The 43,544-nt window shown below is 43.8% G+C and carries 46 protein-coding genes, 1 rRNA gene and 1 riboswitch; of the genes, 19 read left to right on the top strand and 28 right to left on the bottom strand.

The features are described from left to right. Window positions 1–436: 436 nt before the first annotated feature. The gene (gene aceK, locus G511_RS0116665) at window positions 437–2,164 is read right to left on the bottom strand and encodes a bifunctional isocitrate dehydrogenase kinase/phosphatase (RefSeq protein WP_028470649.1); all 1,728 of its coding nucleotides are present in this window, start codon (window positions 2,162–2,164) and stop codon (window positions 437–439) included. 110 nt (window positions 2,165–2,274) lie between these two features. Here aceK and pfkA point away from each other — a divergent pair, with 110 nt between their 5' ends. Next, complete coding sequence (gene pfkA / locus G511_RS0116660) at window positions 2,275–3,282, top strand: 6-phosphofructokinase (protein ID WP_028470648.1); 1,008 nt, start codon at window positions 2,275–2,277, stop codon at window positions 3,280–3,282. A gap of 16 nt (window positions 3,283–3,298) precedes the next feature. Here the strand turns inward: pfkA and G511_RS0116655 are convergent, their stop codons facing one another. Together G511_RS0116655 and G511_RS0116650 are read right to left on the bottom strand one after the other, a co-directional pair. Next, window positions 3,299–3,940, bottom strand: coding sequence for an MBL fold metallo-hydrolase (locus G511_RS0116655; RefSeq protein ID WP_028470647.1), 642 nt, complete (start codon window positions 3,938–3,940; stop codon window positions 3,299–3,301). 24 nt (window positions 3,941–3,964) lie between these two features. Continuing rightward, a complete protein-coding gene (locus G511_RS0116650) occupies window positions 3,965–4,450 on the bottom strand; it encodes a hypothetical protein (protein WP_156905239.1) in 486 nt (161 codons plus the stop codon). Window positions 4,451–4,574: 124 nt separating this feature from the next. On the opposite strand from G511_RS0116650, the gene G511_RS0116645 reads away from it, so the two are divergent. The 4 genes from G511_RS0116645 to G511_RS0116630 all read left to right on the top strand — a co-directional run bounded on the left by G511_RS0116645 (window position 4,575) and on the right by G511_RS0116630 (window position 6,577). Next, window positions 4,575–5,471 carry a D-hexose-6-phosphate mutarotase gene (locus G511_RS0116645; protein ID WP_169565796.1) on the top strand — a complete coding sequence of 299 codons (897 nt, stop codon included), beginning with the start codon at window positions 4,575–4,577 and terminating at the stop codon, window positions 5,469–5,471. A 102-nt stretch (window positions 5,472–5,573) separates the two neighbouring features. Beyond that, entirely contained in the window at window positions 5,574–5,840 is a 267-nt protein-coding gene (locus G511_RS0116640) for a DUF5062 family protein (protein WP_028470644.1), read from the top strand. 36 nt (window positions 5,841–5,876) lie between these two features. Further along, window positions 5,877–6,047: a hypothetical protein gene (locus G511_RS24410; protein ID WP_156905238.1), complete on the top strand. Its 171-nt coding sequence runs from the start codon at window positions 5,877–5,879 to the stop codon at window positions 6,045–6,047. After that, window positions 6,044–6,577, top strand: coding sequence for a nucleoside 2-deoxyribosyltransferase (locus G511_RS0116630; RefSeq protein WP_028470643.1), 534 nt, complete (start codon window positions 6,044–6,046; stop codon window positions 6,575–6,577). Before G511_RS24410 ends, G511_RS0116630 begins: the two co-directional genes overlap by 4 nt. A gap of 49 nt (window positions 6,578–6,626) precedes the next feature. Here G511_RS0116630 and G511_RS0116625 read toward each other — a convergent pair whose 3' ends face one another. The 8 genes from G511_RS0116625 to G511_RS0116590 all read right to left on the bottom strand — a co-directional run bounded on the left by G511_RS0116625 (window position 6,627) and on the right by G511_RS0116590 (window position 14,451). After that, the gene (locus G511_RS0116625; RefSeq protein WP_028470642.1) at window positions 6,627–6,851 is read right to left on the bottom strand and encodes a hypothetical protein; all 225 of its coding nucleotides are present in this window, start codon (window positions 6,849–6,851) and stop codon (window positions 6,627–6,629) included. 58 nt (window positions 6,852–6,909) lie between these two features. Continuing rightward, a complete protein-coding gene (thiC, locus tag G511_RS0116620; RefSeq protein WP_028470641.1) occupies window positions 6,910–8,787 on the bottom strand; it encodes a phosphomethylpyrimidine synthase ThiC in 1,878 nt (625 codons plus the stop codon). A gap of 37 nt (window positions 8,788–8,824) precedes the next feature. Then, a complete protein-coding gene (gene thiD, locus G511_RS0116615; RefSeq protein ID WP_028470640.1) occupies window positions 8,825–9,661 on the bottom strand; it encodes a bifunctional hydroxymethylpyrimidine kinase/phosphomethylpyrimidine kinase in 837 nt (278 codons plus the stop codon). Next, window positions 9,650–9,744, bottom strand: a riboswitch (TPP riboswitch). It overlaps the preceding gene by 12 nt. A gap of 395 nt (window positions 9,745–10,139) precedes the next feature. Continuing rightward, window positions 10,140–11,156 carry an MJ1255/VC2487 family glycosyltransferase gene (locus G511_RS0116610; RefSeq protein WP_028470639.1) on the bottom strand — a complete coding sequence of 339 codons (1,017 nt, stop codon included), beginning with the start codon at window positions 11,154–11,156 and terminating at the stop codon, window positions 10,140–10,142. Further along, window positions 11,153–11,680 carry a phosphatase PAP2 family protein gene (locus tag G511_RS0116605; protein ID WP_028470638.1) on the bottom strand — a complete coding sequence of 176 codons (528 nt, stop codon included), beginning with the start codon at window positions 11,678–11,680 and terminating at the stop codon, window positions 11,153–11,155. Before G511_RS0116605 ends, G511_RS0116610 begins: the two co-directional genes overlap by 4 nt. Before the next feature lie 91 nt (window positions 11,681–11,771). Continuing rightward, window positions 11,772–12,701: an alpha/beta hydrolase gene (locus tag G511_RS23200; RefSeq protein WP_051222180.1), complete on the bottom strand. Its 930-nt coding sequence runs from the start codon at window positions 12,699–12,701 to the stop codon at window positions 11,772–11,774. A 9-nt stretch (window positions 12,702–12,710) separates the two neighbouring features. Further along, window positions 12,711–13,523 (bottom strand): bifunctional DNA-formamidopyrimidine glycosylase/DNA-(apurinic or apyrimidinic site) lyase, encoded by an 813-nt coding sequence (mutM, locus tag G511_RS0116595; RefSeq protein WP_028470637.1) that lies wholly within the window; start codon window positions 13,521–13,523, stop codon window positions 12,711–12,713. 43 nt (window positions 13,524–13,566) lie between these two features. After that, a complete protein-coding gene (locus tag G511_RS0116590; protein ID WP_036552290.1) occupies window positions 13,567–14,451 on the bottom strand; it encodes a DMT family transporter in 885 nt (294 codons plus the stop codon). 150 nt (window positions 14,452–14,601) lie between these two features. Between G511_RS0116590 and G511_RS0116585 the strand changes: the two genes are divergently transcribed. Further along, window positions 14,602–16,035 (top strand): aminotransferase-like domain-containing protein, encoded by a 1,434-nt coding sequence (locus tag G511_RS0116585; RefSeq protein ID WP_028470635.1) that lies wholly within the window; start codon window positions 14,602–14,604, stop codon window positions 16,033–16,035. Between the two features lie 25 nt (window positions 16,036–16,060). Here the strand turns inward: G511_RS0116585 and rpmG are convergent, their stop codons facing one another. Both rpmG and rpmB read right to left on the bottom strand, forming a co-directional pair. Then, complete coding sequence (gene rpmG / locus G511_RS0116580) at window positions 16,061–16,231, bottom strand: 50S ribosomal protein L33 (protein ID WP_028470634.1); 171 nt, start codon at window positions 16,229–16,231, stop codon at window positions 16,061–16,063. 11 nt (window positions 16,232–16,242) lie between these two features. Further along, window positions 16,243–16,479: a 50S ribosomal protein L28 gene (gene rpmB, locus G511_RS0116575; RefSeq protein WP_028470633.1), complete on the bottom strand. Its 237-nt coding sequence runs from the start codon at window positions 16,477–16,479 to the stop codon at window positions 16,243–16,245. Window positions 16,480–16,875: 396 nt separating this feature from the next. Here rpmB and G511_RS0116570 point away from each other — a divergent pair, with 396 nt between their 5' ends. After that, window positions 16,876–17,427 (top strand): hemerythrin domain-containing protein, encoded by a 552-nt coding sequence (locus G511_RS0116570; protein ID WP_051222178.1) that lies wholly within the window; start codon window positions 16,876–16,878, stop codon window positions 17,425–17,427. 2 nt (window positions 17,428–17,429) lie between these two features. Here the strand turns inward: G511_RS0116570 and radC are convergent, their stop codons facing one another. Continuing rightward, window positions 17,430–18,104, bottom strand: coding sequence for a RadC family protein (gene radC / locus G511_RS0116565; RefSeq protein WP_028470631.1), 675 nt, complete (start codon window positions 18,102–18,104; stop codon window positions 17,430–17,432). Window positions 18,105–18,218: 114 nt separating this feature from the next. Between radC and coaBC the strand changes: the two genes are divergently transcribed. From coaBC to slmA, 5 genes are read left to right on the top strand one after another with little or no spacing between them, the layout of a single operon-like run. Then, window positions 18,219–19,424: a bifunctional phosphopantothenoylcysteine decarboxylase/phosphopantothenate--cysteine ligase CoaBC gene (coaBC, locus tag G511_RS0116560; RefSeq protein ID WP_028470630.1), complete on the top strand. Its 1,206-nt coding sequence runs from the start codon at window positions 18,219–18,221 to the stop codon at window positions 19,422–19,424. Then, window positions 19,421–19,876 (top strand): dUTP diphosphatase, encoded by a 456-nt coding sequence (dut, locus tag G511_RS0116555; protein ID WP_028470629.1) that lies wholly within the window; start codon window positions 19,421–19,423, stop codon window positions 19,874–19,876. The genes coaBC and dut overlap by 4 nt, the downstream gene beginning before the upstream one ends. A 19-nt stretch (window positions 19,877–19,895) precedes the next feature. After that, window positions 19,896–21,284 (top strand): phosphomannomutase/phosphoglucomutase, encoded by a 1,389-nt coding sequence (locus tag G511_RS0116550; RefSeq protein WP_028470628.1) that lies wholly within the window; start codon window positions 19,896–19,898, stop codon window positions 21,282–21,284. A 25-nt stretch (window positions 21,285–21,309) separates the two neighbouring features. Next, window positions 21,310–22,212: an acetylglutamate kinase gene (gene argB / locus G511_RS0116545; RefSeq protein ID WP_028470627.1), complete on the top strand. Its 903-nt coding sequence runs from the start codon at window positions 21,310–21,312 to the stop codon at window positions 22,210–22,212. Window positions 22,213–22,222: 10 nt separating this feature from the next. Next, entirely contained in the window at window positions 22,223–22,819 is a 597-nt protein-coding gene (slmA, locus tag G511_RS0116540) for a nucleoid occlusion factor SlmA (RefSeq protein WP_028470626.1), read from the top strand. Window positions 22,820–22,869: 50 nt separating this feature from the next. Here slmA and G511_RS23195 read toward each other — a convergent pair whose 3' ends face one another. The 4 genes from G511_RS23195 to gpmI form a co-directional block, all read right to left on the bottom strand. Next, window positions 22,870–23,724 (bottom strand): divergent polysaccharide deacetylase family protein, encoded by an 855-nt coding sequence (locus G511_RS23195; RefSeq protein WP_051222176.1) that lies wholly within the window; start codon window positions 23,722–23,724, stop codon window positions 22,870–22,872. Next, window positions 23,724–25,019, bottom strand: coding sequence for a S41 family peptidase (locus G511_RS0116530; protein WP_051222174.1), 1,296 nt, complete (start codon window positions 25,017–25,019; stop codon window positions 23,724–23,726). Before G511_RS0116530 ends, G511_RS23195 begins: the two co-directional genes overlap by 1 nt. A 34-nt stretch (window positions 25,020–25,053) precedes the next feature. Then, window positions 25,054–26,070 carry a murein hydrolase activator EnvC family protein gene (locus G511_RS0116525; protein ID WP_156905237.1) on the bottom strand — a complete coding sequence of 339 codons (1,017 nt, stop codon included), beginning with the start codon at window positions 26,068–26,070 and terminating at the stop codon, window positions 25,054–25,056. 148 nt (window positions 26,071–26,218) lie between these two features. Then, window positions 26,219–27,769: a 2,3-bisphosphoglycerate-independent phosphoglycerate mutase gene (gpmI, locus tag G511_RS0116520; RefSeq protein ID WP_028470623.1), complete on the bottom strand. Its 1,551-nt coding sequence runs from the start codon at window positions 27,767–27,769 to the stop codon at window positions 26,219–26,221. A 178-nt stretch (window positions 27,770–27,947) separates the two neighbouring features. On the opposite strand from gpmI, the gene G511_RS0116515 reads away from it, so the two are divergent. Genes G511_RS0116515 through secB form a run of 3 tightly spaced genes read left to right on the top strand, consistent with a single transcriptional unit; the run spans window position 27,948 to window position 29,110 of the window. Next, on the top strand, window positions 27,948–28,367 hold the full coding sequence (locus tag G511_RS0116515) for a rhodanese-like domain-containing protein (RefSeq protein WP_028470622.1): 420 nt from the start codon (window positions 27,948–27,950) through the stop codon (window positions 28,365–28,367). Between the two features lie 5 nt (window positions 28,368–28,372). Next, window positions 28,373–28,627, top strand: a complete 255-nt coding sequence (gene grxC / locus G511_RS0116510; RefSeq protein WP_028470621.1) for a glutaredoxin 3 — start codon at window positions 28,373–28,375, stop codon at window positions 28,625–28,627. 9 nt (window positions 28,628–28,636) lie between these two features. After that, a complete protein-coding gene (gene secB / locus G511_RS0116505) occupies window positions 28,637–29,110 on the top strand; it encodes a protein-export chaperone SecB (protein WP_028470620.1) in 474 nt (157 codons plus the stop codon). Window positions 29,111–29,157: 47 nt separating this feature from the next. Here the strand turns inward: secB and G511_RS23190 are convergent, their stop codons facing one another. The 5 genes from G511_RS23190 to glnA form a co-directional block, all read right to left on the bottom strand. After that, on the bottom strand, window positions 29,158–30,045 hold the full coding sequence (locus G511_RS23190; protein WP_245574108.1) for a M14 family zinc carboxypeptidase: 888 nt from the start codon (window positions 30,043–30,045) through the stop codon (window positions 29,158–29,160). A gap of 75 nt (window positions 30,046–30,120) precedes the next feature. Beyond that, the gene (gene trmL / locus G511_RS0116495; RefSeq protein ID WP_028470619.1) at window positions 30,121–30,585 is read right to left on the bottom strand and encodes a tRNA (uridine(34)/cytosine(34)/5-carboxymethylaminomethyluridine(34)-2'-O)-methyltransferase TrmL; all 465 of its coding nucleotides are present in this window, start codon (window positions 30,583–30,585) and stop codon (window positions 30,121–30,123) included. A 53-nt stretch (window positions 30,586–30,638) separates the two neighbouring features. Beyond that, window positions 30,639–32,063 carry a nitrogen regulation protein NR(I) gene (glnG, locus tag G511_RS0116490; protein ID WP_028470618.1) on the bottom strand — a complete coding sequence of 475 codons (1,425 nt, stop codon included), beginning with the start codon at window positions 32,061–32,063 and terminating at the stop codon, window positions 30,639–30,641. Next, window positions 32,047–33,129 carry a nitrogen regulation protein NR(II) gene (gene glnL / locus G511_RS0116485; protein ID WP_028470617.1) on the bottom strand — a complete coding sequence of 361 codons (1,083 nt, stop codon included), beginning with the start codon at window positions 33,127–33,129 and terminating at the stop codon, window positions 32,047–32,049. The genes glnG and glnL overlap by 17 nt, the downstream gene beginning before the upstream one ends. Before the next feature lie 263 nt (window positions 33,130–33,392). Continuing rightward, window positions 33,393–34,799 (bottom strand): glutamate--ammonia ligase, encoded by a 1,407-nt coding sequence (glnA, locus tag G511_RS0116480; RefSeq protein ID WP_028470616.1) that lies wholly within the window; start codon window positions 34,797–34,799, stop codon window positions 33,393–33,395. 374 nt (window positions 34,800–35,173) lie between these two features. Between glnA and typA the strand changes: the two genes are divergently transcribed. The 3 genes from typA (at window position 35,174) to dtd (ending at window position 38,508) form a co-directional block, all read left to right on the top strand. After that, window positions 35,174–36,991: a translational GTPase TypA gene (gene typA, locus G511_RS0116475; RefSeq protein WP_028470615.1), complete on the top strand. Its 1,818-nt coding sequence runs from the start codon at window positions 35,174–35,176 to the stop codon at window positions 36,989–36,991. A 117-nt stretch (window positions 36,992–37,108) separates the two neighbouring features. Then, complete coding sequence (gene pip, locus G511_RS0116470) at window positions 37,109–38,059, top strand: prolyl aminopeptidase (protein WP_028470614.1); 951 nt, start codon at window positions 37,109–37,111, stop codon at window positions 38,057–38,059. An 8-nt stretch (window positions 38,060–38,067) separates the two neighbouring features. Then, entirely contained in the window at window positions 38,068–38,508 is a 441-nt protein-coding gene (dtd, locus tag G511_RS0116465) for a D-aminoacyl-tRNA deacylase (RefSeq protein WP_028470613.1), read from the top strand. A 12-nt stretch (window positions 38,509–38,520) separates the two neighbouring features. On the opposite strand, the gene G511_RS0116460 is transcribed toward dtd, so the two are convergent. The 4 genes from G511_RS0116460 to mobA form a co-directional block, all read right to left on the bottom strand. Next, window positions 38,521–39,228: a tRNA-uridine aminocarboxypropyltransferase gene (locus tag G511_RS0116460; RefSeq protein WP_028470612.1), complete on the bottom strand. Its 708-nt coding sequence runs from the start codon at window positions 39,226–39,228 to the stop codon at window positions 38,521–38,523. Beyond that, on the bottom strand, window positions 39,228–39,734 hold the full coding sequence (locus G511_RS0116455; protein WP_028470611.1) for a hypothetical protein: 507 nt from the start codon (window positions 39,732–39,734) through the stop codon (window positions 39,228–39,230). Before G511_RS0116455 ends, G511_RS0116460 begins: the two co-directional genes overlap by 1 nt. A gap of 43 nt (window positions 39,735–39,777) precedes the next feature. Continuing rightward, a complete protein-coding gene (moaA, locus tag G511_RS0116450) occupies window positions 39,778–40,773 on the bottom strand; it encodes a GTP 3',8-cyclase MoaA (RefSeq protein ID WP_028470610.1) in 996 nt (331 codons plus the stop codon). 171 nt (window positions 40,774–40,944) lie between these two features. Beyond that, window positions 40,945–42,033, bottom strand: a complete 1,089-nt coding sequence (gene mobA, locus G511_RS24755; protein WP_028470609.1) for a molybdenum cofactor guanylyltransferase MobA — start codon at window positions 42,031–42,033, stop codon at window positions 40,945–40,947. Window positions 42,034–42,220: 187 nt separating this feature from the next. Here mobA and G511_RS0116440 point away from each other — a divergent pair, with 187 nt between their 5' ends. Continuing rightward, complete coding sequence (locus G511_RS0116440; RefSeq protein WP_028470608.1) at window positions 42,221–43,102, top strand: HDOD domain-containing protein; 882 nt, start codon at window positions 42,221–42,223, stop codon at window positions 43,100–43,102. 209 nt (window positions 43,103–43,311) lie between these two features. Here the strand turns inward: G511_RS0116440 and rrf are convergent. Then, window positions 43,312–43,427 (bottom strand): 5S ribosomal RNA (gene rrf, locus G511_RS0116435). Between the last annotated feature and the right edge of the window lie 117 nt (window positions 43,428–43,544).

Here is a 43,544-nt window from a genome sequence, read left to right as displayed (position 1 = left end):
CTTTATAAAACGTATGTTTCATTCTGTTCGCTAGGTTGCTTATCCTGATAAAGCTTTTGTAGCTTCGTCCTGACAAGCGCCCACACGAATTATCTGACCAATCTGTTAAAGAGCGCTTGAACGTGTCGTTCAAGTGAGGCGCATATTCTACCGAACGCCTCGCTGGTGTCAACCTTTATTTTGCAACTTTCTGAAACTCATTTGGCTGCAAAACCAGACACCAACTACTAATCTAAAAATCTTGAAAATATGTTAATTATCAAGAACTTAAAAACCAGTACCTTCTCATCTAAGCCACCCTTTTGAGGGGCTTCCTTGGGAAGAGGTGCGCATTCTACAGACACCCTCAAAGGAGTCAATACCCCTGCCCTAAAAAAGTCATTTATTTACCAAAAAAGGGGGATTTAATAGTACCCGAAACCATATAGGGCATTATTTAACGAGTGAACCGCTGTATCTTACGATATGGAAATATATCAACAACCTCGCCCGAGCTTACCTGCTCCTGCATTTCTTTCCAAAACTTCACACACAAGAGGTCTCCATGCAACTCATTAAATATCTTACGGACCTTCACATTACAGGCAGTAAGGATTGTAAACTCTTCAGGAAATACATCATTTGGTGCTACTGAATACCAAGGCTCAGCAGCCATCTCTTGCTCGGGATACATCGCAGCCGGTATTTTTCGAAAATTACACTCTGTTAAGTACATGATTTCATCATAATCATAAAACACCACTCTTTCATGCCTTGTTACACCAAAGTTCTTAAACAACATATCACCGGCAAAGATATTTGCTGCCGCTAATTGCTTAATAGCTTTCCCGTACTCATTAACAACATGGAAGATAGCCTTCTCGTCATCACTCGCGAGCGCTTTGTCTAAGTAGATATTTAATGGCGTCATTCGGCGCTCAGTCCATAAGTGCTTTATCATTACTGTATCTTTTTCAACCACTAACGAAGACTGCGCTACTTGCTTTAGTTCCTCTAGCAACCCATCACTAACACGAGCCCTAGGGAGTATAAAATTTGTAAATTCCTGCGTATCCGCCATGCGCCCTACGCGGTCATGGCGCTTTACTAGCTGATACCTTTCATGGACCACTGACCTGGTCACTCGCTTAGACGAAGAAAATTTATCCTTGATAATTTTAAATACTATCGGATAAGACTGAAGTGTAAAAACCGTCATAACCATCCCTTTGATACCAGGAGCAATGACGAATGAATCTTTTGAGTGAGTAAGATGATCTATAAAGTCACGAACGAACTCTGCCTTACCCTGCTTATAAAAACCTATCGAGGTATACAGCTCACCTATTGACTTAGAGGGAATCAAGGAATGTAAAAAGCTTACAAACTCTGAAGGCGCATCTACATTCACCATGAAGTAAGCCCGCGTAAAGCTAAAAATTATAGAGACTTGATCCTGATCGCTTATAGCCGTATCTACATAGACACGCTGATTATGATTCAACACAGGAATAACAAAAGGAATATCACCACCTGCAAAGCTGATACGCCCGACGATGTATGCACCTTTATTTCTATAAAAGACGCTTCGAATCACATCGACCTTTATCATACGACCGGCATCAAACCCTAAAGGTATATGCTGCTGGATATAGCGCACCAAGCTCACGACATCTCGTTTTTTATTCTCCCAAGGCACATTAAATCCACAATCATCCAGTATTTTCCCTATTAGACCCACCAGGCCCTGCTCCATACTGTAAGACCGGTAAATAGCATTGCTAGATGACACTTGGCATCCAGCCATCGAGGTGTGGACAAACATATATTCATCCGTTAATTGTCGATGTTTAAATGCCTTACAATAGATAGAGTTATAGAAGGTTTCTGCCAGCTCAGAATCATCACGCTGATATAGCAACCCAATGTAACTAGCTTTTATTTCATTCCATAAAAGTTTTTCGCAAGTATCACTGCCTATAATGCAGGTAATACTATCTGTAGCCTTTTGCAGCTGCTGCTCATAGAGATCTATTCGGTCTGACGCAGCCTGTTGTATTTCTAACCATAGTTCTTGCTCAAAGCGCTGCTGAGCCATATCAGTAATTGCTTTAAAAAACGTACGATAAGTCACGAAGTGTTTAAGCACTTCTCTGGCAATTCGCTCAGACACCTTCTTACTCATATGCCTTTCCTTCTTATTTCTTCATTACATTAGCTTATTTACTTGAACATCAGAAACTCCACGATACATACTACTGTCTATAATATGTTGATATCACGATAGGATATGCCATGTTTACACTACCTCATTTAAAGCCGATCAAACCGTATAAGTCCATCGCCTTACTCACCAGCGGTGGCGACTCTCCAGGAATGAACCCCGCCATTCGAGGCATCGTTCGTGCAGCTCTTAATAGCGGCATTGAAAACGTATATGGCATTCAACGAGGCTATAGTGGCTTAATTGCCGGAGACATTCAGAAACTAAGCTCTCGCTCTGTTACCAACATAGTACAACGCGGCGGCACTATGCTAAAAAGTGCTCGCTGCCTTGAATTCAAAGACTCTACTATTCGTGCTAAAGCAGCCAAAATATTGCATGAGAAAGGCATAGAAGCACTGATTGTTATTGGCGGTGATGGATCGATGACAGGCGCGCACCTGCTAACAGAAGAGACAGGTATTCCTGTTATCGGCCTACCCGGCACTATTGATAATGATATCCCCGGCTCTGATGACACCATCGGTTTTGATACTGCTGTTAATACAGCCTTAGAGGCTATTGATAAGATTCGTGACACCGCGCTCTCTCATGAACGGCTATTTCTAGTTGAAGTCATGGGGCGAAACTCAGGCTTCATAGCAACACAAGTAGGCATTGCCTGCGGTGCTGAACTTGTAGTGGTACCTGAATATGAGTTTGACCTGCACGACCTGTGTGTCGCCCTTGCTGAACAACGGGCATCCGGGCAGGGCTCCAGCGGTATTATCGTTATTGCAGAAGGCAAAGACCCTGGCCTGACTTCAAGAATAGCTTATCAGCTAGAAGAACAAGGCCAAGACCCTAAAATTTGCATTCTTGGGCACATTCAGCGCGGGGGAAGCCCGTCAGGACACGACAGAATGCTTGCCTCATGCTTGGGAGCCTCAGCAGTGCAATATCTATTGGCAGGCTATAACGACATTATGGTGGGATTACGGCAAGGCGCTGTCATCGATATTCCGTTACGTAGAGTTATCTCAGAAAAGAAAACTCTCGACCAGAATATTTTTGATATAACCACCTTGCTACATAAATAAGTAACGACGAAGTAAATCAGCCCCGATGATCAGATACAAAAGGGTTGGTTTGCTTTTCATGCCCTAATGTAGAAGCAGGCCCGTGACCGGGTATAAACTCTATATCATCACCCAAAGCGAACAACTTATTACGAATAGAGTCGATCAACTGCGGGTGGTCTCCGCCTGGAAAGTCAGTGCGCCCAATAGAGCCTTGAAAAATAACATCACCAACTTGAGCCATGCCTGCCATCTTATCGAAGAAAATCACATGCCCCGGTGTATGCCCCGGGCAATGCAGCACCTGAAAAACCTGATTCCCAACGCTTACCTGATCACCATCTTCAAGCCAACGATCCGGCATAAAGCCATCTACTTTAGGAAAACCAAACATAGCACTTTGTTTATCCAGCCCCTCAATCCAGTATAAGTCTCCCTTATGAGGCCCTTCTATAGGCACTTGGTGAAGCGCTTTTAGTTCTGCAGTACCACCCGCATGATCAATATGCGCATGCGTTAATAAAATCTTCTCTAGAACCAAACCTTCTTCTTTAATAGCCGCTTCTATTTTTGCGACATCTCCGCCTGGATCAATAACTGCAGCGTGTTTAGTTTCTTCACACCAACATAGCGTGCAATTTTGCTGAAAAGCAGTAACCGGAATAACTCTAAACTTCATAAAATACCCAATACCTTATAAATTTCAAATAACTGAGATAACTTCAAAGCACTTTTCGTTGGCACCTAAGCGCAACAATATTTCATCACCTTCATAACACCCTAAAATCTTACGCCCCAAAGGGGCATCAGGCGTTATAGTCGTGACGCTTACCTCTTCAAACTGCAAATCAACACCACCAGCAACAGGTACAACCCATAACCATTTAGAAAATTGATTACTATATTCACGCAAATGCACGACCGCACCCACAACAGCTGCGGAGTCACACTTATGATTATCTAATTCAAAACGCTTCAGGACCGAAATTTGACGCTGCAACTCAGCAGCACGTACCGATTGCCCATGCGCCAAATAGGCCGCCTCTAACGCCAGAGTGTCGTATTGATTTTCCGGTTTACTTTGCTCGTGAACAGCATTATCTCGTGCCTGATCAACAGCACCAAGCATTGTCGTTAGTTCACTCTGTACAGCATTCAAAAGCTGTTCTGCCAACCGGGTTTTATTCAAAAGTCACTAATCATGAGAAGATAAGAACGGGATGATAATTATGCAATGATATATTCGCACAGCTATCTGTTTTATAGTGGGTAGCTATTTTAAGTCAATGCAAATTGAATTGCGAAGCCATTATATGAAATACGCTTTTTGCCAGATAATTAAACGCGATGAACTTGAGGGCATCCAGATAGACCATCCTCTTTTCAAAGCTACGGCGTTATTACAAGGTGCGCAAATTATTGAGTTTTCGCCCGCTCATTATAATTTTAAAAACGCTTTATGGCTAAGCCCAACCGCTCATTATAAAACAGGAGAATCTATCCGCGGAGGCATTCCTATTTGCTGGCCTTGGTTTGGCGCCCCTGATAAAAATCCTACGAACATTAGCCAGAATATAAAACAACCTTCTGCCCATGGCTTTGCTCGCAATAGTATCTGGCAGCTCAAAAGCATTAAGGAAAGCTGCCATCAAATTGAAATCACGCTGTCACTTGCCTCAAGCACCGAAAGCCTTCAATGCTGGCCATTTAATTTTGAAATCGAGGCTACATTTATTATTGGTAAAACTCTCTGTATTTCTCTCTCAACACACAATACAGACAAGCAAGCTGTCACCTATAGCCAAGCGCTACATACCTACCTACCAACAAGCGATATTAATAAAACTCTCATTCATGGGGTAGACAATAGTATTTACATTGATGCTCTCGATCACTGGAAACAGAAACAACAGCAAGGCAGTATAAATTTTTGCATGGAAACTGATCGTATTTACATGCTTAGAGATAACACAACACTGACTATAACAACGCCTCAGCACACATTATTGCTCAATCAATTCAACAGCCACTCAGCGGTTATCTGGAATCCATGGGTGGAAAAAAGTAAACGAATTAGCCAATTTTCGCCTACCGATTATAATTCCATGTTTTGCATTGAAACAGCTAATGTTCTTGAAGATGCTGTTACACTGAAACCTAATGAGACTCATCAGATAGGTATGCAACTCACCATAGAGCCTCAAGATTAAAGACTTTAAATACGCGTGCATGAAAACTATTAGTGGTTTCCAGCTCCAACGCCTAATAAGCCATATACCTCAATATATGCATATTTTCAAAGAGGAACAGCAATGAAAATGAAACCCAAACAGGAAGCTCAACTGCTTAAAGAAGCGTTACGTATCGGCGAAGTCTATATGAAGAATCGAGGTATCAACGAGTTTAAGCCGACGGATAGCAGCAGTCTGAAAGTCACACAACTTTATCATTTACTGACACAAGACAAGCTCATCGCCCCACTTGCAAAAGACCAAGAAGATGAGCCTCATATGAAACATAAACTCGCGTTATGGATTGCTAAACAATTACCTGAAGACCACCCGCTAAAAAGCAATTAAAGAGAAGCCTGACTTGTCATTAAGGTTCCATTATCTATGCCAGTGCCAGCTTTACCCTATGCATCTCAATTTGACGCTTTACACCCTAAATTAATTGCCTTTGCTCTATTACAAGCATCAGACAGAGGGCATGCAGAGGATATTGTTCAATCTTTATGCAAAAAACGCCATACAGAGAACCTTTATAACGATAAGGCTCTCACATGATCAAATACATTTATTTAGCAGGTCCAGATGTTTTCAGACCAACAGCCAAAGCGCTGGGTGCAGCAAAGAAAAAACTGTGTCATGAATTTGGCTATAGCGGTTTATTTCCTCTAGACAACGAACTTAATCTTGAGCAGTTAACGCCGCTCAACGCAGGTCTTGAAATTTACCACGCCAATATTGCACTTATGAATCAAGCAGACTGCATCATTGCCAATATGACACCCTTTCGAGGTGCGGGAATGGATCAAGGCACCGCGTTTGAGATGGGTTATATGGCTGCTCAACAAAAGCCGGTATGGGGTTACACGCTTTCAAATAAAAATTACTCAGAGCGTATAAGCCAACCACTTCCCGGAGAGGACAAAAATGGCCAAATGGTTGAGCAATTTGATATGAGTGACAATTTGATGATGGTAGGCAGCACAACGCCTAAAGGAGGTCTAATTCAATTATTAGGAGATGACCTGAATGATGAGTCGCACCTTAATGCTTTTCGTAACGTGCTAGAGAGAATGTCAGCATCGTAAAAAGGTATCCACACTATTGCAGTGTGAATACCATCGCTACACACCAGCGTTACTTGTTTTTGTTCTTTTGCGCCTCAATATACTTTTCATCCAGAGCACCATACTGCCTCTGGTAAGCATCGGGATCTGAGCGCCACAATCGATACAGTTTTCGATCATTACTGGCCAAAGGCGGCGGCTGCTCCTTTCGTCTTCTAAGAGCCTGAAAGGTGACAGGCACAAAAGCAAACAGCACAAGAAGAGCAACCGCAACATACTTCAGTTCTTCTGACATAGGGGATCTTCATCGGTTATCAACATCCCTATAAGACTAACCGAAAGAACCTCTCAGGTTAAACTTTATGGTAAATTTCAGCCCCTGTGTCTTTAAATTCCTGAGATTTCTCTTGCATTCCCCTATCAGCAGCCGCTTTTATTTCTTCAATCTGGGCGGCATCAAGATCTCTGACTTCCTGAGAAATCTTCATAGAACAGAATTTAGGGCCACACATTGAACAGAAGTGAGCCACTTTTGACGATTCTTTCGGCAAGGTCTCGTCGTGATATGCACGCGCTGTGTCAGGATCCAAACCAATATTAAACTGATCTTCCCAACGGAATTCAAAACGCGCTTTAGACATAGCATTATCACGTATTTGTGCACCCGGATGGCCTTTCGCCAAATCCGCAGCATGTGCCGCAATTTTGTAAGTAATAATACCCGTTTTGACATCATCCTTGTTTGGCAAACCAAGATGCTCTTTCGGCGTCACATAGCACAGCATCGCACAACCATACCAACCTATCATGGCGGCACCGATACCAGAAGTAATGTGGTCATAACCTGGCGCAATATCAGTCGTCAAAGGACCTAAGGTATAGAAAGGCGCTTCATGACACTCGGTCAGCTGCTTATCCATATTCTCTTTGATCATGTGCATTGGTACATGACCCGGCCCTTCGATCATTACCTGAACATCGTGCTTCCAGGCAATTTTTGTCAGCTCACCTAAGGTTTCAAGCTCAGCAAATTGAGCCTCATCGTTTGCATCATAGACAGATCCAGGGCGTAAACCATCACCCAATGAGAATGACACATCGTAGGCTTTACAGATTTCGCAGATATCTTCAAAGTGCGTGTAAAGGAAACTCTCTTCATGATGAGCTAAACACCATTTCGCCATGATGGATCCACCACGAGAAACGATACCCGTCATACGCTTAGCGGTCATTGGCACATAACGCAGCAAAACACCGGCATGGATAGTAAAGTAATCCACACCCTGTTCTGCCTGTTCAATCAGTGTATCGCGAAATACTTCCCAATTAAGGTCTTCTGCAACACCGTTTACTTTTTCTAAAGCTTGGTAAATAGGCACGGTACCGATCGGAACAGGAGAGTTACGCAAGATCCACTCACGTGTTTCATGAATGTTCTTACCTGTAGACAGATCCATAATGGTATCGGAACCCCAGCGAGTTCCCCATGTCATCTTCGCTACCTCCTCCTCGATAGAAGAAGTCACTGCAGAATTACCAATATTACCGTTAATTTTCACCAGAAAGTTACGCCCAATAATCATTGGCTCTGATTCAGGGTGATTAATGTTAGCGGGAATAATAGCGCGTCCTTCAGCTACTTCTTTACGAACAAATTCAGGCGTAATTTCGTCCGGCAAGTTAGCGCCAAAGCTAAAACCAGGATGCTGTTGCGCAACGATATTACCTTCAGCTTTAGACTTAGCTAATTTCATATTTTCGCGTATAGCAATGTATTCCATCTCAGGCGTTACTATCCCTTTGCGAGCGTAGTGCAGCTGCGTTACGTTCATGCCAGCTTTCGCACGGGATGGCTTGCGAGTTAACTCAAAACGCAGCTCATCCAAACGTAAATCGACTTCGCGCGCACGACCGTATTCAGACGATAATGCGGTTAACTGCTCGGTATCGTTACGCTCATCAATCCAGCCTGCACGTAATGCGTCCAAGCCTTTTCTCACATCAATGTTTGCTTCAGGGTCAGTATAAGGGCCCGATGTGTCATATACATACAACGGATCATTCTTTTCGCCGCCCATGCCTGTTGGCGTGACATCCAGCGAGATTTCACGCATCGGCACACGAATATCAGGGCGGCTTCCTTCAATATAAACCTTACGAGACTTAGGAAACGGCTGCACAGAAGCATGATCAACGCTGGCATTTTGGCTTAGTAATTTATTATTAGACATAATCCACCCTACTTAGAACTGAACTCTGAAAATAGCCTTAGCTAGTTTTATCCCAGAGCAACGAAAAATGATGCAGAGGACCGTGTCCGGCCCCTACCACTAATGTATCCGCAGCTGAAATTGCTGCACTGATATAACTTTTTGCCTCTTTAACAGACAGCTCAACACTTAGCCCTTTAGCGAGCCCTGCTGCGATCGCTGAAGACAGCGTACAGCCGGTGCCATGTGTATTTTTTGTTTTGAAACGCTCACTCTTTAATTCAAATACCTGCTTACCATTAGAAAGCAGATCTATCGCGTAATTATCTACAGGTAAGTGCCCACCTTTGAGTAACACCCAAGGAACATCTAACTCATGAAGCGGTTCCAGAATGTGATACATCTCTTGAAGAGATTGAGGCTCAGGCAGCCCTGTCAATACAGCGGCTTCAGGCAGATTCGGCGTCAAGACAGTAGCCATCGGGAAAAGGCGATTTTTCAATAAGGAAATAGCATCCGGCTGTAATAATGCATTACCACTTTTCGACACCATGACAGGGTCGATGACCAACGAATTCACAGGAAACTCGTCCAGTACCGAAGCAATAGCATCAATGGTTAGAGCATCACCTAGCATGCCTATTTTACAAGCAGCAACATCCAGATCGCCCAGTACAGCACGTAATTGTGCAGCAACGATATCGTTAGGAATGTAATGAATAGCAGAAATGCCCAATGTATTTTGTGCCGTCACTGCAGTAATGACAGAGGCGGAATACACCTGAAGAGCAGAGAACGTTTTAATGTCAGCTTGTATACCTGCACCACCACCGCTATCTGAGCCGGCAATAGTTAACGCTACAGGCATAGCTGTTGAAGAGCTATGATTGTACATCTCGATTCCTACGCCAGTACTAGCTGGATCAGGTTCAGCGGGTTTTCTCTCAGCCTCAACACAAGGCACCCCGACAAGATAAAAATGAGTCTAAGCGGTTAGTCTCTAACTGTCTACCCCTTAGATAATGAATCTACATTCAATAATTTACTGTAAAAAATAGGACTTTTTCCTATATAAAATCCGAGCCAACTCGCCATAATAACAACGGTGGATCTCCTGTTCATGGAACGAATTCAAGGATGGCCAAGTCAGCGGAAAGGACACAAGGTAGTTAACAGCACGGAAGCCTTTCAACCGCACGGATAATGGAAGCCAAATGAGTAAGCTTTATAAAGGATTTATAAAGCTTACTCGCCCCTTTATACACTATCCCGCTAACCATACTCATTACACTTAACAGCAACACGCCAGAATCAATCGCTAACCATTGCTTCTTGAATTAGAATTTGAATTCTAATGCTTACTCATAAGTTGTCTAAGACCACATCTGTTTAACAACTTGGTCCAATGGTTTCTGACGCTCACTCGCTATCCATTCAGACAATGTCGCAGCAACATTAGGAAAACATTTAGGCAAAGGGCTATCTAACCGAAGCCACGCTTCTATTACATCAACATCCAACTCCTTAATAATAGTTGCCAGCCCTAATGACTTCAGAATGTGCGCATTGGATTGCTGCTCAGCCTGGCCTTTCATTGGCTTGCTAAGAAATTTTTTCCCATACTGCATAGCTTCACTCGCCAAACCAAAACCACAATTAGAGATAACGCCTTCACACATCGACAGATCTTTTTCAAAACAATCTCTGCTCAATGGACTAAATACAACATTACGTCGTACATACGCTTTATCGATTTTGCTATAAACCCGAAACTCATAATCAGGGAACGCACTAAACCAATAGAACAAAACATCATTCACTTCATACGGCATATATACCAAGATCATTTTATGTGTAGGTTTTGAAGCAAACCTAGCAGGGCTAATCAATGGTGGCGCTATTAAAGCGTCAAATGAGCCCCAATGAATACCAACCGCCTGCTTAACTGGTGCAAACAGCTTTATTCCCGGCCTGACAAGTTTGGAGTAATAACTATCAGGTAATGCATGTAAAAAGGCATACTGATGCGCAATCCCCATACTGTCTTTATTCGCCAGCTTTGCCGCCCAAGCTGTCACAGGTTCAAAATCAGAAATAACCAAATCATAATGGGATACATCTAACGATCTAACGTCACGATACAGCTGAACCAAACTATTATTTAGAAGAGTTTTTAGCGGTAGTACTTTTGCACCCTCGCCCATGCAAAAGGTCAAGCCTCGCCTAGCTTGATAATCGCCAAAGCATTCCATATCAAATAGTTCTGCTTTAGGCCTGCCACTAAAAAGATAATCCACATCAACACCGGCTTCAGCCAAGGCTGGGGCCATAACCCTTGCACGAGCAATATGGCCATTACCCGTTGCTTGCACCCCGTATAAAACCTTCATCCTCCTACAAGCCCTATACACAACTTTGCACACACAATACCGACCACTGCTCCCGCCACAATATCTGCTGGGTAATGAACACCCAATACAACTCTAGAAGTGCCTATCAATATAGCAACCACATAAGCTAGCAATGCTACAGACGGGTACACATGCGCCATCACTGAAGCAAAAACAAACGCAGCAGCGGCATGACCTGAAGGACAACCAAACTTATCTAAGGGAGTAACAACTGATTTAAGATCCAATCGCTGACAGGGACGGTCACGTCGAATAATATGTTTAAGAATAAGGTAGAGCGGAAGCTCTATAGCAAAAGCTAATAGCCCCAAGTGCAGAAAAGAGACACCATCTAGTGGCTCAAATAGAGCTATCAAGCCGCCCAAAAAGGGGTACACCGCCCCATCACCTAATCGAGAAATATTACGACTAAGCGTAGTTATCCCAGCATGCATTTGGCGCCGGTTTTGGAACCAGTAAAACAACGATGTATCAAAAGTGGTGATCGTTTGAATAGATAACATAACGCGCCCCATAAACGGATACGATAATAAGAATTATCGCTCCGCATCTATGGTGCCCTTGTTACATCAAGGTGAAGTTTTTATGACAGACCTACTTTAATCCCGTCTTAGGTAAAGCGTTTAACCACTCAGTAACACGAGTAATCAAAAGTTCGGGATTATACCAAGGCATCATGTGCCCACCAGGAACCTCAATTAACTCAAAAGGGTGAGCCAAGGTTTCGACTAAGCGCTTTGAGTAACCTAACGACATAACCTCATCATCTGAGCCATGTAAAATAGCAGCATGAAATTCAAAAGCTTCAGATTTAACTTTTGAGCGCCATGAGTACAAGCTAGACAACGTACTAAACGGGTAATCAAACATCATAAGGTGATCATGATTAAATTCTTTTGCTGCTGGGTGTCCTGCAAGCAGCTGCTCATAATCCACCATCGATTTCAACGGCAGCTTCATACTAGGGAACATCTGCGCCATTCCCCATGTCCATTGCCATCCCATTTGATGAAAAGTATCTGGCGGAATTTCTGGAATCAGTAAGGTTCCACACATCACACCCTTTATCCTATTATCTTGCTCTGCAGCAGCAACAGCCAAAAGTGATCCAATCGAATAACCAAACACATATACAGGCCCAGAGTAGCGTTCTTCAAGTTCATCTATCAGCTCACTGATCGACTGTACAACGCTCTCTACTGTGTAATGCCCCCTTTTACCGCCAGAATATCCATGACCAGGATAGTCCAAACCCACCGCATGAAAACCGCTTTCTGCAAAGCGCCCAAGAATATCAGCATACAACTCGCAATAGGTGCCAATACCCGGTAATAATATCAGGACGGGGGCATCTTTATTGTCAGCTTCATAAAGCTCACAGTGCACCGCAAGCTCGCCTATTTGAAGACTTTCGCGCTTCTCTAAATAATGATGGATATCCAACTTATCTCTTAAACGCCCTCGGTGTTCTTCAACTACGCAGCCCTTGCGATTTTCCCTGATATGTACTTCGGCTATCGACATTCTATATTCCTACCGCTGACAATAATTGCAGAACACCGTACTACGCTGCCCTAAACGCACTTCTTTCAACGTGCGACTACAAGTTGAACAAGGCTCACCGCCTCGTCCATAAACATTCAAAGACTGCTGAAAATACCCCGGCTGACCATCACTATCGACAAAATCTTTAAGCGTTGTGCCGCCTTGAAAAATCGCTGCAGCCAGCACACTTTTGATTCTCTGCACTAACACCGCTAAGCGCTTTTCAGAGATTTGACCCGCCGATTTCCGGGGATCAATACCTGCGTGGAACAGTGCTTCGTTGGCATAAATATTCCCTACACCGACGACCACTTTACTATTCATGATGAACTGCTTAATAGTAACAGATCGCCCCTTACATTGCTGATGCAAATATCGCCCATCAAACTGATCCGATAGAGGCTCTGGACCTAGAGAGGCAAGGCGTTCATGAACATGCCCTTTGGGTTGCCATAAAATAGCACCGAATCGACGCGGATCGGTATAACGCAGCAAGATCCCGTGATCAAAAACAATATCAACATGATCATGCTTTAAAGCTGTGCGTTCATCCGAAATAACCCGCAAGCTACCTGACATCCCCAAATGAATAACAACCGCACCACGCTCGGTCTCTAAAAGAATATACTTACCGCGTCGCACCACACTCTTTATAGATAAGCCTTCAAGCTTACGTAACTCAAGCTCAGGGACCGTCCAACGTAATTGCGACTGCCTCACAACTACGCCAGCAATTTCTTGATTCAATATATGCGGCTCGATTCCGCTTCTGGTCGTTTCAACTTCAGGCAATTCTGGCACAAGAATTCATTCCATTCACACTATGAAGCACGATCGCTTATAGCTACTTCTGAGGGGCTTTCAATACAAGATACACACCAAACACGGTAATACATATCCCTATTAGTGCTAACACCCCTAATGCTTCATCAAATAGCAACCATGCTTCGATAACAGTGACGGGTGGTACCAAGTAGAAGTAACTGGCAACTCTGGCAGACTCCCCTTCACGAATCATATACATCAACAACAAAACCGCGGATACAGACAAGCCAAACACCAACCAACCAAGCGCCATCATTAGGTCAAATGACCACACTACTTCACGCGTTTCGATACTAAACGCCAGTAGCCCCATCCATACAGCCGTTGCCAAGTATTGAAAAAAAGACCCTGCCATTAAGTCAACACCAGCACCAAAACGTTTCTGATACAGCGTGCCTATCGATATCCCTAGCAGCGCGACGATAGAGGCAGCCATCGCTTCAGGCCTCAGTGACCAATCACCTAAATCTTTGCCGCCAGTTAGCACCAGCGACACGCCCACCAGCCCTAACACTAAGCCCCATACTTGCAACCCTGCCAATGATTGTCTAAACCAGATCCGCCCAATAAGCGCGGTAAGCAAAGGCTGTAAGCCAACCACAATAGCAACTATGCCAGCAGGCATATCCCATTTTATGGCTGCAAAAACGCCTCCCAGATAAGCGGCATGCACCAGCGAGCCAGAAACCATCTGATGAAAACCCTGCCTACCGGTAGGAATTTTTGATTTGAAAATAGCCATCAATACCATGAATACCGCCAGCGTAAACAGCATTCGTATAAACAGCATATTAAATGGTTCTATGTAAGGCAGCCCATATTTGGCCCCGATAAACCCAGTACTCCATAGCAGCACAAAGATAAATGGGATAAAAGGAATAAGCTTGGTACGCAACGCAACCATATAGGCGCCCCTATGGTGAAATATAAGTAACATTTAAAGAGATAGAGTACGAATAAAGCGCTGATTAAAAAAGAGACAACACAGCATTAAAAAATAGGGTACAGTTAACAAAATAGCAGAAAATAAAGACAAGTAACTAAGACTGTACCCATGAAAGTTTATGAAAAAGTTATTAAACACATCGAGCACCAGCTGCGCTCAGGTGCACTTCAGGCATATGATTTCCTACCTTCTGTCAGAAGCCTGTCACAAACACTAAATGTCAGTAAAAACAGTGTCATCCGAGCCTATATCGCACTTGAGCAAAGCCGAGTAATCCTTGCTCACCCAAGAAAAGGGTTTTCCATAAAAGCTGATACCGAATACGATCAACCGCAACCACCATCACCTCAAAAAGTGATTCGCGGCGCAACCTCACTGGATATTATTGGGTCTGCTCAACGTCAAGCTGATGTAGTTTTTGGTAGTGCTAACCCAGATACTCGTATCAAAGGGCGCAAAGAGTTTTATAAGCAATTAAACAAACTAGTTCGCCTAGAAATAAAGTCTCCCGCGATCTATAGCCACTACCAAGCACCACCAGGCAACCTTGAGCTGAGACAACAAATTGCAAAAAAAACACATAGCGGCCATGCCGAGCTTGATCCTGAAGAGATCATCATTACCAACGGCGCACAAGAAGCCATTTCACTTGCACTTAGGAGCACCACACAACCCGGCGACATTATCGCGGTAGAATCGCCCTGCTTCTATGGAACATTACAATGCATAGAAGCTCTGGGCTTACAGATAATTGAAATACCGTCCCATGCGCCAGATGGCATCGACTTAGAACAGCTCTCTAATATATTAGAGCGTTGGGAAATAAAAACGATTCTACTCAACCCCCACGCCAATAACCCTCTGGGGTTTAACATGCCAGATACAATGAAGTCATCATTAATGGCCATAGCGCAAGCGTATGATTTAGTTATTATCGAGGATGATGTATTTGGCAAACTGGTGCATACCTCACAGCGACGCAGAACACTGAAATCAATGGATACCGAGGGGCGTGTTATTTTATGCAGCGCCCTGTCAAAAATACTCGATCCAGACATCCGTATTGGTTGGGTCAGCCCCGGACGATATTTTGATCAAGTTAACTATTTGAAATATGTCACCACACTCGCGACATCAGGTCTGATGCAACATGCTTCTGCTTTGTGGATGGAGTCAGCTAATTTCGACCGTCATATTAAGCAGCTTCAAAACAACTACAGACAACGAAAAATACTATTTATCGAAGCACTAAAAATATGTCTTCCTGTAGAAGCGCATATAAATAATCCAGATAGCGGCTACCTATGCTGGATAACCCTTCCTTTCAATATTGACGGCGACAACTTGTTTGAGCGGATGAAAAGCGACGGCGTTAGCATAACACCCGGCAGCTTATTCGGCACAGCGAGGCAATTCCAACACTGTATACGCCTTAATTTCAGCACATTCGACAACACACCCAAACAACTATCTGCGCTAGCAAGGCTTGGAGAGCTGATTTCTGAGGAGATCAATTTTCAAACACAAAAAAGCCCGGCATAACCGGGCTTTTTGAGAAGCAGCAATCTTATTTGATTTTAGCTTCTTTATACATAACGTGCTGACGAACTACAGGATCAAATTTTTTGATCTCGAATTTCTCTGGCATGTTACGTTTGTTTTTATCAGTTGTGTAGAAATGACCTGTGCCTGCAGAAGAAACCAGACGGATCTTTTCACGATTACCTTTAGCTGCCATCGTCTAGCTCCTTATACCTTTTCGCCACGTGCACGAACTTCAACAAGTACTGCATCAATGCCTTTTTTATCGATAATACGCATGCCTTTAGCAGTTACACGTAAACGAACGAATTTATTCTCAGTTTCTACCCAAAAACGGTGCCAATGCAGGTTAGGAAGAAAACGACGACGCGTTTTGCGTTGTGAGTGAGAAACATTATTTCCTGTTACTGGGCGCTTGCCAGTAACCATACAAACTTTAGCCATAATCAAAGCCTCAAATTACATTATTAACTTCTATTTCGGATGTCTATTGGTTGCTTCACAGATACTGTGTATATAAGCAAACCTCAGGCGGAGCGTTCAATAACCGAACTGAATCCCGTACCAAGCACGAATAGAAGGGGGCGAATTATATAGAGAAGGAACATCAAATACCATTAAGATTTCCTAAAAGGAGAAGGTTTCAGCTAAAAAACAAGCAAAAACATCCTTATAAAAAAGTAATAAGCCATAAAGCGATACATTATTACAAAAACATCGATGATTTCGGTATAACTTTGATATTCGTCATATATGCGTATGACAAACCCTCTTAGTATTACACAATACAGAATTCCAACCTTGGAATCCGTAGCCATTCAACGCAAACAGGATAATCCAATGGATAACAATAATATTAAGATAACGGGTAATGATGATCCATTGATGGATTTTTCAAACTGCCACGTGGGCATCATTAAGAACTTTGAACAGCTTCGTAGCTTAGCAACAACAAATATTAGCGAACCGATATCTGCTGATATCAAGCAAACGGCCGCCAAGCTATATAGTTTCTTTCATGAAGTTGTGCTCAAACACCACAAAGAAGAGGAAGACGAGTTATTCAATGTCGTGCTTGACTGTGCAAGACGTGGTGAAGAAACCCTTAAGTCAAAGACAATGATTAAGCAGCTCACAAATGAACATCGCATGCTTGAACTGCAATGGAAACTAATTGAGCCTGATATCAAACAGCTAGCTAAAGGTAAGTTTGTAATATTTGACCAAGCAATGGCATTAAGGCTAGCCAACTCATACCTTGACCATGCACAGTTCGAAGAAAGGGAGTTCCTCCCCCTTTCTGCTGAAATATTAGGTGATAAAGGCCTCTCCTCTCTTGGTCTATCCATCCATATGCGCCATACACAAGTGGGCGTTGCCAGCTATATGTAAGCTCAGAGCAACCCTTGCTCTGCAAAAGATATTACGTCTGGGTCACCTACGATCATGTGATCCAGTACCCGTATGTCCACCAGCTGTAACCCATCCACTAAGCGTTTTGTAATTTGCTTATCCGCCAAGGAAGGTTCCGCGACACCGGATGGATGGTTATGCGAAAAAATAACAGCAGCAGCATTTAAAGACAGCGCTCTTTTCACTACCTCTCTAGGGTACACCGATGCCGCATCGATAGTGCCATAAAACATCGGCTCAAAGCGGATAACTCTGTGCTTATTATCAAGAAAAAGACAGGCGAACACCTCTTGTTGGTGATGCCTCATTTGCGCTATTAAATAATGTCTGACAGCCTCTGGACTACCCATTAGCTCGCCTCTTTGCAATGCAGCCATCAAATGTCGACGACTCATCTCTAAGACCGCTTGTAATTGAGCATACTTGGCAGGGCCTAATCCCGGTGCTTCACAAAACTCTTCTTGTGAGCTTTCTAAGAGGGGGCGCAAGCCATCAAATCGATTTAATAGATCGCGTGCTAAATCTACTGCGCTAGTTCCTTTAATACCCGTTCGAAGAAAAATAGCCAATAATTCTGCATCAGATAAAGACGATGCACCCTGCGCCAAAAGTTTTTCCCTAGGCCGTTCTAACTCAGGCCAGTCTGTAATCGCCATACACATTCCTTGTGCTAGTTACGTATAATCCCATAGAAGGTCTACGCAAAGATTTCCTGAAGTGGTATCTTACACCCCTTTACCACAACTGCGTAATCCCGGGTTGCCCAAGGTATGTATAGACTTACTAACAAACAAATAATTTTAGGTATAACAGGCGGAATCGCTGCCTATAAAAGCGCTGAACTCACGCGTTTATTGAAAACAGCAGGAGCGGATGTGCGGATCGTAATGACCCCGGCTGCAACCTCTTTCATCACACCGTTAACGCTACAGGCACTATCAGGGCATCCGGTTCACCTTGAACTACTCGACCCTGAAGCTGAAGCTGGAATGGGCCATATAGAACTAGCAAAATGGGCCGATTTAATTGTCATCGCCCCAGCTAGTGCCGACTTTATGGCACGCCTAGCAAATGGCATGGGCAACGACCTACTCAGCACTTTATGCCTCGCTACAGCAGCCCCTATTTGCTTAGCTCCTGCGATGAACCAGGCGATGTGGCGCTCTAGCGCAACACAAAAAAATGCAGATACGCTGCAGCAACAGCACGTTCAATTATGGGGGCCGGGTGTTGGCGAACAAGCCTGCGGTGATACAGGCCCAGGGCGTATGATCGAACCCACGGACATTTTAGACAGAGTATCCAAACAATTTGATAACGGCGCTTTGGCGGGTCTCAATATCCATATTACAGCGGGACCAACACGTGAGCCGCTCGACCCTGTTCGTTATATATCCAACCATAGCTCTGGCAAAATGGGCTACGCACTGGCAGAGGCGGCTATCGATGCAGGCGCTAACGTCAAACTAATCAGCGGGCCCGTTAACTTACCCGCACCAGCTCACGTAGAACGCGTATCCATTACAACTGCTGAAGATATGTTAGAAGCTTCATTAGAAGGTATTAGCGACTGTGACATTTTTATTGCGTGCGCTGCCGTAGCTGATTATCGCCCTACTTCTATCGCTGAACATAAGATCAAAAAAGGCAACGAGGAGATAATGGAACTCCACCTGGTCAAAAACCCAGATATTGTTGCGACTATAGCAGGAAGAGCGGACAAACCTTTCACCATTGGTTTTGCGGCAGAAACACGCGATGTATTATCTTACGCTCAAGGAAAACTAGAACGTAAGAATTTAGATATGATCATTGCTAATGACGTTTCACAAGCAGGCATAGGTTTTAATAGCGACGAAAATGCTGTCACGCTAGTGACTCAAGAAACGCATATTGAAATTCCTCAAACCAGCAAACGCCAGCTGGCTACACAATTGATTGAACAGATCTCTCAACTTTATAAGACATCAAAATGAAAAAAATACAGGTTAAAATTCTGGATGACAGAATTGGTCAAGCATTCCCTCTACCAAACTATGCAACACCGGGCTCAGCAGGCTTAGACCTGCGCGCTTGTCTTGATCAAGCCCTCACGTTAGAGCCTGGCGAAACGGAGCTAATCCCAACAGGTATGGCGATTCATATTGAAGACCCATCGCTATGCGCTATGATTTTGCCTCGCTCAGGGCTAGGTCACAAACACGGTATCGTATTGGGGAACTTGGTGGGGCTGATCGATTCCGACTACCAAGGGCAACTCTTTGTCTCTTGCTGGAACCGCGGCAACACCCGCTTTACGATGGAGCCAGGCGAGCGAATTGCTCAATTAGTATTGGTTCCTGTAGTGCAGGCAGACTTTGAAGTTGTCGATAATTTTACTGACACTGAACGCGGTGCAGGCGGATTTGGCTCGTCTGGACGCTCTTAATTCTTACAAGGATGAAAGCATGACTTACAAATTGGAGCAGCTCGATCAGGAAATTTTTCGTGCTTATGATATTCGCGGTATTGTAGATGAAGCGCTAACAGCCCCTGTCGTTTATCATTTAGGGCGAGCATTTGCGGCCCAAGCACAACATCAGCAAATTAAAACCGTAGTGGTGGGTGCTGATGGACGCCTATCTTGCCCTCGTTTAAAAGATGTCTTGATTGAAGGCCTATTAGAAGGTGGTGTCGATGTTACCGATGCCGGCTATATTCCAACACCTTTACTCTATTTCGCCGCACACCATACCGACAGCCAAACTGGCATTATGATTACCGGAAGCCATAACCCAAGCAATTATAATGGTTTTAAAATGATGCTTGGTGGCAATACGCTTGCCGGTGAAGAGATTCAAGCACTTAAACATCGAATCTTGCAAAAAGAATACACGCAAGGCAAAGGCCAGCTAAACAGCATCGACATTCGCCCGCAGTACCGTAAGCGCGTGACTGAAGACATTAGTATTAAGCGTAAATTAAAAGTGGTTATCGACTGTGGAAACGGCATTCCTGGTGAAATGGCACCCATCTTGATGGAACAACTCGGGTGCGAAGTCATTCCTTTGTATTGTGAAGTCGACGGCAATTTTCCAAATCACCACCCAGACCCTAGCAAACCAGCCAACCTTATTGACTGTATTGCGGCCGTTAAAGAACATAACGCAGATCTTGGTCTTGCTTTTGATGGTGACGGTGACCGTGTAGGCGTCATCACCTCTAGCGGCGCGATGATTTACCCCGATAGAGTCATGATGTTATTTGCAGAAGATATCCTGCAACGTAACCCTGGATCTGAAATCATCTACGATGTGAAATGCTCTCGCTTGTTAGGCGATGTTATACGCAAAGCTGGTGGCCAAGCCACCATGTGGAAAACGGGACACTCGTTGATTAAACGTAAAATGAAATCATCCGGTGCTCTGCTGGCTGGCGAGATGAGTGGTCATATTTTCTTTAAAGAACGTTGGTTCGGATTTGATGATGGCTTATACAGTGCGGCACGCTTGCTAGAAATTTTATCAACGCGCACAGAAACACTGGATGAGATTTTCAATAAGTATCCAGAAGATGTGAGCACCCCTGAACTGAATATCGATGTACGCGATGATAATAAATTCGATATCGTCGAAAAGTTACAAGCACTCGATTACCCAGAGGGTGATGCTAGCCGCATTGATGGAATTCGTGTTGATTACCCTGATGGATGGGGATTAGTAAGGGCCTCTAATACAACACCGGTATTAGTGCTGCGCTTTGAAGCGGCGAATGAAACAGCTCTTAATCGTATCAGGGACCAGTTCCAGGAACGATTATTAGCCGTTGATTCAAGCCTTATCATTCCCAACGAATAAGTATTATTTTGGAGCAGATATCTACATGCCTTTAAATCGTCAACAGGCCATGCAAACGGCTGAAGTTCTCAGTGAAGCCGTTCCTTACATTCAGCGCTTTGTGGGTAAAACCATTGTCATCAAATATGGCGGAAACGCTATGACTGACGAGAAGTTAAAAAACAGCTTTGCTCGCGATATCGTTATGATGAAGCTTATCGGCTTAAACCCAATTGTTGTTCATGGAGGGGGCCCACAAATTGGCGACCTGCTTGAAAAACTCAACATTGAGTCTCACTTTATTAATGGCATGCGTGTAACCGACTCTAAAACCATGGATGTGGTAGAGATGGTGTTAGGTGGCATGGTCAATAAAGAGATTGTTGGCTTAATCAACAACAATGGCGGTAAAGCGATTGGCTTAACAGGTAAAGACGGGCATCTATTAGGCGCTAGAAAACTCAGAGTTAAACATAAAACTCCTGAGATGGAAGCGCCTGAGATCATCGACATCGGTCATGTCGGCGAAGTTGAGCATATCAATACCGCTGTTCTGGACATGCTAGCAGACTCTGACTTTATCCCTGTTATTGCACCTATCGGTGTAGGCTCGGACGGCTCTTCTTACAATATCAATGCTGACCTAGTGGCAGGAAAAGTAGCTGAAGTACTCAAAGCTGAAAAACTAATCCTATTAACTAATATTGCAGGCTTACTCGACAAAGATGGTGCGGTTCTCACAGGCTTATCTACACAACAAGTAGATGCACTCATTGAAGACGGCACTATCTATGGCGGTATGCTTCCAAAGATTGATTGTGCATTAGGCGCCGTGAAAAGTGGCGTCACCAGTGCACATATCATTGATGGTCGTGTAGAACACTCATGTCTATTGGAAATATTCACCGACGAAGGTGTCGGCACTCTCATTTCCAACAACACTCTGTAGTAGGCTTTACATGAGCGAAAATACGAAAGTTTCCAGAAGCGAGCAAATTCTACAAGCACTCGCCAGAATGCTGGAATCTAATCATGGCCAACGTATTACTACGGCAGCGCTTGCAAAAGAAGTCGGCGTTTCAGAAGCGGCGCTTTATCGCCACTTCCCTAGTAAGGCGCGCATGTTCGAGGGCTTAATCGGCTTTATTGAAGAAACTATTTTCTCAAGAGCTAATATCATTACGTCTTCTGATAGCCCGGCAATTCGTCAGTGCGAACAAATTCTAACCTTGGTGTTAGCTTTTATTGAACGCAACCCAGGGATGGCCCGTATCCTCACAGGAGATGCTCTTGCTGGCGAAACCGATAGACTTCGCCATCGTGTTAACCAGTTCTTTGAACGGCTAGAGACACAATTAAAGCAAGTTATGCGCGAGGCAGAGTTTAAAGAAGGGCTACGTACTGAAACAACAGCAGGCATTACCGCTAATCTAATGATTGCCGTACTTGAAGGTAGGATTCGTCAATTTGTCAGAAGTGAGTTCCAGCGCAAACCAACCGAACACTGGAATGATCAATGGCAAAGGCTTGCTATAGGCCTTTTCCGCCCGGCTTAACCATTAGTGACAACATATTAACTAGATAAGCCTACAGTTTATCTGGTTAATCATTCCTCACATCCATAGGATTGTGAAAAGTCACACTCCGCTGATGGTGAGCGTGCGACTTCATTAGGTTTCTTATTTGCTTTCGCTAACAAGGCGGCCTGTTGCTTTTGCATGATTAAAGCGGGTGCCGACACTAATTGTACACCCGCCTCATCTAGTGCTGGAATCGCCTTTTCCAAAAACGCAGTCGTAAGAGGGTAAGGGTGACCAATCACAATAGCAGAGCCGTGCTTTCTCGCAATTTTCACAGCCCGAATAAACTGCTGACTTAAAAAAGCCTCTGTTTGTACGTGATCAAGAAAGATATCTCTACTCAGTGCCGGAACCCCTGCTTTTCGGGCAGTGCTCCACGCCACACTGCCACGTGTTGTGCGACTGTCGAGAAAAAAAAGATTACGCGATTTTGCAACTTCCATCACCCATTTCATCGGTACTCGCTGGCGAGTCAGTAAACTTCCCATATGGTTATTCAAACCAACAGCATAAGGAACCGCATCCAAATCATCATTCAAAATTTTTTTAAAACGAATTTCGGATAAGTCAGGTGTTAGCGCTCCTGGGCCTAGCTTTAAATTCTGGTCATTAGCCATAGGCGCATGCAGCATGACATCTTTACCTAACTTATGGGCCGCAATAGCGAGTAGTCGCCCATGAGCAGAGTAAGGTAACACGGCATAAGTAACAGGCCCCGGCAGTGCAAGCGCTGCTCGGCCTTGAGACAAGCTATTACCAATATCATCAATCACAATAACAATACGCGGCTGTATAACAGCGTCCAAGTTGTTGCCCGCCTGACAGTTAACACTAACGGCCAAGCAGAGGCCACAAACCACCTCGTACCAGCGAGCAGCCATTACGGTGCTGTCACTTTTCCAACAATCGTTAACGCTTTAAGCAAGTTAAGCGCTTCATAAAGTTGATAATCTCTTTGCGACAAGCCCTTCTGCGCCTCTGCTAGCTCGTTATCTTCCGATTGTTCAGTTTGTCCATTAAACAAGTGACCCGACAAGTCTTTCTCTTTTGGAAAATCTCTACCTTGCACTCTTTTCAGCTCAGCTTCTTCAACTACTACATCTGGCTGTATGCCTTGCGCTTGAATTGAACGACCACTTGGCGTGAAATACCGAGCCGTTGTAAGCTTCAAGGCACGGCGCTGTGTTAATGGTAAGATAGTTTGTACAGAACCTTTTCCAAAACTGCCCGTTCCCATAATCACAGCACGTTTATGATCTTGAAGTGCACCGGCAACAATTTCTGATGCAGACGCCGAGCCACCATTAATCAATACGACCATGGGTACGGTTGCCGACACAACATTTGCTGTTGCCATAAACTCACTGTCAGCACTGGCCAGGCGACCTTGCGTATAAACAATCATGCCGTTATCTATGAATGCGTCGACAACTTCAACTGCCGCTTGCAAAACCCCGCCCGGGTTATTTCTCAAATCCAGCACAATGCCTTGTAGAGAGCTTTTTTCCTGAATGTTATTCAGCGCTTTTTTCAGGTCCCCCCCTGTATTTCCTTGGAACTGTGTAATCCGCAAATACGCATACTGCTCACCAAGCATTTTATGCTTAATGCTCGTCACCTTGATCACATCACGCACGACTTTAATACTCAGTGGCTTATCCTCACCCTCACGCAGGACAGTCAATACAATCTCAGTACCCGGCTTGCCCCGCATACGGCTAATAGCACCATCTAAACCCATGCTCTTAACAGACTCATCATCAATTCGTGTAATCAGATCACCTGCTTTAATACCTGCTTTAACGGCGGGCGTATCATCGATAGGGGCAATCACGCGAATAAAACCATCTTCAAGGCTAATCTCAATCCCGACGCCACCAAACTCGCCACTGGTATGTTCGCGTAACTCATCAAAAGCTTCAGGTTCTAAATAGGATGAATGAGGATCTAAACCCGAAATCATTCCACGAATAGCATCTTCCAATACTTTAGCGTCATCTACTGGCTCAACATATGAGTTCTTTATGCGATCAAACACTTCGCTAAAACGTCGCAACTCTTCTAACGGCAGCGCTTTAGGCACCTCGGAATCAGGAGGCACAACGGTTTGAGACAGTGCCGCTGCACTCAGCCCTAAACTAAAAAATACGCTAACCAGCTTTAACGATAGTTTCACTGCTGCCACCTTTTAATAAAAACATTTATCATCCTTAATGACGGACAAACCAACGTTTGGGGTTAATTGCTTTACCTTTATGTCGGATCGCAAAATATAGACCGGGTTCACTATTTCCACCACTACTGCCTAATGTCGCGATAGACTCACCTTGAGATACCCAGTCCCCAGTTTCTTTAAGTAAGCTATCATTCTGTCCATAGAGGCTCATATATCCTCCTCCATGATCAACAATAGTTAATAAACCGTAGCCTCTTAGCCAGTCAGAAAACACTACTCTGCCATGATGCACTGCCGCTACAGATCCACCGGTGCTTCCTGAAAGTAATACACCATCGTAACTTAGGTTATTCTGAACATTACCATAAGCGCGTAAAATTTTTCCTTTTACTGGCCATTTCAATCTACCTTTAAGACTGGCAAATGTTTTATTATTTTGCGTAAGATTTGCGGAAGAGATCGATTTCTCGATATCTATTAAAAGCTTTTCCAAACGTTTTTTATCACGCCGCAGCTGCTTAAGTTTAGTTTGAGAACTCACAACCCGCTTGCCTAGAGCACTCAGTGATAGCTTACGCTGCTCACGTAAGTTTGTGAGTGATGCCAATGAGCCTTTCAAACGATCACGACTATTGATAATAGCCTGCTGTGTTGTATCAATAGATAGGTGTGTTGATTTAAGATCATTTAATAACGTTTGATATTGCTCCATCTCTTTAACTTGAGCAGAGCTAAAGCGATCATAATAGTGCGTCATACGCGATATTTGTTCAGGATCTCGCTGATTCAGCAGCATAAAAAGGCGAGGTTGAGCACCCAATCGATATTGCTGTTGGATAATCTGCTCTAAACGCGCTTGGCTCTTCTCAAGATTAGCTTCTAAACCCACTTTATCGGCTTGATACCCAGACAAATCTACTTTTAAGGTACTCAACTTCTTATCAAGCTGATGGATTTTTTTGCCTAATACACTGATTTCTTGCTCAGTAGTTGTCAGTGCACGCTCTGCTACACCTTGTTTTTTCCTGTCTCTTTTTAATTGAGATTGCACCTTATTGATATTCTTTTTAAGAGTACTCAACTGTGATTTTGTAGCTTGCTGATCAGCCGCTACGGCATAAGTGCTTTTATACGCGCCCAGAAAAAACGCTAAACAGACAAACAGGTATAAAAAAGGCCGTATAAACGGCCTTATTAATTTACTGGGTTTTAGCAAGGCTATGTCCCGTCATTTCAGCGGGTTGTGGCAAGCCCATTAAATCCAAGATTGTTGGAGCCAAATCACATAAGGCACCATTTTCTAGCGATAGCGCCTGCTTATTAGGGCCGTCATAAATCAATGCAACCGGAAAGTTAGTGTGTGCTGTGTGTGGTTGTCCTGACGTAGGATCTAGCATCATCTCAACATTACCATGATCGGCCGTGACCAAGGTTTCCCCTCCCACTTCAGCCATCGCAGCCAAAACACGCGTTAAGCAGTTATCGACAACTTCTACTGCTTTAACTGCAGCATCGAAAACACCGGTATGCCCGACCATATCTCCATTTGGATAATTACAAACAATCAGGTCATATTTACCACTTTTAATAGCAGCCACCAGCTTATCGGTTAATTCCGGCGCACTCATTTCAGGCTGTAAATCATAGGTAGCCACTGAAGGCGATGAGACTAAAATACGCTCTTCTCCAGGATAAACCGCTTCCTGCCCACCATTAAAGAAGAAGGTTACATGCGCATACTTCTCTGTCTCTGAGATGCGCAATTGCGTTTTTCCCTGAGCAGAAATGTACTCACCTAAATCATTAACTATTTTTGCAGGTAAATAAGCACAAGCAGCAGGAATAGTTGCAGCATATTCGGTCATCATGACGTAATCGGCTAAAGCCGGAGCAGAGGTTCGATTAAACCCTGAAAAGCCTTCACCCTCGACAAACGCACGGGTGATTTCTCTCGATCTATCTGGACGAAAATTAGCACAGATAACTGAATCACCATCACTAATAACACCCATAGCAGCACCATTCTTTTGAATAACTGTCGCCTTTACAAACTCATCATTTTCATCGCGCTCATAAGCAGACTCTAATGCCTCTACAGATGAGATGGCAACACAAGATGATTGCCCCAATGTCATTGCATCATATGCCTGCTGCACACGATCCCAACGATTATCGCGGTCCATAGCATAATATCGACCAACAATAGTGGCGATACCGCCAACGCCTAAATCAGCAAACAAAGCCTGGGCTTTTTCAAGTGAAGGTTTAGCCGAGCGCGGTGGCGTATCTCGTCCATCCAAAACAGCATGCAGATAAACCTTCTGCGCACCTCGCTGAGCAGCCATCCTTATCAGCGCAAATATATGCTCTTCATGACTATGCACGCCACCTGGCGATAGCAGCCCTAAAATATGCACCGCTTTTTGCTGCTGTATCGCTTTATCCATCGCGCTTGTCAGTACATCATTTTCAAAAAAATCACCGTCGTCTATCGCTTTTGATATACGAGTAAAGTTCTGATAAACGGTACGGCCCGCACCAATGTTCATATGGCCGACTTCAGAATTCCCCATTTGTCCATCAGGCAAGCCCACAGCCAAGCCTGAAGTTGCTATACGAGAATTCGGGTTATTCGCCAGTAACTGGTCCCACATAGGGGTGTTTGCCACATCAATGGCAGAAGAAGGAGTCGACTCAATGCCAAAGCCATCTAGGATAATTAGTGCTTTGGGGATACGCATATTACTCATATGAATTCAGGCCAATATCGTCTAAAGAAGGTCACGTATTTTACTTTGATTCACAGCAATTGGCTAACAACGCCTTGCAATTCATCCTGCCCTCTTATATGAGACGCTTTGTCAATGTATAATCTTCGCTCGAAATGAGGTGCCGGCTTCGCGGCGTTATGACGGTTTAGGAAACATAATGGAACAATTGATTGAATTCGCCACTAACAACTTTATGCTGATAGCGGCTTGGCTAGTAACACTTTTGATGATTATGTGGTCTGAAGGCCAAAAAGCTGGCAAGTCTGTTTCACCAGCCGTAGCTACCCAGCTGATGAACAAACAAGATGCTGTGCTGATTGATATTCGTACTAAGAAAGAGTGGGACACTGGCCATATTACAGGCTCAAAGCACGTCCCTCTTGCAGACTTTACCCGTCGCTTACAGGAAGTAGAAAAATTCAAAACCCGCCCTGTTATTGTTGTCTGTAATATGGGACAAACAGCGGGCGCTGCTAGCAAGCAACTAAAAGCAGCAGGTTTTGATAACGTATTACGCCTACAAGGCGGAATTACTGAATGGAAAGGCCAAAATCTGCCTATCGTAAAAAAGGCCTGAACTAGATGATTACAGTTTATAGTTCTGACTGGTGCCCTTTTTGCTCAAATGCAAAAAGGCTACTGGAGCATAAAGGTGTAAAGTACACCGAGATCAACGTCGACAACCAACCCAATAAACGGGCTGAAATGACAGAATTAAGCGGCCGCACTAGCGTACCGCAAATTTTCATTGGTCAAACACATGTTGGCGGCTGCGATGAACTTTACGCATTAGAACGGCAAGGGCAGCTAGATACTCTAATTTCAACACAGAATTAAGGATTAAAAATGTCAGAGAATGATCAGGTTGCTGAGCAGCCAAAAGGACCACAGTTTTCTATTCAGCGTGTCTATGTAAAGGACGCTTCTTTAGAAACGCCTAACAGCCCGCAAATCTTCACGAAGAAGTGGCAACCAGAGATCAATCTGGAAATGAACACAAAAACTACACCTCTTAGCGAAGAACATTTTGAAGTCGTTCTAACGCTAACAGTGACAGTTAAAAACGAAGAAGATACTGCATTTTTAGTAGAAGTTCAGCAAGGCGGGATTTTTCAAGTCTCTGGCATGAACGAGCAGGAAGTCAGCCACACTTTAGGCGCATTTTGTCCTAACTTGCTCTTCCCGTATGCTCGCGAAACGATTGATACGCTTGTGACTAAAGCCAGCTTCCCTCCTCTGATGCTAGCACCCGTTAATTTTGATGCGCTTTATGCTCAGCAAATGCAACAAAAGGCAGCTGCTACTGCCGAACAACACTGACCTATCAGTGCATTGCAAGCTCAACTAGGTTGAGCTTGCAATTACTCTCATTCAGATAAGACCACTTCTTTTCTCACCGCAGATTTATCGACCCAACCCACTAAGTCAGTCCACATACGCCCTATATCATTACGTGACGGCATAATGCCCGCATGGGGCAGTTCTATTGTCATGACAGGAATTTTTTTTACAAACCAAGCATAATTACCCAAAGACCCTGGGTAGGTACCTAATTGGCGTAAATAAAGAGGCCCTAATTTTTTGGGAGGCTTTAAACCACTACCATCAAAATCTAAAATTCCGTGAGGGGCATGCACTGACACAATAACATCCGGACGATACTCCTCTATCAACTGATGAATAACTTGGGATTCCGGCTCACTAAGGGGCGCCTTCCCTGGGTAGTAACGAGACCTTTCACGTGCTTTTTTCTTCCAATGTGCCAATGGCTCCGGAAAACCTGATGCAGGAATAAAATTACGATTCAAATCTACTTTATTAAAATTAACGCGTGAAGAGCGCGAGCGCAACAAACCATCTGGGTTAGCCAATGGAAGAAAATGCCAATCATAAGCACCGCTATGATGCTTATTTAGTGTGTTCAACCACTTGAAGGTCACACTAACACTGGAATATTCATCTCCATGAATACCGCCAATAAAGAGAACCTTAGGTGCATCACTACGAATCGCAGGAAAATGCTTTTCCAGAATAGCTAAGCCTCCTACTGAGTAAAAACGAGGCTCATCAAACGCTAATTTATTACACTCACGCACAGACACGCTAGAAAGTTTACGGCCAATTTTCCCGCACAATAACTGCACATCCGTTTTAATATCTTTATGCGAACTAGGCTGAACGCTGGTTGTCGCAAACGATAGTGCAGGTAACACACATAAAAAGCTCGCTAGAAACAAAAGACGATTCTTGATCAAGGGAAATTTTCACCGATAGTAATAGAGATGACAGTATAAAAGAGTGTAGCTCACTATAAAAAATGATTCTGCACATCAAACAGAGCTTTTATAACCGTGTTGGCGCCACGCCTCATAAACCACAATGGCGCACGCATTTGAAAGATTCAAGCTTCGACTACCATCACACATCGGTAATTTAACACACTGTTCAATCGGTAAGCTTTCCCTTATATCTACCGGTAGACCACGGGTTTCAGGGCCAAATAGAAGTACATCGCCCTCTGCAAAACTGACATCACTGTGAAAGCTTTTCCCCTTAGTTGTCAGTGCCCACACTTTAGGAGAGTCAAGTTCGTTCAAGCACTCTTGTAGCGAGTCATGAACGCGCATCGCCGCAAACTCATGATAATCAAGCCCAGCACGACGTAGCTTTTTATCATCAAGTTCAAAACCTAACGGCTTAATTAGGTGCAGGTGGAACCCGGTATTAGCACACAGACGGATAATATTGCCCGTATTAGGCGGTATTTCAGGTTCAAAAAGAACAACATGCAGCATAATGCTTCTCGTTAAAATATATCAGCTAACATTATACCGCCCTACACTCAAAATCACTCCTCTTCTGTACTTTCAACAACTAATTTGAGGTCTTTAATTTTTCGTGTCAGCGTATTACGCCCCCAACCTAGCAATACCGCTGCGTCTCGCCTTCTCCCCGCGGTATGCTTTAATGCTGTTTCAATCATTATTTTTTCAAACGCTGGCATTGCTGCATCAATAACACCCTGCTTGCCGGCACTCAATTGCTGATCAACCCAATTACGTAAAGCGTGTTCCCAATTGGAAGTAATAACTTCAGCCGCCCCTTGCTGTTCTACTAATTCAGGAGGCATGTCTGAAACCAGTACTTCTCGTCCAGAAGCCATAACCGTCAACCAGCGACAGGTATTTTCTAGTTGCCGAACATTACCCGGCCACGCCAAATCACACATAAACGCTTCGGTTTCAGGCTTTAAGACCTTTGCCTCAACATTGAGTTCTTCTGCTGAACGCATCAGAAAGTGCCGAGCCAAGCGCGGTATATCTTCTTTGCGCTCAAACAGTTGCGGAATATGAATACGAATGACATTGAGACGGTGAAATAGGTCTTCACGAAACCGCCCTTCTTGAACCAAACCCTCAAGGTCCTGATGAGTTGCGGCAATAATACGCACATCAACGTTAACAGCGGTATGCCCACCTACTCGATAAAACTCACCATCAGCCAACACTCGCAGCAAACGCGTCTGAGTCTCGGCCGGCATATCTCCAATCTCATCTAGAAATAAGGTACCACCATCAGCTTGCTCAAAGCGCCCATGACGAGCAGCCGCAGCCCCTGTGAAGGCTCCTTTTTCATGACCAAAAAGCTCTGACTCTATCAAATCTTTTGGGATCGCAGCCATATTAAGCGCTATAAAAGATGAAGAAGATCGCGGGCTATGTTTATGTAAAGCGTGTGCGACAAGCTCTTTACCTGTTCCCGACTTTCCGTTTATCAAGACCGTTATATTCGATTGAGATAAACGCCCAATAGCCCTGAACACTTCCTGCATCGCCGGCGCTTCGCCAATAATCTCAGCAGTATCCAGCGCAACAGGCTCTGCGCTTTCTTGTCTTTGCTCAAAAGCATGCTCAACGGCTCTTGTGACTAAAGCAACCGCATCATCAACATCAAAGGGTTTAGGCAAGTACTCAAACGCACCGCCTTGATAAGAGGCGACGGCGCTATCCAAATCAGAGTGCGCTGTCATAATGATGATAGGCATCAATGGATGTGTTTTTTGTATACGTTCAAGCAGCTGAAAACCGTCAATACCCGGCATGCGAATATCGCTAATAACAGCATCAGGAGTGCTCTTTTCAAGCTTTTTTAATACGTCATCCGCTTTTTCAAATACTTGTGTATCAATACCAACCTGACTTAATGCTCTTTCGAGCACCCAGCGGATAGAACGGTCATCATCCACTATCCATACTTTACCGGGCATTTTCATTACCTAACTCCAAGGGGATATTGAGTGAAAAACGTGTACACCCAGGCTCACTACTACACTCAATCAGCCCATGATGTTGATTAATGATGGATTGCGCTATAGACAACCCCAACCCCGATCCATCTGCTCGACCGCTGATCATCGGATAAAAAACTGTATTAAGTATGTCTGTCGGGATCCCCGGGCCATTATCGATAATATCAAGACAGCACACTAATCTATGTCGCTCAGAACCCAGCGTAACCTGACGCTTTGCTCTAGTTCGAAGAAAAATCTCTGGTGAATCAATCTCATTTTCTTGTAATGCCTGCATCGCATTTCTTACAACATTCAACACTGCTTGAATAATTCGCTCTGAATCCCCCGTAAATTCAGGAATACTAGGATCATAATCCCTTTTCAGAGCCAGCTTACCGGCGCATTCTGCATTCACTAATGCACAGACTCGCTCGAGCACTGCATGGATATTTACTTGCTCTTGTTTGGGAAGCTGATGTGAGCCCAATAATCGATCAACCAGATTCCTTAACCTGTCCACCTCTTCGATAATGACATGCGTATATTCATGCAACGCTTCATCTTCTAATTCTCTTTCGAGCAGTTGTGCCGCCCCTCTAATCCCCCCTAAAGGATTCTTTATCTCATGCGCCATTCCTCTCACTAAATTCCGAGTAGCGGCATGGTGTGACAACAACTCTTCTTCGCGCTCGATACGCAGCAGACGGTCTCTTGCTTGAATCTCAATTAGCAACATAGGGCTATGCTGCAACGGTAAAGGATTAACACTGTAATCAACCGTGATCTCATGCCCACTCATCGTGAGGAGTTTAGCTTCACGACGGGTATATGGGTGTCCAGAGTGAATTGATTTCTTTAATACTGCCAGCTCATCAGAATCATTAGTAAGCCACTGCTCAACACCGTAATTCCTCAAGCGTTTGGCTGTCACTTCCAGCAGTATTTCTGCTGCGGGGTTCATATAATCAATACGCAGCTTCTCATCCAGTAGGATCACACTGGTTGATAGGTTTTCTAAAGTTTGCTTATGTGTTTGTTTTCGAAACATCCGCGCGACCACCTGATACGTTGTTAAGCACAATGCAAAATAAGCGCCAACTTATAAACAAAAACCTTTTATAACTACAAAGCGCTGACGTCGCGCTTGAAGAGATACAAACAAAGAATGGCGAGACTTATATCAGCATAACACCACTATAGAATGCACCATTATAGTGCACCACAATTTTAGTAGTGCGTCATCTTTACTCATTACAGTAAATACCAGGCACAAAAAAACCTCCCGAAGGAGGTTTTTTTAAACAATCTCAATTAGCAAGAGTAGTACAAGTCATACTCTACTGGGTGAGTCGTTTGGTTTACTTTATCAACTTCTGCTTGTTTCACTTCAATGTATGCATCAAGCATATCATCAGTAAATACGTTGCCGCGTGTCAGGAACTCACGATCAGCATCTAGCTCAGCCAACGCTTCAGCTAAAGAACCACAAACCTGTGGAATCTCTGCAGCTTCTTCTGGGGGAAGGTCATACAGATCTTTATCTGCAGCATCACCAGGATGAATCTTGTTCTGAATACCGTCAAGACCAGCCATCATCAGTGCAGCAAAGCACAGGTATGGGTTAGCAATTGGATCAGGGAAACGAGTTTCGATACGACGCGCTTTAGCAGTAGTCACATAAGGAATACGGATAGAAGCCGAACGGTTACGAGCAGAGTAAGCCAGCATTACAGGCGCTTCAAAATGAGGAACCAAGCGCTTATAAGAGTTTGTACCTGGGTTAGTCAGTGCACAAAGCGCTTTAGCGTGCTTAATGATACCACCGATGTAGAACAAAGCTGTTTCGCTCATACCAGCATATGCGTCACCAGCAAAGATGTTCACGCCATCTTTAGACAAAGACTGATGAACATGCATACCAGAACCATTATCACCAACGATTGGTTTAGGCATGAAAGTCGCCGTTTTACCATACGCATGAGCAACATTATGTACGCAGTATTTTAAAATCTGTACTTCATCAGCTTTATTGATCAATGTGTTAGCGCCAACACCAATTTCACACTGACCAGCAGTTGCTACTTCGTGGTGGTGAACTTCAACATCCAAGCCCATAGCTGTCATCGCATTACACATGTTTGCACGCAGATCATGCAAAGAATCAACAGGAGGAACAGGGAAATAACCACCTTTAACACGTGGACGGTGACCAGTATTACCGCCTTCGTATTTATTGTTTGTAGACCAAGCAGCTTCTTCAGAAGTAATTTTGTAGCCACAACCACTCATCTCATTGTGGAAATGCACTTCATCAAATACGAAAAACTCTGGCTCAGGACCAAACATCGCAGTATCAGCAATGCCTGTAGATTTAAGATACTCTTCTGCACGGCGTGCAACAGAACGAGGATCACGCTCATAACCCTGACCCGTTACAGGCTCAACGATGTCACAGCGAACAATAACAGTAGACTCTTCAGAAAACGGATCCAAGACAGATGCACTATCATCTGGCTGAAGAATCATGTCAGATTCATTAATTCCTTTCCAACCTTCGATAGAAGAACCGTCAAACATCTTTCCTTCTTCAAAGAAGTCATCGCCCATCTGATGAACAGGAATAGTAACGTGCTGCTCTTTACCTTTAGTGTCAGTGAATCGCATATCAACCCACTTAACATCATTTTCTTCGATCAACTTCAGAGTCTTCTCTGACATTTGGCTCTCTCCACATCAAAATTTTGTCAGACACGCTAAAAAACACGGTCCTGAAAAACATATCGGCCTAAGCCGGCTTAATACTTCAACAAGCAACTAGCGTGCCAGCACATATGTGCTTGATTTTATTACACCAGCCACCTTCAAACCCAATAAAACGCACCAAAATAACCCACAAAAATCAAGCACCGCACCATAAAGGTGCATAAAAGCCGAGTTACATATACCGCTTTATATAGCCGCTAACATCATACTCCAACCTAAAACAAACTTCTTGTGGAAAAAAGACGTACAAACATAACTATTAATCAGGATCAACGTTGCTATTGCGTGTATAATGCGGCCTTTATGAAAATCTCTACAGGTACTTCCACGTGATCGAGAAGCTGAGAAATATCGCCATCATTGCGCACGTTGACCATGGCAAAACTACACTGGTTGACAAACTATTATCGCAATCTGGCACCCTGGGCCGCCGAGATGAGGGCACCGAGCGCATTATGGACTCCAATGACCAGGAGAAAGAGCGCGGTATTACCATTCTGGCAAAAAATACAGCCATTGAGTGGAACGGTTACCATATCAACATCGTAGACACACCGGGCCATGCGGATTTTGGTGGTGAAGTGGAGCGCGTACTATCAATGGTTGATTGCGTATGCCTGCTAGTCGATGCTGTTGATGGCCCTATGCCACAAACACGCTTTGTTACACAGAAAGCATTCGACCAGGGCTTGCGCCCAATTGTTGTTGTTAACAAAGTTGACCGTCCTGGCGCTGACCCTGACCGTGCCGTTGATAAGGTCTTTGATTTGTTTGACTCTTTAGGCGCTACAGATGAGCAACTTGATTTCCCGATCATCTACGCATCAGCTCTAAACGGTATTGCAGGTCTTGAGCATGATAACCTTGCTGAAGATATGACCCCGCTTTTCGAAGCCATCATTGAGCATGTTCAACCACCTGAAGTTGACGTTGATGGACCGTTCCAGATGCAGATATCTGCTTTGGACTATAACAGCTATGTTGGTGTTATCGGTGTTGGTCGCGTTAAGCGTGGTTCGGTTAAGCTAAACCAGCAAGTGAAAATCATTGGCGACGACGGAAAAATACGTAGCGGTCGTGTACAAAAGATCATGGGCTACCTCGGCCTTGAGCGCATAGATGTAGACACTGCTCGTGCAGGTGACATCATCTGCGTTACCGGCATAGATGTGCTGAATATTTCTGATACGCTGTGTGACCCTGAAAATGTAGAAGCACTGCCACCACTTTCAGTGGATGAGCCAACGGTTTCCATGACATTCCAGGTTAACGACTCTCCTTTTGCTGGTAAAGACGGTAAGTTCGTTACTAGCCGTAACATCAAAGAGCGTCTAGATCGTGAATTAATTCACAACGTTGCCCTACGTGTAGAAGAAGGTGATTCACCAGAGAAATTCCGCGTATCTGGCCGTGGTGAGCTTCACCTTTCAGTATTGATCGAAACCATGCGTCGCGAAGGTTTCGAGCTAGGCGTTTCTCGCCCTGAAGTAGTTCAGAGAGAAGCTGATGGCGTAATCCAAGAGCCTTTTGAAATCGTCATGATTGACGTTGAAGAAGATCATCAGGGTAGCATCATTGAAGAAGTCGGCAAACGTGGTGGTGACATGACTAACATGGAAGTGGATGGTACTGGGCGTATTCGCCTTACCTTCCTTATTCCATCACGCGGCCTGATCGGCTTCCGTAGCCAATTCCTGACAATGACATCAGGCACCGGCATCATGACTTCTATCTTTGACCATTATGGCCCGGTTAAAACAGGTGAAGTTGCGTCCCGTACCAATGGTGTATTGATCACTATGGTTACTGGTAAAGCACTTGGTTATTCGCTATGGAACCTGCAGGCACGCGGACGTCTTTGTATCGCACCTAACGTTGAAGTATACGAAGGTATGATCCTAGGTATCCATAGCCGTACAAATGACTTAGCCGTTAACCCAATTAAAGGTAAGCAGCTAACCAACGTACGTGCCTCTGGTACTGATGAAAATATTCAGCTAACACCACCAATTCGCTTCACACTGGAACAGGCGCTAGATTTCATTGAAGATGATGAGCTAGTTGAAGTAACGCCGAACCACATTCGTTTACGTAAGAAATTCCTTACAGAAAACGAGCGTAAGCGCTTTGCCCGTACTGGCAAATAAGCAAGCACTAATAAAAAGGCGACTCTTTAGTCGCCTTTTTTACGCCTATAGATTCCCCTCCCTCACCCTCAAGCTCTATACTTTAAGCATACTTCTCGTATCAGTTAAGGATTTACCATGCGGACGCTTTATCCTGAAATACACCCATATAAAGAGCACTTAATTAACGTTGATTCTCAGCACACTTTATATGCAGAAGAAAGCGGTAATGCTGAAGGAATTCCCGTTCTGTTTGTTCACGGAGGCCCCGGTGGGGGTACTAGCGGGGCTCAACGGCGCTTTTTCAATCCAGAAAAGTACCGAATAATATTATTTGACCAACGCGGTTGCGGAAAATCAACACCTCATGCCAGCCTAGAGAACAACACCACACAAGATCTTATCAATGACATTGAGAAGATCCGCGAGCTGCTTAGCATCGACGAATGGCTTCTTTTTGGTGGTTCTTGGGGCTCTACGCTAAGTCTTCTTTATGCCCAAGCCTACCCTGAAAGGGTATCTGGAATGATATTACGCGGCATTTTCTTAAGTAGAGAACAAGACCTACATTGGTTTTACCAACAAGGTGCCAGCGCTATATTCCCCGATTACTGGCAAGACTTTATTGGTTTAATTCCCAAAAAAGAACAATCCAACTTACTGTCAGCCTATTATCAGCGTCTGACATCGAAGAATGAAATTGAGAGAATGGCTGCAGCAAAAGCTTGGGCAGTATGGGAAGGTCGTTGCTCGACATTAGATCCTAACCCAAATATTGTTGAGCACTTTGCTGACCCACATACAGCACTTTCTATAGCCCGTATTGAAGCCCACTACTTTATCAACCAAGCATTTATTGAACGTAATCAAATTATCGATAATGCAGGCAAAATCGCCCATATACGAACCACTTTGGTGCACGGCCGCTATGACATGATCTGCCCTATAGAGCAAGCGCATGCATTGCACCAAGTCTTACCCAGTGCCGAACTTCATATCGTTAGAGATGCAGGCCATTCATCATTCGAAGCAGGTACTATCGACAACCTAGTACGCGCCACTGATGATTTTGCACGCTCAAGCGCTTAAGGGACATTATGAAAGGTTTAATCCAACGTGTTAGCGAAGCTTCTGTAGAAGTCGATGGTCGTATTATTGGTAAAATAGGGCCCGGTATTTTGCTCTTACTGGGTATAGAAAAAAGCGATACAGAAGAAATCGCTGACAAGCTTTTAAAAAAAATTCGTGCTTATCGCATTTTTTCTGATACAGAAGGGAAAATGAATTTAAACCTTCAACAAGCTAATGGGGGGTTACTTATTGTTTCTCAGTTCACACTGGTAGCAGATACTAAAAAAGGTCTTCGCCCTGGCTTTTCAAATGGCGCATCCCCCGAACAAGGCGAAGCACTCTATAACTACTTTAGCAAACAAGCCCAAGCAACAGACACACATGTGCAAACAGGCGAATTTGGTGCAGATATGAAAGTGAGGCTTCTTAATGATGGGCCTGTCACTTTTTTACTAGAAGCAAATTAACCTTACAACAACTTAGATTGTATTATTAACATCATTCTGTAGCTGAGCTAGGCGAAGTCTAGCCACTGCAGAAGTAGCGCTCATATCAACCGAGCGGCGCGTTGCATAATACTCCGCATTAAAAAGATCAAAATATGCATCTAGTACATCTGCACTATGATGATCACTCACTTCACGCAACATTTGTGCAGCAACCTCTGCCGTACAAAGATGATGCTCTTCTACGGACTGTCGCAAATGATAACGAGATATAGCCATTGTATTAGGTTGCATTACTGGTAAGTCATCCAGATAACGACTCAACCGAAACATACGACGCGCCTGTCGCCAAGTACCATCCAAGATAATAAACGCGGGGATCTTTTCTGATAAATTTTTACTAACGATCATCCGTTGCTGGTAACTTTCTCCAGAAGGGAAAACGATACAGGGCTGGTATTGCTCATCACAAAGCGCTTCAATGAATGCAGGGTCAGGCTCTGTCCGTGACCATTTAAATACTCGTGCACCATCAATTGCATCTACAATTAATCGCCCCGTATTCGTTGGCTTATAAATCTCATCATTATGTGTCAATAACCAAAAAACAGCGCGGGCTTTAACCTTAGGTTTTTCAGAACATAGACAACTAAGCAAAGGAAGGAAGCACCCCTTGCAACGGCCTATATTAGAGCCTCTCGTTATGAACGGTTTACGTGGAGCATTTGCATCAAAGGCCACTACTGCAACCTCATCGGTGCTTGCTCACTTATATCAAAAAGGGATGCTGATACTCCCCAGTCTAATTGCAAACAGCCCTTATGCATCCAGTGTAAAATCTGATGCATCTCCTGACGAGTCAGCACGCTAAAGCCAAACACCTCTTCCTGATTATCCACATAGAAACTCAAACGGTACTGTCCTTTTTGGAAGCTAATATCTAGGCGCCGTAAAAGAGAAGCTTTAAAGTCGTGATGCTCAAGATTAGATTCTTGCCTAACAGATTGGCTTTGTTTTGCGCTATCGTGCTCAAATTGAGCCATTGCACTTTGATGCTCTAGGGGCGTTTTGCTAATTTTCTCAGATGTCTGTTGCACTAATTTTGGTGAGGCATCAAGCAACTTCAACACCAAACGCCGCGTAAGCCAAAAGTCGACTCTTTGCTGGCCATTATCTAAGTTGCCAATCAGACGAATGCGGTCTTCAATAACATCAAAATAAAAAGAAAGAGAGGCAAGATTGATCATCTAATTCCCTGTTGAAAGACCATGGAATTAATATGATAACGAATCACCCCCCCGTTGTATTCATAAAGCGAACAATTTGAACATCACCATCAGTGGTAAAATGATGCTCTTCTGGCTTATACTCTATTGCTTCACGAATGGTTGTTTTTAAACGCTCAACATCACCTGGGTAACCCCTAACAACGGCCTTAAGATCAACAGAGTTTTCATTACCCAAACAGAGCAATAATCGCCCCTCTACTGTTACTCTGACCCGGTTACAATCACCACAAAAATTATGGCTATGAGGAGAGATAAAGCCAACACGTGAGGAGCTATCAGACATACTCCAATAACGAGATGGCCCACCCGTAGTCTCGCGGGAAGACGTCAAAGGGTACTTCTCATCGATTATTGTGCGAATTTCATCACTTGAGCAGTAAGTCTGTGCACGGTCATGCTCTGAAATACTTCCAAGCGGCATTTCTTCAATAAAGGAGATATCTAAACCTTTATCTCGTATGAAATGCACAAGATCCAATACTTCATGATCATTTCGTCCCTTTAAGATAACAGCATTAAGCTTTACCTTATCAAAACCAGCATCACATGCGGCATCAATACCTTCTAAAACCTGCTCAAGGCGCCCCGTTCGTGTCAGTTCTTTAAACAAAGCATCATTCAAACTATCAAGGCTTATATTTATTCTTGTCACTCCGGCAGCTTTCAAATCACCGGCAAATCTCACCAACTGAGATCCATTCGTCGTCAAACAAAAATCATCTAACCCTTGAAGAGAACCTATCTCATTGAATAAACTAATCACATCTTTTCTAACAAGCGGCTCTCCACCTGTCAGTCTTACTTTGTTAACTCCCATCTCAGTAAAAGCACGCGCTATAAGCGTAATTTCTTCTAGGGATAACACCTCTTCACGAGGCAAGAAAGTCATCACTTCATCCATGCAATAAACACAGCGAAAATCACATCGGTCAGTCACCGACATACGAACATATGTAATACGCCTTCCAAATGGATCAATCAGCTGCTCATGCATCATTTACCCTTTAACCTGCCAACTAACAACCGAATTAACAACAATCTTTAAGATCAATATAAAAGAATACTGCTTAGCTGATGGCAACAAAAGAACCAAAACATCCCGTGTTATGAGCCAAGCCAGCAAACCAGAAGACACATCCTATAGCATATACAACAAGTATTATCGTAACTAACCAGCCTTCAAATACTCCATGACAAACTCAAGTATGCTATCCACATCAGCCAAATGCATGACCTTAAGCTCTGATGCAACCGTATCTGGCTCATCCGAAGCAACCGCGATGATATTTTTATCTTCAGGAAAAATCAGCGGGCGCCCTAAAGAAGGCCGATGTAATTCAATTTTTGGAATCGTTTCTCTCTTAAAACCTTCAACTAAAACCAAATCTAGATTCGCTAAATCGAGCTTACTTACTAAGTCTGCTAAAACTGGTTCTTGCGGCTCAGCCTTATCAACCATAAGCGCCCAGCGGTTAGCAGAGGCGATAAGCATCTGATTAGCTCCCGATTTACGCAACTCGTAACTATCCTTACCAGGGTGGTCTACATCAAACTGGTGATGCGCATGCTTAATCACCGCCAATCGCACACCATGATGACGTAAAGCAGGGATTAATTTTTTTAATAGCGTTGTTTTACCCGTACCACTCCAAGCAGAAAACCCGAGTAGTTTAGGCATTTCAATTAATGCATCTAAGTCATCACGGCGATTAACATTAACGAACGCGTCAATACAGTCAGAAAAATCAACTTCTATACATGAATGTTGAGAAAACCAACTTTCAATTTTGCGCTCACCATTGAGTAAACTCTTCTTCAAGTCGTCTAGTAAATGCCTACTCAATAGTGCCACAACCGGTTGCGACCTTTTACCATCGTGCGCTACAGCAATATCATAATCGCCATCTTGTACTGCTTTCAGTAACCGCGATACCGTGTCCGTAGGTAATCGAGGGCTATCGCACGGTATAAATGCAACCCAGTCTGTATTTGCATTAGAGAGGCCTGTTGCCATTCCCATCAACGGCCCCTGGTAACCACCTTCCAAGTCGGTAAACACTTCTAAGTTTAATGACTGATATGCCTCTAAACTCCTGTTCGCATTAATAATGCAGCGAGTAACCTGAGGCCGAAAAATATCTAACGCATGCTGAATAAGAGGCTTACCCTCAAACTCAATCCAACCTTTATCCGTCCCCCCCATCCTACGGGCCATGCCGCCAGCAAGTATTACACCAGTTACAGAGTTACTACACATACAACAGACACTCCAACAAGAGAAATATTTAGATGACCTAGAAATTGGACATTAGTGTAACAGGGGTTATTTCTTATTATTACTAAAGTTACTCTCCCTCTTTCTCCACAACCATTAAAAGCTCTAAAGACTCCTTAACTAAGCCAATTAATTTAACTAAAGCGCACAAAAATTCAGGTTATTAACTATGCTTATTGTCTATATGACGATGAGGCATAGCATGCAAAAAAATGCACATTCGCTACTCAAGGTTACTATTCCTGCCCGCCCTGAGATTCTTCTAAAGATGACGGCAATAATGGCAAAAGCAAACCCCGACGTAGAACAGGTTGTTACGACATTAAAAGAAGATGCTGGGTTGTACTCTATAGTACTGGCGACAGTAAATTCACCACGCTTTGGTTTACGTAAACAAATTTCGTCAATTTCTCATGCCATTGTACTGCTCGGGTTACCTAAGGTATTTAGCTTAGTCAGGCTCGTGCTGCTCAAAAGTACACTTTCAAAAAGTGATTCAATGGAAAGATTTTGGGATACCGCATCCGAAGTTGCATTAATTACCCAAGAACTCACCTCTAGGTACACTGAACTAGATTGTGACAATGCTTACTCTATAGGCATGTTGCACGATTGCGGCATTCCAATCATTATGCAAGCTGACCCTAAGTATAAAGACATATTGCGGCAGACTAATGGAGAAAGTAGTAAAGCACTGCTAGAAATCGAAAGAAACATTTACGGAATGGAGCACTTCACTCTTGGAGCAAAACTGGTAAATAAATGGGAAATGCCAGAAAACGTCCATAAGACGATTATTTTACAAGCGAGCTTTCCGGAGATTATTCTAAAATACAAGTCTCGAGCCAATGACTCTCTAATGTATTTATCATTATTATCAATAGCTAAAGATATTAGCAGTAACTATCGCCGATTCTGGAGACTCAACAACCGGCAAGAAATCACCCCCAGCATTATGACTTGCCTAGAATATATTGGCTTATGTGATTACGATTATCTAGATCTTAAAGAGGAATACATAGATAGCCTCGAACAAACAACCACCTCATAATCCTTCTACGCCACACTTCTAAAACATACCACACTGAATATTGTAGCAATGGAATGCTACACCTTAACCTAGCATAATCATATAAATACCCCTTCTAAAACGGCCTACTAATGCCCTATCAAAGCGCATTCGCATCAAGCCCCCTCTATTCCTAAACCCCAGGCATAAAAAAACCCTGATCACGAAGTGATCAGGGTTCTCTATTAAAAGCTTGGCGATGACCTACTCTCACATGGGGAGACCCCACACTACCATCGGCGCTAAAACGTTTCACTTCTGAGTTCGGGATGGGATCAGGTGGTTCCATTTCGCTATGGTCGCCAAGCATAAACTGTCACAACATGGATTCGATGAATTTCTGTGTCTTTGTCTGTTTAACAAGCGCTAGTCTGTAATCTTATCTGTTACTACATGCTTCCCACACGCCTTTGGCGTTATATGG

It is taken from the genome of Neptunomonas japonica DSM 18939 (assembly GCF_000422765.1).
GTDB lineage: Bacteria > Pseudomonadota > Gammaproteobacteria > Pseudomonadales > Balneatricaceae > Neptunomonas > Neptunomonas japonica.
The sequence above is the reverse complement of the archived record's forward strand: the minus strand, read 5'-3'. Positions and strand labels throughout refer to the sequence as shown.

What these genes read in the sequence shown, in the direction of transcription:
- G511_RS0116630 (WP_028470643.1), top strand. Translation starts at nt 6,044, where the DNA reads ATGATCAAATACATTTATTTAGCAGGTCCAGATGTTTTCAGACCAACA.
- G511_RS0116610 (WP_028470639.1), bottom strand. Translation starts at nt 11,156, where the DNA reads ATGAAGGTTTTATACGGGGTGCAAGCAACGGGTAATGGCCATATTGCT.
- G511_RS0116605 (WP_028470638.1), bottom strand. Translation starts at nt 11,680, where the DNA reads ATGTTATCTATTCAAACGATCACCACTTTTGATACATCGTTGTTTTAC.
- G511_RS0116645 (WP_169565796.1), top strand. Translation starts at nt 4,575, where the DNA reads ATGAAATACGCTTTTTGCCAGATAATTAAACGCGATGAACTTGAGGGC.
- slmA (WP_028470626.1), top strand. Translation starts at nt 22,223, where the DNA reads ATGAGCGAAAATACGAAAGTTTCCAGAAGCGAGCAAATTCTACAAGCA.
- thiC (WP_028470641.1), bottom strand. Translation starts at nt 8,787, where the DNA reads ATGTCTAATAATAAATTACTAAGCCAAAATGCCAGCGTTGATCATGCT.
- mobA (WP_028470609.1), bottom strand. Translation starts at nt 42,033, where the DNA reads ATGTGTAGTAACTCTGTAACTGGTGTAATACTTGCTGGCGGCATGGCC.
- G511_RS0116590 (WP_036552290.1), bottom strand. Translation starts at nt 14,451, where the DNA reads ATGGTTGCGTTGCGTACCAAGCTTATTCCTTTTATCCCATTTATCTTT.
- G511_RS0116455 (WP_028470611.1), bottom strand. Translation starts at nt 39,734, where the DNA reads ATGATCAATCTTGCCTCTCTTTCTTTTTATTTTGATGTTATTGAAGAC.
- rpmB (WP_028470633.1), bottom strand. Translation starts at nt 16,479, where the DNA reads ATGGCTAAAGTTTGTATGGTTACTGGCAAGCGCCCAGTAACAGGAAAT.
- glnG (WP_028470618.1), bottom strand. Translation starts at nt 32,063, where the DNA reads ATGAAAATGCCCGGTAAAGTATGGATAGTGGATGATGACCGTTCTATC.
- dut (WP_028470629.1), top strand. Translation starts at nt 19,421, where the DNA reads ATGAAAAAAATACAGGTTAAAATTCTGGATGACAGAATTGGTCAAGCA.
- G511_RS0116585 (WP_028470635.1), top strand. Translation starts at nt 14,602, where the DNA reads ATGAAAGTTTATGAAAAAGTTATTAAACACATCGAGCACCAGCTGCGC.
- G511_RS0116550 (WP_028470628.1), top strand. Translation starts at nt 19,896, where the DNA reads ATGACTTACAAATTGGAGCAGCTCGATCAGGAAATTTTTCGTGCTTAT.
- dtd (WP_028470613.1), top strand. Translation starts at nt 38,068, where the DNA reads ATGAAAGGTTTAATCCAACGTGTTAGCGAAGCTTCTGTAGAAGTCGAT.
- G511_RS23195 (WP_051222176.1), bottom strand. Translation starts at nt 23,724, where the DNA reads ATGGCTGCTCGCTGGTACGAGGTGGTTTGTGGCCTCTGCTTGGCCGTT.
- thiD (WP_028470640.1), bottom strand. Translation starts at nt 9,661, where the DNA reads ATGTACAATCATAGCTCTTCAACAGCTATGCCTGTAGCGTTAACTATT.
- pfkA (WP_028470648.1), top strand. Translation starts at nt 2,275, where the DNA reads ATGTTTACACTACCTCATTTAAAGCCGATCAAACCGTATAAGTCCATC.
- moaA (WP_028470610.1), bottom strand. Translation starts at nt 40,773, where the DNA reads ATGATGCATGAGCAGCTGATTGATCCATTTGGAAGGCGTATTACATAT.
- argB (WP_028470627.1), top strand. Translation starts at nt 21,310, where the DNA reads ATGCCTTTAAATCGTCAACAGGCCATGCAAACGGCTGAAGTTCTCAGT.
- G511_RS23200 (WP_051222180.1), bottom strand. Translation starts at nt 12,701, where the DNA reads ATGTCGATAGCCGAAGTACATATCAGGGAAAATCGCAAGGGCTGCGTA.
- G511_RS0116440 (WP_028470608.1), top strand. Translation starts at nt 42,221, where the DNA reads ATGCTTATTGTCTATATGACGATGAGGCATAGCATGCAAAAAAATGCA.
- G511_RS0116640 (WP_028470644.1), top strand. Translation starts at nt 5,574, where the DNA reads ATGAAAATGAAACCCAAACAGGAAGCTCAACTGCTTAAAGAAGCGTTA.
- aceK (WP_028470649.1), bottom strand. Translation starts at nt 2,164, where the DNA reads ATGAGTAAGAAGGTGTCTGAGCGAATTGCCAGAGAAGTGCTTAAACAC.
- trmL (WP_028470619.1), bottom strand. Translation starts at nt 30,585, where the DNA reads ATGCTGCATGTTGTTCTTTTTGAACCTGAAATACCGCCTAATACGGGC.
- rpmG (WP_028470634.1), bottom strand. Translation starts at nt 16,231, where the DNA reads ATGGCAGCTAAAGGTAATCGTGAAAAGATCCGTCTGGTTTCTTCTGCA.
- gpmI (WP_028470623.1), bottom strand. Translation starts at nt 27,769, where the DNA reads ATGAGTAATATGCGTATCCCCAAAGCACTAATTATCCTAGATGGCTTT.
- pip (WP_028470614.1), top strand. Translation starts at nt 37,109, where the DNA reads ATGCGGACGCTTTATCCTGAAATACACCCATATAAAGAGCACTTAATT.
- G511_RS24410 (WP_156905238.1), top strand. Translation starts at nt 5,877, where the DNA reads ATGCCAGTGCCAGCTTTACCCTATGCATCTCAATTTGACGCTTTACAC.
- grxC (WP_028470621.1), top strand. Translation starts at nt 28,373, where the DNA reads ATGATTACAGTTTATAGTTCTGACTGGTGCCCTTTTTGCTCAAATGCA.
- coaBC (WP_028470630.1), top strand. Translation starts at nt 18,219, where the DNA reads ATGTATAGACTTACTAACAAACAAATAATTTTAGGTATAACAGGCGGA.
- G511_RS0116515 (WP_028470622.1), top strand. Translation starts at nt 27,948, where the DNA reads ATGGAACAATTGATTGAATTCGCCACTAACAACTTTATGCTGATAGCG.
- G511_RS0116655 (WP_028470647.1), bottom strand. Translation starts at nt 3,940, where the DNA reads ATGAAGTTTAGAGTTATTCCGGTTACTGCTTTTCAGCAAAATTGCACG.
- secB (WP_028470620.1), top strand. Translation starts at nt 28,637, where the DNA reads ATGTCAGAGAATGATCAGGTTGCTGAGCAGCCAAAAGGACCACAGTTT.
- radC (WP_028470631.1), bottom strand. Translation starts at nt 18,104, where the DNA reads ATGGCGATTACAGACTGGCCTGAGTTAGAACGGCCTAGGGAAAAACTT.
- glnL (WP_028470617.1), bottom strand. Translation starts at nt 33,129, where the DNA reads ATGTTTCGAAAACAAACACATAAGCAAACTTTAGAAAACCTATCAACC.
- G511_RS0116570 (WP_051222178.1), top strand. Translation starts at nt 16,876, where the DNA reads ATGGATAACAATAATATTAAGATAACGGGTAATGATGATCCATTGATG.
- glnA (WP_028470616.1), bottom strand. Translation starts at nt 34,799, where the DNA reads ATGTCAGAGAAGACTCTGAAGTTGATCGAAGAAAATGATGTTAAGTGG.
- G511_RS0116625 (WP_028470642.1), bottom strand. Translation starts at nt 6,851, where the DNA reads ATGTCAGAAGAACTGAAGTATGTTGCGGTTGCTCTTCTTGTGCTGTTT.